Below are 48528 nucleotides of genomic sequence, written 5' to 3'. Positions count from 1 at the left end.
CGCGAAGAACAAGCTCGTCGACCAGTCCAAGAACTAAGGCTGTAAGGCGTCACGCAGTCGCACCACCCGAAGTCGCACCACCGAAAGCCGTCCGGGCGTAGCTTTACCCCGGACGGCTTTTGCTATGCTACGGTTTTACAAAAACACAAAGCTCATCCATGAACTATCCACATCCGATCATTGCGCGCGAAGGCTGGCCGTTTATCGCTGCCGCCGCCATCGTCGCCATTCTGATTCAGGCGATCGGCGGTTTCGGCATCGCCTGGCTCTTCTGGCTGATCGTGATTTTCATCGTGCAGTTTTTCCGCGACCCCGCGCGCCCGATCCCGACGCAGGCGAACGCCGTGCTGTGTCCCGCGGACGGCCGCATCGTCGCGGTCGAAACCACGCAGGACCCGTACGCGGGCCGCGAAGCGCTGAAGATCAGCGTGTTCATGAATGTGTTCAATGTCCATTCGCAGCGCTCGCCCGTCGATGGCGCGATCAGCAAGGTCGAGTATTACCCGGGCGCGTATCTGAACGCGGCCGTCGACAAGGCGTCCACTGAAAACGAGCGCAACGCCATCGTGATTCAGACGGCGGCGGGGCATACCGTCACATCCGTTCAGATCGCCGGCCTGATCGCGCGGCGCATTTTGTGCTACGTGCATGTGGGCGAGCCGCTCACGCGCGGCCAGCGCTACGGCTTCATCCGGTTCGGTTCGCGCGTCGACGTGTATCTGCCGGTGGGAAGCCGCCCGCGCGTGTCGATCGGTGAAAAGGTGTCGGCGTCGTCCACAATCCTTGCTGAATTCGCCGAATAACGACGACGCAGCAGCGAGTGGCACAACGGAGGACTAGATGGCGGCATTCAAACCGCGCCGTACCCGAGTCAATGGGGCGCCCCCGCGGGCGTTTCGTCGCAACAAGGCCGTGCAGGACGTCGGCGCCGTGGAAACGCGGCGCGCGAAGCGGCAGCAGTTCCTGAGAAAACGCGGCATTTATCTGCTGCCGAACGCGTTCACGACCGCGGCGCTCTTCTGCGGCTTCTTCGCCGTCGTTCAGGCGATGAACGTGCGCTTCGAGATCGCGGCGATCGCGATCTTCGTCGCGATGGTGCTCGACGGCATGGACGGCCGCGTCGCGCGCATGACGCACACGCAAAGCGCGTTCGGCGAACAGTTCGACAGCCTGTCCGACATGGTGTCGTTCGGTGTCGCCCCCGCGCTCGTGATGTACGAATGGGTGCTGAAGGACCTGGGCCGCTGGGGCTGGCTCGCGGCGTTCGTGTACTGCTCGGGCGCGGCCCTGCGGCTCGCGCGCTTCAATACGAACGTCGGCGTCGTCGACAAGCGCTATTTCCAGGGGCTGCCGAGCCCGGCGGCGGCGGCGCTGATCGCGGGGTTCGTCTGGCTCGCAACCGACAACCGCGTGCCGCTCAAGCTCGTGTGGCTGCCGTGGGTCGCCTTTGCGCTGACGATTTACGCAGGCGTCACGATGGTGTCGAACGCGCCGTTCTACAGCGGCAAGGCGCTGGACGTGCGCTATCGCGTGCCGTTCGCGGGCGTGCTGCTGATCGTGGTGGCGTTCGTGCTGGTGTCGTCGGACCCGCCGCTGATGCTGTTCGGCCTTTTCGTCCTGTACGGCTTCTCAGGCTATGCGTGGTGGGCGTACATGGCGATGCGCGGCAGACCGAACCCCGCGCGAACTTCGCAGCGGGAACACTGATGGCTCGTTGAAGCGCCAAGGCGGCGGCCGCAAGGACCGCCGCCTTTTTTCATGCCGGCGTGCGGCGCAGGCGGAGTGGACGCCCGATCCCCGGTCAGGAGGGCATCAATCGCTCCGATCGGAAAGCCCAATTGCACGCATCCTGAAATCTCGCTATAGTTTGCCGATGAACTGTTTTCCGTTCCCCCTCTCGTCTCTTCTAGCTGGTGCGCCTCTATGCGCGCTAACGCTGCTAGCGCGCCTACCGCGCTGACCCTTTTCGCCTCCCGTCTGCTCGTTCGTGGTTTTCGACGCCAGCGGTGGCGTGAACACCCGAATTGCGTTTGAGTTTTCCTCAGTTTCCAAAATCCAAAAACTCCCCACTGGAGGCCGACATGGCAGACAAGCTGATCATTTTCGACACGACGTTGCGTGATGGCGAACAATCCCCCGGCGCGTCGATGACGAAGGAAGAGAAAATCCGCATCGCGAAGCAACTCGAGCGGATGAAAGTCGACGTGATCGAGGCGGGTTTCGCCGCCAGCTCGAACGGCGACTTCGACGCGATCCAGACCATCGCCTCGCTCGTCAAGGACAGCACGGTCTGCTCGCTCGCCCGCGCGAACGACAAGGACATCCAGCGCGCCGCCGATGCATTGAAGCCCGCGAACCAGTTCCGCATCCACACGTTCATCGCGACGTCCGCGCTGCACATGGAAAAGAAGCTGCGCATGACGCCGGAGCAGGTGTACGAGCAGGCGCGGCTCGCCGTGCGTTTCGCACGCAAGTTCACCGACGACGTCGAGTTCTCGCCGGAAGACGGCAGCCGCTCGGACATCGATTTCCTCTGCCGCGTGCTCGAAGGCGTGATCGACGAAGGCGCGCGCACGATCAACATCACCGATACGGTCGGCTACGGCGTGCCGGAGATGTACGGCAATCTCGTGAAGATGCTGCGCGAGCGCATTCCGAATTCGGACAAGGCGATCTTCTCGGTGCACTGCCACGACGACCTCGGCCTCGCGGTGGCGAATTCGCTCGCCGGCGTGCAGATCGGCGGCGCGCGGCAGGTGGAGTGCACCATCAACGGCCTCGGCGAGCGCGCGGGCAATACGTCGCTCGAAGAGATCGTGATGGCGGTCAAGACGCGCAAGGATTATTTCGGTCTCGATGTCGGCATCGATACGACGCAGATCGTGCCGACCTCGAAGCTCGTCTCGCAGATCACCGGTTTCGTCGTGCAGCCGAACAAGGCGGTGGTGGGCGCGAACGCGTTCGCGCACGCGTCGGGCATTCACCAGGACGGCGTGCTGAAGGCGCGCGACACCTACGAAATCATGCGCGCGGAAGACGTGGGCTGGGCGACCAACAAGATCGTGCTCGGCAAGCTGTCCGGCCGCAACGCGTTCAAGCAGCGCCTGGGAGAGCTCGGCGTGACGATGGAATCGGAAGCCGACGTGAACACCGCGTTCGCGCGCTTCAAGGAACTCGCCGACCGCAAGGCCGAAATCTTCGACGAAGACATCATGGCGATCGTCTCCGAGGAATCGGCGGAAGCGCAGGCGAAGGAACATTTCCGCTTCGTGTCGATGGCGCAGCATTCGGAAACCGGCGAGCAGCCGCAGGCGCGCGTCGTGTTCGCGGTCGACGGCGCCGAAGTGACCGGCGAGTCGCGCGGCAACGGCCCCGTGGACGCGACGCTGCACGCGATCGAATCGAAGGTGGCCAGCGGCGCGGAACTCGTGCTGTATTCGGTCAACGCGATCACGACCGGCACACAGGCGCAGGGCGAAGTGACGGTGCGGCTCTCGAAGAGCGGCCGGATCGTGAACGGCGTCGGCACCGATCCGGATATCGTCGCGGCCTCCGCGAAGGCGTATATTGCGGCGCTGAACAAGCTGCACTCGAAAGTCGAAAAGCTGAATCCGCAGCTTTGATGAGCTTGTGGCGGACGACGCCCACCGCGTCGCCCGGCATGCATGAAAGGCCCTCGCCAGAAGCGGGGGCTTTTTTTCGCCTGTTCATTCCGCTGCAGAGCGTCCCGGAAACGGCAGGCGCGCGAACATCGACGGCCGCCCGCGCGCCGCGCGTTCGAGCTGCCGGCATTCGACGCTGATGCCGCGCGCGGGCGCATCCGCGACGAACCGGTCGATCAGTTCGCGCACGTCCGGGTCGATGAAATCGGCGCGCGTCGCATCGACGATCACCGTCGCGCGGTCAGGAATCTGCCGCAGATGGTGCTTGAGCGCGACCTTGCCCAGAAACGACACGTCCTTGCGAAACGACAGCAGGAAGTGGTCGTCGTGCTGCGCGATCGTGATCGGCCGCTGCAGGTTTGCGTGGATGGCGAGCGCGATGCTGCACGCGATGCCGAGCAGGATGCCGATCAGCAGGTCGGTGAGCAGCACGCCGGCGATCGTCACGATGAACGGCGCGAAGCGCTCGAAGCCCTGTCTCGCCACCGCGGCGAAAAGCGACGGCTTGGCGAGCTTGAGCCCCGTGAAGATCAGGATCGCGGCGAGGCAGGCGAGCGGAATCAGGTTGATCACGCTCGTGAGTGCGAAGACGCTCGCGAGCAGGAACACGCCGTGCATGAACGACGCCCAGCGGCTCTGCGCGCCCGCGTGAACGTTTGCGGAACTGCGCACGATGACGGAGGTGATCGGCAGCGCGCCGATCGCGCCGGCCATCATGTTGCCGATGCCCTGCGCCTTCAGCTCGCGGTCGGGATGCGCCGCGCGCTTTTTCGGATCGATCTGCTCGACGGCTTCGAGGCTCAGCAGCGTTTCGAGGCTCGCGACGATGGCAAGCGTCATCGCGAGCCGCCAGACGTCGGGGTTCACGAGCTGCGTGAAGTTGGGCCAGGCGAGGGCATCGGAGAGCGCGGCAAGCGACGCGACCGACGGCAGCGCCACGCGAAGCTCCGCGGGCGGCGCAAAGCCGGGCGCGGCGAAGTCGAGCAAAAGCGTCGCCGCGATGCCGAGCATGACGACCGCGAGCGGCGCGGGCACCGCGCGCACGAGCGCGAAGCGCCGCAGCGCGCGGGTTTCCCAGCCGGCGAGGATCGCGAGCGAGAGCAGGGCGATCATGCAGGCCGGGATCGACATCGTGCCGAGCGGCGTGTCGAGCGTGCCTGCGTGGCTCGCCGCGGCGTTCGCGCCTTCGTTGGCGAATCCGGCCGCAAGCGGAATCTGCTTGATGATGAGCAGAAGGCCGATCGCCGCGAGCATGCCCTTGATCACCGACGACGGCACGTACGCCGCGAAGCGCCCGGCCTTCAGCATGCCGAAGGCGAACTGGATCGCGCCGGACAGCAGCACCGCCAGCAGGAAGGCGGAGAAGCTGCCGAGCCGCGCGATGCCGTCGACGACGATCACGACGAGACCGGCCGCCGGGCCGCTCACGCTCAACTGCGAGCCGCTCAGGAGCGCGACGACCAGCCCGCCGATGATCCCGGAGAGCAGTCCCGCGAACGGCTCGACGCCGGAGGCGTTGGCGATGCCTAGGCAAAGCGGCATGGCGACCAGAAAGACAACGGTGCCGGCGAACAGGTCGCGTGGAAAGCTGGCGAAGTTTTTTCGTAGGTTCATGTTTTTCGGGCGAGTGGGGGCCTGCGACGTCTTCGCGACGTCGCATGCAGGGATGTCGAAACGGGGTGAGACCTGGCGGGGTGAGGCTTAGCGGGCGGCGGTTTCCAGCTCGGGTTCGGGCTCGGGCGTGGCGGAGGAATCGTCACTAGGCCCTTCGTCCGGATAGCCCGACGAGAGCACCTTGATGCGGCCGTCATGCAGCCCGAAGATCCAGCCGTGCACGCGCGGCGGCTCTGCGGCGTCGCGCACGACAGGCGTCCCGCGCAATGCGCGCACCTGCGCGAGCACGCTCAGTTCTGCGAGCTGGTTCACGCGTTCGTCGCCTTCGGGCAGGGCGTCCAGCTCGCCGCCGTGCTGGCGCGCGAGCGCGCACAGCGGCGCGATGCGCCGGTTCACGTGGGGCAGGTCGGGCGAGAGCGGCAGCAGCGACGCCCGCACGCCGCCGCAGCCGTAATGGCCGCAGACGATCACGTCGTCCACCTTGAGCACGCGCACCGCGTATTCCAGGACGCTCATCGTGTTGTCGTCGGACGGGGAGAAGAGATTCGCGATGTTGCGATGGACGAACAGGTCGCCGGGATTGGCATTGGTGATGGTTTCCGCGGGAACGCGGCTGTCCGAGCAGCCGAGCCACAGCACGGTCGGGCTCTGGCCCATGGCAAGACGGGGAAAGAAACGGGCATCGCTGTGGGCGACTTCGCGCGACCAGGCGATGTTTTCAACGAGCATGCGTTTGGGACGATTCATCGGTGTCACTCCAATACGAGACGAGAAGGCCAGCCATGCACCGCGCCGGGGCGGCCATCCCGGAATCCGCGCGCTCCGCTGCGGAGCGGCGAGAAACCTTACGAAATACTTTCTCAGAGAAAGTTCGCATTCGTCTACATATAAAAAATGCCGCCTTCGCGGCGGCATTTATTTTCCGGGCCCGTCAAATCAATGACTTAAGCGAACGCTTCAGAACATGTTGCGCCGATCCGGATCGTGCAGCGGGTCCGGCGTCTTCTGGGTCAGGCGCAGGATGCCCTGATCGTCGAAATAGAAGCTGTACATCATGTACCAGACGTTGGCCTCCATATAGCGATAGGTCCAGACCTCGCGCTTCATCAGCGGGAAGTAGGACGTCTCCACCGGACGGCCGAAGTTCACGAGAACGTCCTTCTTGGTCCACGTGCCGATCTGCGCCTTGTAGAACTCGTTATCTTCGAGCACCTGGCGCACCGTGACGATCTTGCCTGCGGCGTCGATATCGGCGGCGGTCGTGGTTTCGCCGAGTGGCTGGGTCGGCCACATCAGGCGCTTGCCGCCGCTCGGCAGATCGTAGACTTCGCGCGGCGGGCCGAGGCGGGCGATGAGCGTGGACGCGTCGGCGCCCGCCTGATAGTTCTGCCACGGCTGCGCGCACGCCGACAGCAGCAGCGCGAGCCCCGCGCCGACAAGCGCGCGGCGCACGCGAATGATTCGAAACGACATGCAAACCTCCGGAAGCTTTGTTTTCCAACCGCGGCGCGGAATTTCTTGGTGTTCCCCCATGCGATTTTGACATGCCCGCGAGGGAAAACATTCTCCCGAGCAGCCCGAAATTCGAGCCAGTTTGTCTCCTGTCACGGCCCGGCAGTCGAATGGGGAGGGATCGTGCAGGAGCGCCGGTTCGCTTGCGCTTCGCGCGCGGCGCGGCCTATGATCCGCGCTTTCATCGAAACGAATCGGATTCGGGGCACAGCGGAAATGTCGAGCGGAAAAAAAGAAAAAAAATTCACCGATGCGCGAGGGTTGCGCGGGTTCCGTCGGCTCGCCGTGTTCGCGTGCGTCGCGTGGTCGTTTGCGGCGTGCGCCGCCGATACGCCTGAAAAAGCGGTCAATGCCCCGATCCGCATCGCGATGATCGAAGGCATGTCCGGGCCGTTCGCCAATGCGGGCGCGGCCGTGGAGCGCAATCTGCGCTTTGGCGTCGAGCGCGTGAACGCCCGCGGCGGCGTGAAGCTCGCCGACGGCGCGCATCCGCTCGAACTCGTCGTGCTCGACGGCCGGGGCAGCAGCGAAGCGAGTCTCATGCAGCTGCGCGCGGCGATCGACCAGCGCATCGGCTTCGTGATGCAGGGCAACAGCTCGGCGGTGGCGGCGGCGCTGATCGCCGCGATCGACCGGCAGAACACGCGCGAGCCGGATGCGCGCGTCGTCTTCCTCAACTATTCCGCCGACGACCCCGCGCTCACCAACGCCGCGTGCAGCTTCTGGCATTTCCGCTTCGACGCGCACGCCGGCATGCGCATGGACGCACTCGCGGACGTGATCGAGCGCGACCGTGCGGTGAAAAAAGTCTATCTGCTGAACCAGGACTACAGCTTCGGCCACGACGTCAGCCGCGAGGCGCAGCGGGCGCTGAAGGAGCGGCGCCCCGACATTGCGATCGCCGGCGACGAATTCCATCCGATCGGCCGGGTGAAGGATTTCGCGCCGTATATCTCGAAAATCCGCGCGAGCGGCGCGGACGCCGTCGTGACGGGCAACTGGGGCAACGATCTGACCCTGCTCGTGAAAGCCGCGCGCGAACAGGGCCTCGCGACGAAGTTCTACACGTTCTACGGCAACAGCCTCGGCGCGCCGGCCGCGCTCGGCGAGGCGGGCGTGAAGCGCGTGGTGGCGGTCGCGGACTGGCATCCGAACGTGGGCGGCGCGGCGTCGGACGCGTACTACCAGGCGTTTCGCGCGCGCTTCCCGTCGGCCGCCGACGATTACCTCGTGCTGCGCATGCCGCTCATGATCGAGATGCTGGCCGGTGCGCTCACGCGCGCGGGCAGCGCCGATCCGGTGGCTGTCGCCCGCGCGCTCGAGGGCATGAAATTCGACAACGGCTTTCACGCGTCGACGATGCGCGCGCAGGACCATCAGCTGATCCAGCCGCTCTACGTGATGGAAATGGACCGCGCGGGCACGCCCGGCGTGAAGTTCGACAACGAAGGCTCGGGCTACGGCTTTCGTACGCTGCGTGCGGTGCCCGCCGACCGGACCGCGCTGCCGACGACCTGCGCGATGGAGCGTCCCGTGCGCTAGGCGCATGTTCGGGCGCTTCCACGGTGCGTCTACGGCAAACCGGCTGTGCTATAATTCGCGCTTCGTTTTGAGCCAGTCCTCTCGTCACAGCCTGGGTCAGATGCCCTGAAGCGCGTCAACAGGCCGGTCGGCAGGTCCATTCGAAGCGAAAGAAGTGATTGATCCGACTCAAGATTTAACCCACGGCACGGCCCTTCTTCCGTGACCGCCTGTCTGTATTAAAGGAAATGCAAATGTCCGTAGCTCAAGTCAAGAAATCCGACGTCGTCGCAGAATACGCACGCGCCGCCAACGACACCGGTTCGCCCGAAGTGCAGGTCGCGCTGCTCACGACCCGCATCAACGAACTGACCCTTCACTTCAAGGCCCACACGAAGGATCACCACAGCCGCCGCGGTTTGCTGCGCATGGTGAGCCGCCGTCGCAAGCTGCTCGACTACCTGAAGGGCAAGGATGCCGACCGTTATCGCTCGCTGATCGAAAAGCTGGGCCTGCGCAAGTAATTGGCAGTCGACGGCCAGCGTTCCAATGAAGTGCCTGTGTCAGTTCGCTGATGCAGGCATTTTGTTTTTGAACGGCGCGTGCCTTCAAGTGCTTCAAACGTTTTAACCGCGGCGCTTTATCGAGTCGTTTGATCGTATCGATTGAGCGTGGCGTTCGGCCATAGCGTCTTTTACCGGATCGTGAAAAAGCGATCCGACACCGGCCGGCCTCGCGGCAGAGCTTTGTGTCATTCCAGCGCGTCACGTGAAGCAACGCGTCGCGTTGCGCTGGAATGGCATAACACACCTCTTGCTGCGTGGTCCGGTCATCGCCCCGCTTAGCGCCCTCACGCCGGCATGTGCGCGGGTGGGCGGCGCGGCGTAACGAACAAGGAGTGACAATGTTCAATAAGATCGTCAAAGAATTTAAGTGGGGACAACACAACGTCCGCCTGGAAACTGGCGAGATCGCGCGCCAGGCGGGCGGCGCCGTGATCGTCGACGTCGAAGACACCGTCGTGCTCGCGACGGTCGTCGGCGCGAAGACGGCCAAGCCGGGCCAGGATTTCTTCCCGCTGACCGTCGATTACCTCGAAAAGACCTACGCCGCGGGCAAGATCCCCGGCGGCTTCTTCCGCCGCGAAGGCCGCCCGTCGGAAGGCGAAACGCTGATTTCGCGCCTGATCGACCGGCCGCTGCGCCCGCTGTTCCCGGAAGGCTTCTATAACGAAGTGCAGGTCGTGATTCACGTTCTGTCGCTCAATCCGGACGTCCCGGCCGACATCCCCGCGCTGATCGGCGCGTCGGCGGCGCTCGCCGTGTCGGGCCTGCCGTTTAACGGCCCGGTCGGTGCCGCGCGTGTCGCGTACATCAACAACGAATACGTGCTGAACCCGACGCGCACGCAAATGAAGGAATCGGCGCTCGATCTGATCGTCGCCGGCACCGAGCGCGCCGTGCTGATGGTGGAATCGGAAGCGCAGCAGCTGAGCGAGGAAGTGATGCTCGGCGGCGTCGTGTTTGGCCACGAGCAGATGCAGACGGCCATCGATGCGATCCACGAACTCGTGCGTGACGGCGGCAAGCCCGAATGGGACTGGCAGCCGGCGTCGAAGAACGAGGCGCTGATCGCCCGCGTGACGGAAATCGCACAAGGCGAACTGCTCGCCGCGTATCAGTTGCGTAACAAGCAGGCGCGCTCGACCAAGCTGAAGGAAGTGTACGCAGCGACGTCGGCGAAGCTCGCCGAGGAAGCCGCTGCAGCGGGCACGACGGCCGCGGACAACGCAACGGTCGGCAACGTGCTGTTCGACATCGAAGCGAAGATCGTCCGCTCGCAGATCCTGAACGGCGAGCCGCGCATCGACGGCCGCGACACCCGCACGGTGCGCCCGATCGAAATCCGCACGGGCGTGTTGCCGCGCACGCACGGCTCGGCGCTCTTCACGCGCGGCGAAACGCAGGCGCTCGTCGTCGCGACGCTCGGCACGAAGGGCGATGAGCAGAACATCGACGCGCTCGAAGGCGAATACCGCGAGCGCTTCATGCTCCACTACAACATGCCGCCGTTCGCGACCGGCGAAACGGGCCGCGTCGGTTCGCCGAAGCGCCGCGAAATCGGCCACGGCCGCCTCGCCAAGCGCGCGCTCGCCGCGTGCCTGCCGTCCGCCGACGAATTCGGCTACTCGATCCGCGTCGTCTCGGAAATCACGGAGTCGAACGGCTCGTCGTCGATGGCGTCGGTCTGCGGCGGCTGTCTCGCACTGATGGACGCGGGCGTTCCGATGAAGGCGCACGTCGCGGGCATCGCGATGGGCCTGATCCTCGAAGGCAACAAGTTCGCCGTTCTGACCGACATTCTCGGCGACGAAGATCACCTGGGCGACATGGACTTCAAGGTGGCCGGCACGGCGCAAGGCGTGACCGCGCTGCAGATGGACATCAAGATCCAGGGCATCACGAAGGAAATCATGCAGGTCGCGCTCGCGCAGGCGAAGGAAGGCCGCATGCACATCCTCGGCAAGATGACGAGCGCCGTTCCGGGCACGAACACGGTGCTGTCGGACTACGCGCCGCGCATGATCACGCTGAAGATCAATCCCGAAAAGATCCGCGACGTGATCGGCAAGGGCGGTTCGGTGATCCGCGCGCTCACGGAAGAAACGAACACGACGATCGACATCTCCGATGACGGCGTCGTGACGATCGCGAGCACGAGCAGCGAAGGCATGGCCGAAGCGAAGAAGCGCATCGAGAACATCACGGCCGAAGTGGAAGTGGGCCAGGTGTACGAAGGTCCGGTGCTCAAGCTGCTGGATTTCGGCGCGATCGTGAACATCCTGCCGGGCAAGGATGGTCTGCTGCACATCTCGGAAATTGCCAACGAACGCATCAAGGACATCAACGACTATCTGAAGGAAGGCCAGATCGTGAAGGTCAAGGTCATTCAGACGGACGAGAAGGGCCGCGTGCGTCTGTCGGCGAAGGCGCTCCTGAACGAGGGTGCGCCGCAGGCAGAGCCGACGCATCCGCAGCAGTAATGCGGTAATGTCAGGGCGGCCGGTTGCGTTTTCGCGCACCGGCCGCTTTTTTGCGTGGCTCGATGGCAGTGTGGACTAAGCTTTGCTTGCGTCCACAGTTCCATCCGGTTACGGAATCATCGACGAGTTCGACTCAAGGGGAAGCAGATGAAAGCGATCGAAATCACCGAATTTGGCGCGCCCGAAGTGTTGAAGCCGGGCGAGCGCCCGATGCCCACGCTGAAGCCGGGCGAAGTGCTGATCAAGGTCGCGGCCTCCGGCGTGAACCGGCCGGACGTGTTCCAGAGAAAGGGCGGCTACGCGCCGCCGCCGGGCGCGTCGGATCTGCCTGGGCTCGAAGTGGCGGGCGAGATCGTCGATGCGGCCGAGGGCGCATTCGACCCGAAGCACAACCCGTTCGGTCTGAAGAAGGGCGATCGCGTCTGCGCGCTGCTCGCGGGCGGCGGCTACGCAGAGTTCGCGGCCGCGCCGCTCGAGCAGTGCCTGCCGGTGCCGAAGGGCCTGTCGGACATCGAGGCGGCTTCGTTGCCGGAGACGTTCTTTACCGTATGGAGCAATGTCTTCGAACGCGCGCATCTGGGCGCCGGGGAAAACGGCGCGGAAGAAACGTTGCTGATCCAGGGCGGTTCGAGCGGCATCGGCGTGACGGCGATCCAGATTGCGAAGGCGCTCGGGCATCGCGTGTTCGTGACGGCCGGCACCGACGACAAGTGCCGCGCGTGCGAAAACCTGGGCGCCGAGCGCGCGATCAACTACAAGACTGAGGATTTCGTCGAGGTGGTGAAGTCGCTCACGAACGACCGCGGCGTCGACGTGATTCTCGACATGGTCGCCGGCGACTATCTGCCGCGCGAACTGAAGGCGCTCGCCGACGGCGGGCGCGTCTGCGTGATCGCGCTTCTCGGCGGCGCGAAGGCGGAGATCAATCTGAACGACGTGCTGCGGCGGCGCCTCGTGATCACGGGTTCGACGCTGCGGCCGCGTCCCGTAGCGTTCAAGGCTAGAATCGCGGCGCAGCTAAAAGAGCGCGTCTGGCCGGAGATCGAGGCAGGGCGCATCAAGCCGGTGATCCACCAGGTGTTTCCGGCCGAAGACGCTGCGGCCGCGCATGCATTGATGGAAGCGAGCACGCATATCGGCAAGATCGTGCTGGACTGGAAGCAGGGCGCCTAGTCCGCAGGCACTTGGCTGCGCGGCGAAAATTTCCGGCGGTTTGACCGGTTTCGCCGCGGCACAGTAAAATCGCGTGTTTTGCAGACGATTCACGTCGCGTTCATCTCGAGCGCGCGGTGAGAACCAAACAATGCGCGGACAACGCGGCAGCAAGGCTGTCGAGCGGCGAGACAAATGTCGAAACAACGAGCGAAACTGGTAGTCGGGAACTGGAAAATGCACGGCCGGCTCGCGGAGAACGCGACGCTGCTGACGGAAGTGGCGGCGGGAGCATCGGCTTTGCAGAACGGCGTGCGTGTCGGTGTTTGCGTGCCGTATCCGTATCTCGCGCAGGCCCAGGCGTTGCTCGGCGGATCGGTGGTCGACTGGGGCGTGCAGGACGTGTCGGCTTATGCGCAGGGCGCATACACCGGCGAGGTCGCGGCGGATATGGCGGCCGATTTCGGCGCGACGTACGCGATCGTGGGGCATTCGGAGCGTCGCGCGTATCATCGCGAAAGCGCCGATCTGGTCGCCCAGAAAACGCGTCGCGCGCTCGACGCCGGCATGACGCCCATCGTGTGCATCGGTGAGACGCTCGAAGAGCGCGATACCGGCGCGACGGAGCAGGTCGTCGGCACGCAGCTCGAAGCGGTGCTGCTGGTTCTGTCGGAAGACGAGGCGTCGAAGATCGTCGTCGCGTACGAGCCCGTCTGGGCGATCGGCACGGGCAAGAGCGCGAGCGCCGGGCAGGCCCAGCAGGTTCATGCGTTCGTGCGCGCGAAGCTCGCGGATAAGGGCGCCGCGGTCGCGAACGTGCAATTGCTGTATGGCGGCAGCGTCAAGCCGGAGAACGCGCAGGAATTGTTCGGTCAGCCGGATATCGACGGCGGGCTGATCGGCGGGGCGTCGCTGAAGTCGAAGGATTTTCTGGCGATCTGCCAGGCGGCGCAGAACGCGTCGAACTGAACCCGCGCGGCCGGTCAGACGCGGGAAGCACAAATCGCGACGCATCGGTGTTGCGCAAACATTAAAGATCCAGGTGAGTGGAAATGCTGTATTTGAAGACTTTGATTATCGTCGTCCAGTTGCTGTCGGCGTTGGGCGTCATCGGCCTCGTCCTGCTGCAGCATGGCAAGGGCGCCGACATGGGCGCGGCATTCGGTAGCGGCGCATCAGGCAGCCTGTTCGGCGCGACCGGTTCCGCGAACTTCCTCTCGCGCACGACCGCGGTCCTCGCCGCCGTGTTCTTCATTTCGACGCTTGCGTTGACGTACCTCGGCAGCTACAAGCCGCAGGCATCGGCGGGCGTGCTGGGCGGTGCTGCAACAGCGCCGGCATCGGCTGCCGTCGCGGGTTCCGCGCCGGCTTCGGCACCGGTCGTTTCGTCGGCGCCGGGCGCTGACGTGCCCAAATAAGTGCCGAAATAAATTTTTCGCAAAAATCGCTTTTTGTGCGTTGAACAAACTGTTGGGCCAAGTTATAATTCAAGTCTTGAAGCGATTCGCGGCAATTAGAAGTTGTTTTCCCGGATTGCAGGACAGTGCCGACGTGGTGAAATTGGTAGACACGCTATCTTGAGGGGGTAGTGGCGAAAGCTGTGCGAGTTCGAGTCTCGCCGTCGGCACCAAAGTTATCCAATGCCAGCCGCATGCATCGCTTCGGCTGGCATTGTCACTTCTGGAGTACGCTTACGATCTGATTGTGTTCGTGAGCGATCCGAAGCGAATTCCCGGCTGGGTGGTCTGTCCCGGCTGAAAGCGCCCGTATCGATTAACTGACCCAACCGACTTGAGGATAGCCTTGAACCTCGCACCCTATTACCCCGTCTTGTTGTTCCTTCTGGTGGGCACTGGTTTAGGTATAGCGTTGGTCAGCATCGGCAAGATCCTCGGTCCCAGCAGGCCCGACACCGAGAAGAACGCACCGTACGAGTGCGGCTTCGAAGCATTCGAAGACGCACGTATGAAGTTCGATGTGCGTTACTATCTCGTCGCCATTCTGTTCATTATTTTCGACCTTGAAACCGCTTTCCTGTTCCCGTGGGGCGTGGCCCTGCGCGATATCGGTTGGCCCGGTTTCATTGCCATGATGATTTTTCTGCTCGAATTTTTGCTCGGTTTCGCCTACATCTGGAGAAAGGGCGGTCTCGACTGGGAATGACAGTTAAATCACCGGATTCATGGGCGGCTTTGGCTGGCGGCCCATCTGGAGTGGAAAGCAAATGAGTATCGAAGGGGTCTTGAAGGAAGGGTTTGTCACCACCACGGCTGACAAGCTGATCAACTGGACGCGCACCGGCTCCCTGTGGCCGATGACGTTCGGTCTCGCGTGCTGCGCGGTGGAGATGATGCATGCGGGCGCCGCCCGCTACGACCTCGACCGTTTCGGCGTGGTGTTTCGTCCGAGTCCGCGCCAGTCGGACGTGATGATCGTCGCCGGCACGCTGTGCAACAAGATGGCGCCTGCGCTGCGTAAGGTCTACGATCAGATGGCCGAACCGCGCTGGGTGATCTCGATGGGCTCGTGCGCGAATGGCGGCGGCTACTATCACTATTCCTATTCCGTCGTGCGCGGCTGTGACCGGATCGTACCGGTCGATGTCTACGTGCCCGGCTGTCCCCCGACGGCGGAAGCGCTGGTCTACGGCGTGATTCAGTTGCAAGCGAAGATTCGCCGCACCAACACCATCGCCCGTCAATAAGGCCTGAGCCTCCCCAACTATGGCAAGCAAACTCGAGACCCTTAAAGCGAACCTCGAGGCGGCGTTTGGCGACCGCCTGCAGAGCATCACGGAGTCGCTCGGGCAACTGACGATCGTGGTCAAGGCAAGCAACTATGCGGAAGTTGCGCTTCAATTGCGCGACGATCGCAAGCTCGGCTTCGAACAACTCGTCGATTTGTGCGGCGTCGATTACTCGACCTACGGCGAAGGCGCCTACGACGGCCCCCGTTTCGCCGCCGTGCTGCATCTCCTCTCGATTTCGAACAACTGGCGTCTGCGCGTGCGCGTGTTCGCACCGGACGACGAAGTGCCGATCGTGCCGTCCGTCGTCGACGTATGGTCGTCGGCGAACTGGTACGAGCGTGAAGCGTTCGACCTGTACGGCATCGTGTTCGAGGGTCACCCGGACCTGCGCCGCATTCTCACCGACTATGGTTTCATCGGCCACCCGTTCCGCAAGGACTTCCCGGTTTCGGGCTATGTCGAAATGCGTTACGACCCGGAAGAAAAGCGCGTGGTCTATCAGCCGGTGACGATCGAGCCGCGCGAAATCACGCCGCGCGTGATCCGCGAAGATCGCTATGGCGGTCTGAAACACTAAGAGAATGCCATGGCAGAGATCAAGAACTACACGCTGAATTTTGGCCCGCAGCACCCGGCAGCGCACGGCGTGCTGCGCCTCGTGCTCGAACTCGACGGCGAAGTGATCCAGCGCGCCGATCCGCACATCGGCCTGCTGCATCGCGCCACCGAGAAGCTGGCCGAAACGAAGACCTTCATCCAGTCGGTGCCGTACATGGACCGTCTCGATTACGTGTCGATGATGGTGAACGAGCATGGCTACGTGCTGGCCATCGAGAAGCTGCTCGGCATCGACGTGCCGGTGCGCGCGAAATACATCCGCGTGCTCTTCGACGAAATCACGCGCGTGCTGAACCACCTGATGTGGATCGGCTCGCACGCGCTCGACGTCGGCGCGATGGCGGTGTTCCTGTATGCGTTCCGTGAACGCGAAGACCTGATGGACGTGTACGAGGCGGTCTCGGGCGCGCGCATGCACGCGGCGTACTATCGCCCGGGCGGTGTCTATCGCGACCTGCCTGACGCAATGCCGCAATACAAGGCGTCCAAGATCCGCAATGCGAAGGCGCTCTCGAGGATGAACGAGAAACGCCAGGGCTCGCTGCTCGATTTCATCGACGACTTCTTTATGCGCTTCCCGCACTGTGTCGACGAGTACGAAACACTGCTCACCGACAACCGGATCTGGAAGCAGCGTCTCGTGGGTATCGGCGTGGTGAGTCCGGAGCGCGCGATGCAGCTCGGCATGACGGGCGCGATGCTGCGCGGCTCGGGCATCGAGTGGGACCTGCGCAAGAAGCAGCCGTACGAAGTGTATGACCAGCTCGACTTCGATATTCCGGTCGGCGTGAACGGTGACTGCTACGACCGCTATCTGGTGCGCGTCGAGGAAATGCGGCAGTCGACGCGGATCGCGAAACAATGTATTGAGTGGCTTCGCAAGAATCCTGGCCCCGTGATGATCGACAATCACAAGATTGCGCCGCCGTCGCGGGTCGGCATGAAGACCAACATGGAAGAGCTGATTCACCACTTCAAGCTCTTCACCGAAGGCTTCCATGTGCCCGAGGGCGAGACTTACGCCGCCGTCGAGCATCCGAAGGGTGAATTCGGTATCTATCTGGTGTCGGACGGGGCGAACAAGCCGTATCGCCTGAAGATTCGCGCGCCCGGTTACGCGCACCTCGCCGCGCTCGACGAAATGGCGCGCGGCCACATGATCGCCGACGCAGTGACGATCATCGGCACGCAGGACATCGTGTTCGGCGAGATCGATCGCTGATCCAAATTCGGTCGCCTGCCAGGCGCGCGCCGCACGTAGCAGAACGCGCCGCCCTCTCAGGCGAACAAGCAACAGCAGGACGCCAGGTCTGCCGCAACAAGAAGGGCGCGGCAGGTTTTCGTTCGGTAGGAATTGAAAGAGTCGTGTCTGAAAATGATCTCAGCTGAAGGCCTGAAAGAAATCGATCGAGCGATCGCGAAATATCCCGCGGAGCAGAAGCAGTCCGCGGTGATGTCGGCGCTGGCTACCGCACAGGAAGAGCACGGGTGGCTCTCGCCCGAGCTCATGCAGTTCGTCGCGGACTATCTCGGCATGCCGGCGGTCGCCGTGCAGGAAGTCGCGACCTTCTACACGATGTACGAGACATCGCCGGTCGGCAGGCACAAGATTACGCTCTGCACGAACCTGCCGTGCCAGCTGGGTCCGGATGGCGGCTCGGACAGCGCCGCCGAGTATCTGAAGCAAAAGCTCGGCATCGATTTCGGCGAAACCACGCCCGATGGCAGGTTCACCTTGAAGGAAGGCGAGTGCTTCGGTTCGTGTGGGGATGCGCCCGTGCTGCTGGTGAACAACCACCGCATGTGCAGCTTCATGAGCCGCGAGAAGATCGACCAGTTGATCGAGGAACTTTCGAAATGACGTCTCTCCACGATCGTCACATCAAACCGCTGATTCTCGCCGGACTAAACGGCGAGAACTGGCATCTCGAAGACTACGTGGCGCGCGGCGGCTACAAGCAGCTGCGTCGCATCCTCGAAGAAAAGATTCCGCCGGAGCAGGTGATCGCCGACGTCAAGGCGTCGGGTCTGCGCGGCCGTGGCGGTGCGGGCTTCCCGACCGGCCTGAAGTGGAGCTTCATGCCGCGCCAGTTTCCCGGGCAGAAGTACCTCGTCTGTAATTCGGACGAAGGCGAGCCGGGCACATTCAAGGACCGCGACATCCTGCGCTGGAACCCGCACTCGCTGATCGAAGGCATGGCGATCGGCGCGTACGCGATGGGCATCACCGTCGGATACAACTACATTCACGGCGAGATCTGGGAGGTCTACAAGGTGTTCGAGGCGGCGCTCGAAGAAGCGCGCGCAGCCGGTTATCTCGGTGCGAATATCCTCGGCTCGGGTTTCTCGTTCGAACTTCATGCGCACCACGGTTACGGTGCGTATATTTGCGGCGAAGAAACGGCGCTGCTCGAATCGCTCGAAGGCAAGAAGGGCCAGCCGCGCTTCAAGCCGCCGTTCCCGGCGAGCTTCGGCGTGTACGGCAAGCCGACCACCATCAACAACACCGAGACCTTCGCGGCCGTTCCGTTCCTGCTGGCTATCGGCCCGCAGAATTATCTGGAAATGGGCAAGCCGAACAACGGCGGCACCAAGATTTTCTCGATATCCGGCGACGTCAATCGTCCGGGCAACTATGAGATTCCGCTCGGCACGCCGTTCTCGACGCTGATGGAGCTCGCCGGCGGCGTACGCGGCGAATCGGTCAAGGCGGTGATTCCGGGGGGATCGTCGGCGCCCGTCGTGCCGGGCGACATGATGCTCGCGACCGACCTGGACTATGACTCGATCGCGAAGGCGGGCTCGATGCTGGGTTCGGGCGCGGTGATCGTGATGAACGAAACGCGCTGCATGGTGCGTTCGCTGCTGCGCCTGTCGTACTTCTACTACGAGGAGTCGTGCGGGCAGTGCACGCCGTGCCGCGAGGGCACCGGCTGGCTCTATCGCGTCGTGCATCGCATCGAGCACGGGCTTGGCCGCAAGGAAGACCTGGATCTGCTCAACTCGGTGGCCGAAAACATCATGGGCCGCACGATCTGCGCGCTGGGCGACGCAGCGGCGATGCCGGTGCGCGGCATGCTCAAGCACTTCTGGAACGAATTCGAATATCACGTCGAGCACAAGCATTGTCTCGTCGGCGGACACGCGCACCACGCGGCGTCTGAAGCGCTTACCGCGTGATCAGGTTTGAGGACCATTCCCCATCATGGTTGAACTAGAAATTGACGGCAAGACGGTAGAGGTGCCTGAAGGCAGCATGGTGATCCAGGCTGCGCACAAGGTCGATACATACATTCCTCACTTCTGCTATCACAAGAAGCTGTCGATCGCGGCGAACTGCCGGATGTGCCTCGTCGAAGTCGAAAAGATGCCGAAGGCGGTCCCCGCCTGCGCGACGCCGGTGTCGGCGGGCATGATCGTTCGCACGACGTCCGACAAGGCCGTGAAGGCGCAGCAGTCCGTGATGGAGTTCCTGCTGATCAACCATCCGCTCGACTGCCCGATCTGCGATCAGGGCGGCGAATGCCAGCTGCAGGATCTGGCCGTCGGTTACGGCAAGTCGCAATCACGCTACAGCGAAGAGAAGCGCGTGGTGTTCCACAAGAACGTCGGCCCGCTCATCTCGATGGAAGAAATGACGCGCTGCATTCACTGCACGCGCTGCGTCCGCTTCGGCCAGGAAATCGCCGGCGTGATGGAACTCGGCATGCTGGGCCGCGGCGAGCATTCGGAAATCACGTCGTTCGTCGGCAAGACGGTCGACTCGGAACTGTCGGGCAACATGATCGACCTGTGCCCGGTCGGCGCGTTGACGAGCAAGCCGTTCCGCTACAGCGCTCGTACGTGGGAACTGTCGCGCCGCAAGTCCGTGAGCCCGCATGATTCCGTCGGCGCCAACCTCGTCGTGCAGGTGAAGAACAACCGCGTGATGCGCGTTCTGCCGATGGAAAACGAAGCCATCAACGAATGCTGGATCTCGGACAAGGATCGCTTTTCGTACGAAGCGCTCAACAGCGCCGAGCGCCTGACCACGCCGATGCTCAAGCAAGGCGGCAAGTGGATCGAGACCGACTGGCAGACCGCGCTCGAATATGTCGCGAAGGGTCTGTCTGGCATCAAGGCCGATCATGGCGCGAACGCCATCGCTGCGCTCGCTACGCCGCACAGCACGGTCGAAGAACTGTATCTGCTCAAGCAACTGGCTGAAGGCGTCGGTACGCCGAACGTCGATTTCCGTCTGCGTCAGAGCGATTTCTCCGCACCCGCGGGCGACGGCGCGCCGTGGCTCGGCGTGAAGATCGCGGACCTGACGACGGTTGACACGGCGTTCGTCGTCGGCTCGTTCCTGCGCCGCGATCATCCGCTGTTCGCAGCGCGTCTGCGCCAGGCCGCGAAGAACGGCGCGAAGCTCACGTTCCTGCACGCAAGCAACGACGATTCGCTGATCCCGGCCGCGCATCGCGTGGTCGCGGCGCCGTCGGCGTGGCTCGACCAGCTTGCGGGTATCGCCGCGGCGGTGGCCGAAGCGCGCGGTGTCGCGCTGCCGGAGGCGTTTGCCGGTCGCGAAGTGTCGGCGGCCGCGAAGGACGTGGCGGCTTCGCTGTCGGCGGGCGAGAAGCGCGTCGTGCTGCTCGGCAACAGCGTGGTTCAGCACCCCGATTTCGCACAGATTCAGGCGGCGGCCCAGTGGATCGCCGACAGCACGGGCGCGACGCTCGGCTTCCTCACGGAAGCGGCCAACACGGTCGGCGCGCATCTCGTCGATGCATTGCCGGGCGAAGGCGGGCTCAACGCTCGCGAAGTGTTCGAGCAGCCGCGCAAGGGCTACGTGCTCTTCAACGTGGAGCCGGAATTCGATACGGCCAACCCGGCGCAGGCGCTCGCCGCGCTGAAGCAAGCGGAAATGGTCGTCGCAATGTCGGCGTTCAAGCACGGTATGGACTACGCCGACGTGTTGCTGCCGATCGCGCCGTTCACGGAAACGTCGGGCACGTTCGTCAACGCCGAAGGCACGGCACAGTTGTTCAACGGCGTGGTGCGTCCGCTCGGCGAGACGCGTCCGGGCTGGAAGGTCCTGCGTGTGCTCGGCAGCCTGCTTCAGTTGCGTGGCTTCGAGTTCGATACGGCGGAAGAAGTGCGTAACGCAGCGCTCGGCACGGGTGACCTGAGCGCGCGTCTGTCGAACAAGACGGGTGTCGCGGCAAAGCGCAAGACGGCTGCCGCGCAAGAGGCTGGCAAGTTCGAACGCCTCGCCGATGTGCCGATCTATCACGCCGACGCGTTGTCGCGCCGCGCGGAGTCGCTGCATCTGACGGCCGCGGCTCGCGACGCAAACATCGCGGCGCTGCCGACGTCGCTTTTCGACAAGCTCGGCCTGAAGAACGGCGACGCCGTGCGCATCGGCCAAGGCAATCTCTCGGTGGTCTTGCCCGCGATTCGCGATGCGAACCTGGCGGAATCGGTGGTCCGCGTGTCGGCGGGTACGACGGCTGGCGCCGCGCTCGGCGGCCTGTTCGGTGAACTGGTAGTGGAGAAGGCGTAAATGGGCTTGTTCGATACGATCAACGCAGGCGGCACGCAGATTCTGGGCGTTGCATGGCCGACGGTGTGGGCGCTCATCCGGATCCTGGTGGTCGCGGTCGTGATCCTGCTGTGCGTGGCGTACCTGATTCTCTGGGAACGCAAGCTCATCGGCTGGATGCACGTGCGTATCGGGCCGAATCGCGTCGGCCCGATGGGCCTGCTGCAGCCTATCGCCGACGTGCTGAAGCTGCTGCTCAAGGAAGTGATCCAGCCGACTCAGGCCAGCAGGTGGATCTACCTTATCGCGCCGGTCATGACCGTGGTCCCCGCGTTCGCGGTCTGGGCGGTCATTCCGTTCCAGGCTGAAGCGGTGCTCGGCAACATCAACGCCGGGCTGCTGTATGTGATGGCGATTTCGTCGATCGGCGTGTACGGCGTGATTCTCGCCGGCTGGGCGTCCAACTCGAAGTACGCGTTCCTCGGCGCCATGCGCGCAGCGGCGCAGATGGTTTCGTATGAAATCTCGATGGGTTTTGCGCTCGTCGTCGTGCTGATGGTGGCGGGCACGCTCAACATGTCTGATATCGTGACGTCGCAACAGCGCGGCATCTTCGCGGGCTACGGCGTCAATTTCCTCTCGTGGAACTGGCTGCCGCTCCTGCCGATGTTCGTCGTGTACTTCGTCTCCGGCATCGCCGAGACGAACCGCCATCCGTTCGACGTCGTGGAAGGCGAGTCGGAAATCGTGGCCGGCCACATGATCGACTATTCGGGCATGGCGTTCGCGCTCTTCTTCCTCGCCGAGTACATCAACATGATCGTGATCTCGGCGATCGCGACGACGCTGTTCCTCGGCGGCTGGGATGCGCCGTTCGGCTTCCTGTCCTTCATCCCGGGCGTTTTCTGGTTCGTGCTGAAGATTTTCTTGCTGCTGTCGGTGTTCATCTGGGCACGTGCGACGTTCCCGCGCTACCGCTACGACCAGATCATGCGTCTCGGCTGGAAGGTGTTCCTGCCGGTGTCGGTGGTGTGGGTGATCGTGGTCGGCTTCTGGATCATGTCGCCACTGAACATCTGGAAATAAAGGGCGGATGAAATAACCATGACCGCAATTCAGAACTTCTTCAAGACCTTCTTTCTGACCGAGCTGCTGAAGGGGCTCGCGCTGACGGGACGCTACACGTTCCAGCGCAAGATCACCGTGCAGTTCCCGGAAGAGAAGACGCCGATCTCGCCGCGTTTTCGCGGCCTGCATGCGCTGCGCCGCTACGAGAACGGCGAAGAGCGCTGTATCGCGTGCAAGCTGTGCGAAGCGGTGTGTCCGGCGCTCGCGATCACGATCGAATCCGAAACGCGCGCCGACAACACGCGCCGCACCACGCGCTACGACATCGATCTGACCAAGTGCATCTTCTGCGGCTTCTGCGAGGAGAGCTGCCCGGTCGACTCGATCGTCGAGACGCAGATTCTCGAGTACCACGGCGAAAAGCGCGGCGACCTGTATTTCACGAAAGACATGCTGCTCGCGGTTGGCGACCGTTACGAGGCGGAAATCGCGGCATCGAAGGCAGCCGACGCACCGTATCGTTGATGCGCACGGAGCGAGGACCACGAAAACGATACCCCGCTCCGAGTTGTTCCCGTATTTGAATCGACCTGCTGTTGCGGCGTGCGCGCCGAGGTTGCACCTTGCGTTTTCCGAAGCGTTGCAACCGAGGCGTGCTTGTGTCCAAACACAATGCCTGATGATGGCCTAACGATGAACCGGTAATCATGGAATTCACGACCGTACTGTTCTACATCTTCGCGCTATCGCTGACCGTGTCGGCGCTGAAGGTGATCACCTCGCGCAACCCGGTGGCATCCGCGCTCTTTCTCGTGCTCGCGTTCTTCAACGCGGCCGCGATCTGGATGCTGCTCCAGGCCGAATTCCTCGCGATCCTGCTGGTTCTCGTCTACGTGGGCGCCGTGATGGTGCTGTTCCTGTTCGTCGTCATGATGCTCGACATCAATCTCGACGTGCTGCATCGCGACTTCAAGCGGTTCGTGCCGCTGGCGAGCATCGTCGGCGCGATCATCATCATCGAGACCGCGCTGATCCTGTGGCACGGCTATGGCGCGACCGTCGCGCCGGTGCATGACGTGACGGCAGGCGCGGGCGTCGGCGGCGGGGCAGTGATGTCGAACACGCAGCTGATCGGCAAGGTCATCTACACCGACTACATCTTCGCGTTCGAAATCGCGGGCCTGATCCTGCTCGTCGCGATCATCGCGGCGATCTCGCTCACGATCCGCGAGAAGAAGGACAACAAGCGCCAGGTCATCAGCGAGCAGGTGAAGGTGCGCCGCGAGGACCGCGTGCGCCTGGTCAAGATGAAGTCGGAAACGGAAGCGCCCGACGCGGCGACCAATCCGCCCGTGACCGGTAACGTCGGTGCGGGTACGGTTGACAACAAGGGCTGAGCGAGAAGGAGAAGAGAAATGTTGAGTCTTGCCCATTACCTCGTGCTCGGCGCGATTCTGTTCGCGATCAGCATCGTCGGGATTTTCCTGAACCGCCGCAACGTGATCATCATCCTGATGGCGATCGAATTGATGCTGCTTGCGGTGAACACCAATTTTGTCGCGTTTTCGCACTATCTCGGCGACGTGCATGGCCAGATCTTCGTGTTCTTCGTGCTGACTGTTGCAGCAGCCGAAGCGGCGATCGGTCTCGCCATTCTGGTGACCCTGTTCCGTAGCCTCGACACGATCAACGTCGAGGATCTCGATCAGCTCAAAGGTTAAATTCAGGCTAGGCTGTTATGTCCACGACACTCAATGAAAACCTGCTGCTCGCGATTCCGCTGGCACCGCTAGTCGGCTCGCTGATCGCGGGGCTGTTCGGCAAGGCGATAGGGCGCAAGGGCTCGCATCGCGTCACGATCCTCGGCGTCGCGATCTCGTTCGTGCTGTCCTCGATCGTCTTCCTCGACGTTCTGAAGGGCGCGAGCTTCAACGGCACCATCTACGAATGGATGACCGTCGGTTCGCTGAAGATGGAAGTCGGCTTCCTCGTCGACTCGCTCACTGCGATGATGATTGTCGTCGTGAACTTCGTCTCGCTGATGGTGCACATTTACACGATCGGCTACATGGCGGACGACGACGGCTACGAGCGCTTCTTCTCGTACATCTCGCTCTTCACGTTCTCGATGCTGATGCTCGTCATGAGCAACAACTTCCTGCAGCTCTTCTTCGGCTGGGAAGCGGTGGGTCTCGTGTCGTACCTGCTGATCGGCTTCTACTACACCCGTGAGAGCGCGATCTACGCCAACATGAAGGCGTTCATCGTGAACCGCGTCGGCGACTTCGGATTCCTGCTCGGCATCGGCCTGCTGCTCGCCTATTCGGGATCGCTCAACTACGGCGAAGTGTTCGCGCAAGGCTCGCAGCTCGCGAGCATGACGTTCCCGGGCACGAGCTGGGGCCTCCTGACTGTCGCGTGCATCTGCCTCTTCATCGGCGCGATGGGCAAGTCGGCGCAATTCCCGCTGCATGTCTGGCTGCCGGACTCGATGGAAGGCCCGACGCCGATCTCCGCACTGATCCACGCGGCGACGATGGTGACGGCCGGCATCTTCATGGTCACGCGCATGTCGCCGCTCTTCGAGCATTCGGACGCGGCACTGTCCTTCGTGACGGTGATCGGTGCGATCACGACGCTCTTCATGGGCTTCCTCGGCGTCGTCCAGAACGACATCAAGCGTGTGGTGGCGTATTCGACGCTCTCGCAGCTCGGCTACATGACGGTCGCGCTCGGCGTGTCGGCGTACCCGGTCGCCGTGTTCCACCTCGCAACGCACGCGTTCTTCAAGGCGCTGCTGTTCCTCGGCGCGGGCTCGGTCATCATCGGCATGCACCACGACCAGGACATGCGCAACATGGGCGGCCTGCGCAAGTACATGCCGATCACCTGGATCACGTCGCTGATCGGCTCGCTCGCGTTGATCGGCACGCCGTTCTTCTCGGGCTTCTATTCGAAGGACTCGATCATCGACGCGGTGAAGTATTCGCATCTGCCGGGTTCGGGCTTCGCCTATTTCGCGGTGGTGGGGAGCGTGTTCGTCACGGCGCTGTACGCGTTCCGCATGTACTTCATGGTGTTCCACGGCGAAGAGCGTTTCCGCGGACCGAAGCATCCCGAGTCGCCGATGGGCATCGAAGCGGCGCACGGCCACGGTCACGACGATCACGGTCATGGCCACGACGATCACGGCCACGCGCACGAGCCGCATGAAACGCCCTGGGTCGTCACGCTGCCGCTCGTGATGCTCGCGATTCCTTCGGTGATCATTGGTGCGATCGCGATTGGCCCGATGCTCTTCGGCGACTTCTTCGCGCACGGCGTGGTGTTCGAGAAGGTGATCTTCATCGGCGAAAACCATCCGGCGCTGCACGAAATGGCCGAGGAGTTCCACGGCTGGCTTGCGATGGGGCTGCACGCGTTCTCGGGTCTGCCGGTGTGGCTGGCGCTGGCGGGTGTGCTGGTCGCGTGGTTCCTGTACAACAAGCGCACAGACCTTCCGCCGGTGATCCGTCAGCGCTTCTCGGGCATCTACACGCTGCTCGACAACAAGTACTACTGCGACAAGATCAACGAAGTCGTCTTCGCAAAGGGAGCGGTCGCGATCGGCCGCGGACTCTGGAAGGAGGGCGACGAGGCCGTCATCGACGGTATCGTCAACGGCAGTGCGCGGTTCGTCGGCTGGTTCGCCGGTGTGATCCGCTTCCTTCAATCCGGTTACATCTATCACTACGCGTTCGCCATGATTATCGGCATGTTGGGGCTCTTGACCCTGTTTGTAACGCTCGGCGGCAAATAAGGCGAGGGACCCTATGCACTCTTTTCCGATTCTCAGTGTCGCGATCTGGTTGCCGATCGTTTTCGGCCTCCTGGTCCTGGCTGTCGGCTCCGATAAAAATCCGGCCCCCGCGCGCTGGACCGCGCTGATCGGTGCGATCCTCGGGCTGCTCGTCACGATTCCGCTGATCACCGGCTTCGATTCGTCGACGGCCGCGCTTCAGTTCGTCGAGCAGGCGAACTGGATCGAGCGCTTCAACATCACCTACCACCTCGGTGTGGACGGCATCTCGATGTGGTTTGTCGTGCTGACCGCGCTGATTACGGTGATTGTCGTGATCGCCGGCTGGGAGGTGATCACCTCGCGCGTTTCGCAGTACATGGCAGCGTTCCTGATCCTCTCGGGCATCATGGTCGGCGTGTTCTCCACTGCCGACGGCATGCTGTTCTACGTGTTCTTCGAAGCGACGCTGATTCCGATGTACATCATCATCGGTGTGTGGGGCGGACCGAACCGCGTGTACGCGGCGTTCAAGTTCTTCCTGTACACGTTGATGGGCTCGCTCCTGATGCTGGTTGCGCTGCTGTACCTGTACACGCAGACGCACACGTTCGACCTCGCGACGTGGCAGGCGGCGAAGATCGGCTTTACGCCGCAGGTGCTGCTGTTCATCGCGTTCTTCCTGGCGTTCGCCGTGAAGGTGCCGATGTGGCCGGTCCACACCTGGCTGCCCGATGCCCACGTGGAAGCGCCGACGGGCGGCTCGATCGTGCTGGCGGCGATCATGCTGAAGCTCGGCGCCTACGGCTTCCTGCGCTTCTCGCTGCCGATCGCGCCGGACGCGAGCCACTTCCTGGCGCCTGTGGTGATCACGCTGTCGCTGATCGCGGTGATCTACATCGGTCTCGTCGCGCTCGTGCAGACGGACATGAAGAAGCTCGTCGCGTATTCGTCGATTGCGCACATGGGCTTTGTCACGCTCGGCTTCTTCATCTTCAGCCAGCTCGGCGTGGAAGGCGCGATTATCCAGATGATTTCGCACGGCTTCGTGTCGGGGGCGATGTTCCTTTCCATCGGCGTGCTGTACGACCGCGTCCACTCGCGCCAGATCTCGGATTACGGCGGCGTCGTCAACACGATGCCGAAGTTCGCCGCGTTCTCGATGCTCTTCGCGATGGCGAACTGCGGCCTGCCGGGCACGTCCGGTTTCGTCGGCGAGTTCATGGTGATTCTCGCCGCCGTGAAGTACAACTTCTGGATCGGTTTCCTCGCCACGTTCACGCTGGTCCTCGGGGCGGCCTATACGCTCTGGATGTACAAGCGCGTGCACTTCGGCGCGGTGGCGAACGACCACGTCGCGAAGCTCTCGGACATCAACAAGCGTGAAATCTTCATGCTGACCGTGCTCGCCGTCTTCACGCTGTACATGGGCCTGCATCCGAAGCCTTTCACCGATGTCATGCACGAATCCGTGGCTAACCTCCTCTCCCACGTCGCGCAGTCGAAGCTGCCGCTCACCCAGTAACGTCGTGCGGAGGAATTAAAAGATCATGCAAAACGCCCCTATGAGTGCCTTGTTGCCCGACGCGATCCTGATGCTGGCGATTGTCGTGGCGTGGTTGAACGACACGATCTACGGCCCGTCGAGCCGTCGCGTCACGTATCTGATCTCGCTCGTGTCGACGCTCGTCGTCGGCGTGTGGTTCGCCGTGAACGCCCTCGATCCGCAAACCCATTACTTCTTCGCGCGCATGTACATCGTCGATCCGTTCGCGAGCGCGATGAAGGCAGTGGTGAGTCTCGGCTTTGCGGTGTCGGTGATCTACTCGCGCAGGTATCTGGAAGACCGCGACCTCTTTCGCGGCGACTTCTTCCTGCTCGGCCTCTTTTCGCTGCTCGGCCAGTGCGTGATGATCTCGGGCAACAATTTCCTGACGCTGTATCTCGGTCTGGAACTGATGTCGCTGTCGCTGTACGCGGTGATCGCGCTGCGCAAGGATGCGCCGCAGGCGAATGAATCGGCGATGAAGTACTACGTGCTCGGCGCGCTGGCATCCGGCTTCCTGCTCTACGGCATCTCGATGCTGTACGGCGCGACCGGCTCGCTTGAACTGAACGAAGTGCTGAAGGCCGTCGCTTCCGGCCGAATCAACGACGCGGTGCTGCTCTTCGGCGTGATCTTCGTCGTGGCCGGCGTCGCGTTCAAGATGGGCGCGGTGCCGTTCCACATGTGGGTGCCCGACGTCTATCAGGGCGCGCCGACCGCCATGACGCTGCTCACCGGCGGCGGACCGAAGGTCGCCGCGTTCGCGTGGGGCCTGCGCCTCCTGGTGATGGGCCTGCTGCCGCTCGCCGTCGACTGGCAGGAGATGCTGGTGATTCTCGCGGCGCTGTCGCTGATCGTCGGCAACGTGACCGGTATCGTGCAGAAGAACATCAAGCGGATGCTGGCGTACTCGGCCATTTCGAACATGGGCTTCGTGCTGCTCGGGCTGCTCGCCGGCGTGGTCGACGGCAAGGTGACGGGCGCCGCCGGTGCGTACAGCTCGGCAATGTTCTACAGCATCATCTATCTCGTCACGACGCTCGGCACGTTCGGCGTGGTGATGCTGCTCGCGCGCCGCGATTTCGAAGCCGAAATGATCGACGACTTCAAGGGCCTGAACCAGCGCAGCCCGGTGTTCGCGTTTGTCATGATGATCATGATGTTCTCGCTCGCCGGCATCCCGCCGACGGTCGGTTTCTACGCGAAGCTCGCCGTGCTCGAAGCGACGATGAACGCCGGCCTGACGTGGCTCGCCGTGCTCGCCGTGATTACATCGCTGGTCGGCGCGTTCTACTACCTGCGCATCGTGAAGCTGATGTACTTCGACGCGCCGCAGGACGCATCGCCGATCGTCGCGGGCGGCCTGAACCGCGGCCTGCTCGCGTTCAACGGTCTTGCCGTGCTCGTGCTCGGCCTCGTGCCGGGCCCGCTGATGACGGCGTGCCTCACCGCCATTACGCACACGTTGCCGCTGTAATGTCGGTTGCGGGCTGGTTTATTGTGCTGTTGGCGCTCGTGGGCGCCAACCTTCCGTTCGTGAACCAGCGGCTCTTCGCTGTCATTCCGCTTAACCTCGCGAGCAAACCGCACGGTGAAGCGAAGAAGAACGCATGGATCCGCATCGCGGAGCTGATCGTCCTTTATCTCGTCGTGGGCACGCTCGGCTTCATGCTGGAGGCGCGCGCTGGAAATCGCTTCGATCAGGGCTGGCAGTTCTACGCGGTCACCTTCAGCCTGTTCGTGGTGTTCGCGTTTCCCGGTTTCACATATCAGTACCTCGTCAAACGCCGCTGACAGCGTCTCATGCTGTCGCGGCCCACTTCGCACAAGGCGCCACGATGGCTGAACATTCCTCACTCCCGACAAGCGACGACGGCCTCATCGAAAAGACGGTCGAAAGCGTCACCGTTCACGAGGGCAAGTTTCTGACACTCAAGTGCGATACGGTCGAATTGCCCGACGGCAAGCACGCCACGCGCGAATACGTCGAGCATCCCGGCGCGGTGATGATCCTCCCGCTCTTCGACGACGGCCGCGTGCTTCTCGAACGCCAGTACCGCTATCCGATCGGCAAGGTGCTGGTCGAATTTCCGGCGGGCAAGCTCGATCCGAACGAGGACGAACTGACGTGCGCCAAGCGCGAGTTGCAGGAAGAGACCGGCTACACGGCCCGCGAATGGTTCTTCCTGACGCGCATTCACCCGGTCATTTCGTACTCGACCGAGTTCATCGACCTGTATCTGGCTCGCGGGCTCACCGCAGGGGAGCGCAAGCTCGACGACGGCGAGTTTCTCGAAACGTTCGTCGCGGACGAAGCGCAACTGGTTGACTGGGTGAAGAGCGGCCGCATCAGCGATGTGAAGACGATCATCGGCGTGTTCTGGCTCGAGAAGCTGCTGTCCGGCGCATGGCAACCCGGCGCGCCGACCGGCGGCTGATCCGGCGCGGGTTGAGCGAGATATGAAGAGGGCGGCCGCAACGGCCGCTTTTTTACGGCAGGAACCCGCTCAGCAGAGGTCCGGGCGAAGGGCTAAAATCAATCACTCGCCCGGTTATTCAGCAAACCATCAGCGTAAGAGCATTTTCGAACGATCGTTCACAAAACGCAGTTTTGCGATAAACTCCACTGAAGCTCCGATCAGCATGAAGGTCCTCGATTTAAAGTGCTCCCACGAACATCGTTTTGAAGGCTGGTTCGCTTCAACCGACGAGTTCGAATCGCAGTTGTCGCGCGGGCTGGTCGCATGTCCCGTCTGCTCGACGACCGAGGTGAGCCGCATGCCTTCGGCGCCGCGCCTGAATTTGTCGTCGGCTCGCAACGACAGCGCTCCTTCGCAGCAGCCTCAAGCGAAGCAGGGCGCGACCGATGCGACCGCGGTCCAGGCCCGGGCGCTGCGGTTTTTGCGCGAGGTGCTGGAGAACACTGAGAACGTGGGCGATCGCTTTGCCGAAGAGGCGCGGCGCATTCACTACAACGAAGCGCCCGCGCGCAATATTCGCGGTGTCACGACGCCGGAAGACGCGCACGCCTTGATCGAGGAAGGTATCGACGTGATGCCGCTGTCCGTACCGGCCGCACTGAAGGAACCGCTGCAGTAAGTCATGGCGCGGTGTCTGTTCATGGCCGATGCGGGCCATGAATGCTCTGCATGGGACAGGAGTAAGCGCCAAAGCGCCAGCTCCTGTCGATACAGGAGACACCGCGCATGGATCTGAGCTATTCCCCCGCCGACGACGCTTTTCGCGCCGACATTCGCACCTGGCTCGAGGCCAATCTTCCGCGGTCGCTGCGCGAGAAGGTGCTGAACCACAAACGACTGAACCGCGACGACTTCGCGAGCTGGCACCGCCTGCTCGGCACGCGCGGCTGGTCGGTCGTCGCGTGGCCGAAGGAACATGGCGGCCCCGGCTGGGATGCCACGCAGCAGCACATCTGGGACGAGGAATGCGCGCGCATCGGAGCGCCGGGCGTGTTGCCGTTCGGTGTATCGATGGTGGCGCCAGTGCTGATGAAATACGGCAGCGACGCGCAGAAAGCCCGCTATCTCCCGCGCATTCTGGACGGCACCGACTGGTGGTGCCAGGGCTACTCGGAGCCCGGTTCCGGCTCGGATCTCGCCTCGCTGAGAACGCGCGCCGAGCGTCACGGCGATCACTACATCGTCAACGGCCAGAAAACCTGGACGACCCTCGGGCAACATGCCGACATGATGTTCTGCCTCGTGCGCACCGACCCGGGCGCGAAAAAGCAGGAGGGCATCTCCTTCCTTCTCATCGACATGAAGACGCCCGGCATCACCGTGCGCCCGATCATCACACTCGACGAGGACCACGAGGTCAACGAAGTCTTCTTCGAGGACGTGTCGGTGCCCGCGGAGAACCTCGTCGGCGAGGAGAACCGCGGCTGGACTTATGCGAAATATCTGCTCGGCCACGAGCGGACCGGCATCGCGCGCATGGGGCAGTCGAAGCGGGAACTCGCGTTCCTGAAGCGGCTCGCGCTCGGCCAGCAGAAGAGCGGCCGCCCGCTGCTGCACGACCCGGTGTTCGCCGCGAAGGTCGCCGCGCTCGAAATCGAACTGATGGCGCTGGAAGTGACCGTGCAGCGCGTCGTCGCGAGCGAGACGAAAGGGCGCGGCCCCGGGCCCGAGGCGTCGATGCTGAAGATCAAGGGCACCGAGGTCCAGCAGGCGCTGACCGAACTGATGTTCGACGCCATCGGCCCCGAGGCCGCGGCCTTCGATCCCGCGTTCCTCGAAGGCGAGCGCGACCACAGCATTGCAGGAGACGACGATGCCGCGCCGCTCGCCGCGTACTACTTCAATTTCCGCAAGACCTCGATCTATGGCGGCTCGAACGAGATTCAAAAGAACATCATTGCGCAGATGATTCTGGGACTGTGAGGAGCGGCGCATGGACTTCAATTTCACCGACGAGCAACAGCAGTTCCGCGACGCGCTGCGCCGCTACCTCGACAACGAATACGGCTTCGATGCGCGGCAGAAAATCGTGGCCTCGCAGGCGGGTGTCGATGCGAAGCACTGGCAGGCATTCACCGAACTCGGCCTGACCGCGCTGCCGGTGCCCGAAACGCATGGCGGTTTCGACGGCGGCCCGGTTGACATGCTGATCGTCATGCAGGAGCTGGGGCGCGCGCTCGTCATCGAACCGTACTGGGCCACGGCCGCGGGAACCGAGGTGTTGCGGCTCGCGGCCTCGCACGGCGATAACGCGGCCGGTGCGCTGCTCGAGCGCGTGGCGCAGGGCGCGATCAGGCTGGCGGTGGCATTTCACGAGCCGCATGCGCGCTACGACCTCTTCGATCTGCGGTCCACCGCGCGGCTCGAAGGCGGCGCATTCGTGCTTCAAGGCCGCAAGTCGATCGTGCAGCACGGCGCGCAGGCCGACTACTGGATCGTGCCGGCGCGGCTCGACGGAGAGATCGCCCTTTTCTTGATCGCACGCGATGCCGCGAATGCCAGGGTCACGGATTACCGGACGATCGACGGACGGCGCGCCGCCACGCTCGACTTTTTCGGCACGCCCGCCACGCGTCTCGGTGGCGCGCACGCCGCTGCGCAATTTGGTGCGGCAACGTTCGAGCAGATCGCCGATTACGCGACGATGCTCCTGTGCGCGGAAGCGCTCGGCGCGCTCGACGCGCTCAACGAGGCGACCGTCGAATATACGAAGACGCGTCAGCAGTTCGGCACGCCGATCGCGCGCTTTCAGGCGCTGCAGCATCGGATGGTCGAGATGCTGATCCACGCCGAGCAGGCGCGCTCGATCACGTATCTCGCGGCAGCACGCTATGCGAGCGCCGATGCCGACACGCGGCGCCAGGCGGTCTCGGCGGCGAAGGCGCGCGTCGGGCAGGCGGCGCGCTTCGTCGGCCAGCAGGCGGTGCAGTTGCACGGCGGCATGGGCATGACGAACGAAGTCGCGGCGGCGCACTGGTTCAAGCGGCTCTCGATCATCGAAACGACGCTCGGGGATGTCGATCATCATCTCGCGCGTTTTGCATCGCTGCCTGCATTTGCGAGCACTGAAGCCTGACACATTGACAAGGAGGAGCAGGGCATGACGTTCAGTTATGAGGATTTCGAAGTCGGATCGGCCGTGCAGCTCGGCGCGCACACCTTTTCGCGCGAGGAGATCGTCGGATTCGCGCAGCGCTACGATCCGCAGCCGTTTCATTTGTCCGAGCAGGCGGGCGAGGCGTCACATTTCGGCGGGCTGATCGCGAGCGGCTGGAACACCTGCTCCGCGATGATGGGCATTCTCGTGCGCGACATGCTGAGCGATTCGACATCGATGGGTTCGCCCGGACTCGACAATATCCGCTGGCTGAAGCCGGTGCGGGTCGACGACACGGTGCGCCTCACGGTGCGCGTGCTCGACAAGCGCGTCTCCGCAAGCAAGCCGGATCGCGGCATCGTTTCGACGCGTTGGGAAGCGCATAACCAGAAGGGCGAACTCGTGCTGACCGTGGACTCGGCGGCGCTTTTCGGCCTGCGCAATCCGGCGGCGCTGCGGTGAGCGCAGACCGCCTGCGCAGTGCCGCAGACGTTCATGCGGCGGCCGGCGTCGCGACGTATCGAAGCGACTGGGTGGAGATCGACCAGGCGCGCGTGAACCGCTTCGCCGATGCCACCGGCGACCATCAGTGGATTCATGTCGACCCTGAACGTGCGCGGCGCGAGGCGCCGTTCGGCGCAGCCATCGCGCACGGGTTCCTCACGCTTGCACTCGTGCCGATGTGGCTGGCGCAATGCGTGCCGCTCGAGACGCGCATGAGCGTCAACTACGGGCTGAACCGTGTGCGGTTCATGGCGCCGGTGCGCGTCGGCTCGAGCCTGCGCGCGACCTTCGCCGCCGACACGGTGATCGATGTCGATGACGGCGCCGTGCAGGTGGTATGGCTCGTGACGGTCGAGGTCCGGGAAAGCGAGAAGCCCGCGTGTGTCGCCGAGTTCGTCACGCGACACTATTTCTGACGCCCGCGACATGGACGGTTCGCGCGGGCGGCCCGCGCGGGCACGCGAGGCCGCCGCCATCACGGCGTAATCCGGAACACGCTTAACGGCCGTGTGCGGAATCCGCGGGCGGCGCGACGTACTTCGACAGTTCCAGCTTGGCGATCGCATTGCGATGCACTTCGTCAGGGCCGTCCGCGAGACGCAGCGTGCGCGCCGACGCGTACGCGTACGCGAGCGGGAAGTCGTCGCAGATGCCGGCGGCGCCGTGCGCCTGGATCGCCCAGTCGATCACCTGGCACGCGATGTTCGGCGCGACCACCTTGATCATCGCGATCTCGCCGCGTGCGCCCTTGTTGCCGACCGTATCCATCATGTAGGCCGCCTTGAGCGTGAGAAGGCGCGCCTGCTCGATCATGATCCGCGCCTCGGCGATGCGTTCCTGCGTCACGCCATGCTGCGCGATCGGCTTGCCGAACGCGACACGCTGCGACGTGCGCTTGGTCATCAGTTCGAGCGCGCGCTCCGCGAGCCCGATCAGCCGCATGCAATGGTGGATGCGGCCCGGGCCCAGGCGCCCCTGCGCGATCTCGAAGCCGCGTCCCTCGCCCAGCAGGATGTTCGATGCCGGCACGCGCACGTTCTCGAGCATGACGTCCATGTGGCCGTGCGGTGCGTCGTCGTAGCCGAATACGTTCAGGGGCCGGTGCACCGTGATACCGCTCGCGTCGGCGGGAACGAGCACCATGGACTGCTGCTGATGCCTGGGCGCCCCCGGGTCCGTCTTGCCCATCACGATGTAGATGCTGCAGCGCAGATCGCCCGCGCCCGACGACCACCACTTGTGGCCGTTGATCACGTAGCTGTCGCCGTCGCGCACGATGCTGCACTGAATGTTCGTCGCATCCGACGACGCCACCTCCGGCTCCGTCATCAGGAACGCCGAGCGGATTTCGCCGCGCAGAAGCGGCTCGAGCCATTGCAGCTTCTGCTCGTCGCTGCCGTAGCGCTCGATGGTCTCCATGTTGCCGGTATCCGGCGCATTGCAGTTGAACACTTCGGGCGCCCAGGGCACGCGACCCATGATTTCGCATAGAGGCGCGTATTCGAGGTTCGTCAGACCCGCGCCGCGCTGCGACTCGGGCAGAAAGAGGTTCCAGAGGCCGGCCTCGCGCGCCTTGTCCTTCAGCGACTCGATCAGTTCGGTGGGAACCCACGCGTTGCCGCTCGCGCGATTGGCCGCGATTTCTTCGAGGTACACGCGCTCGTTCGGATAGATGTGGGCGTCGAAGAAAGCGATCAGTCTTTCGCGCAACGCCTGCACTTTCGGTGTGTAGTCGAAATTCATTCGTTTCCTCGTTGCATGGTTGGCCCGGCGGACTCGGGTGTCAGGCGTCGGACATCAGGTGCGCACTTTCTGCGCATAGCGCCACGCGAGTTCGGCCATCGGCTTCGCGCGGCGGCCCGCGTCCACCGCCTGCGCGCTCGATGCCGTTCCCTCCGATACGCGCTTCATGATCCCCTGCAGAATCGCGGCGATGCGAAACATGTTGTAGGCGAGATAGAAGTTCCAGTCGCCTTCGATCGTGAGGCCCGTGCGCTCGCAATAGCGCGCGACGTACGCCGCTTCGTCGGGAATGCCGAGCGCCGCCCAGTCGAGCCCCGCGATGCCGCGAAACTGCGTCGGGTCGACGTGCCACGCCATGCAGTGATAGGCGAAGTCGGCGAGCGGGTCGCCGAGCGTCGACAGTTCCCAGTCGAGCACGGCAAGCACGCGCGGCTCGCTCGCGTGGAAGATCAGGTTGTCGAGGCGGTAGTCGCCATGCACGACCGACACGCGTTCGCTCGCCTGCGATGCGCCGCGCGGGATGTGCTTCGGCAGCCATTCGATGAGGCGGTTCATCGGTTCGATCGTCGCGGTTTCGGACGCCACGTACTGCTTGCTCCACCGCCCGATCTGCCGATCGAGGTAGTTGCCCGGCTTGCCGTAGTCGCCGAGGCCGATTGCGCCGGCATCCACCGAATGCAGCGCCGCGATCACGCGATTCATCTCGTCGTAGATGGCGCCGCGCTCGGCGGGCGTCATGCCGGGCAGCGACTGGTCCCACAGCACGCGGCCCTCGATGAACTCCATCACGTAGAACGCGCGCCCGATCACGCTTTCGTCCTCGCACAGCGCGAACATCCTTGCGACGGGCACGTCGGTCGTGCGCAGCGCATCCATCACGCGATACTCGCGCTCGATTGCGTGCGCCGACGGCAGCAGTTTCGCCGACGGTCCCGGCTTTGAGCGCATCACGTAACTGCGCCCGGGCGTGATCAGCTTGTAGGTGGGATTCGACTGGCCGCCCGCGAACTGCTCGACGGTGAGCGGCCCCGCGAAGCCCTCGACATGCGTTGCGAGCCACGAAGCGAGCGCATCGGTGTCAAAGCTCTGGTGTTCGTTGACGGGCCGCGTGCCTTCGAATGCGGAATAGTCCTGCTGGTCGTTTTCTGCTGCCATCATCGCCTCCATTTGACGGTTCGTGCGCGGCCGCGCCGTGCTCGACGCTGTCTGTGTCTGTGCGCGCACGAAACGCGAGCCTGTCACTTCATGTCATGCGCCTTGTAGCGCAGGAACTGCGCGTAGAGCAGTTCCATCGTGGTGTTTCGCACGCCCGTGTGAAGCGGCGAGGGCGGCGAATGGTTGACGGCGTGGATCACCCAGTCGCCTGGTTTGTCGCCGACGTCGAGCGCATTGATGCAGCCGGTTGCCTGTGACAGATGGCCGAAGAACGCGCGCCCGCCCGCCGTGATCGCGTGCGAGAGCAGCGCGCGGTTCACGCCGCCGTGCAGCACGAGCAGCACCGTGTCCCACGTCGCGTCGGCGCGCAGCCGGGCGACGCCCGGCAATACGCGATCGAGCAACTGCCCGATCGTCTCGCCGCCCAGGAAGCGCACGTCCTCCGGCACGACGCCGTCGAATACGGAGAGAAACGCGCGTTCGATATCCCCGGTGGATAGGTCGCGCAGATGGCCGCCGCGGATCTCTTGCCACTCCGGCCAGATTTCGACCTCGGGCGACTGGCCGGTTTCCTCCAGCACGCGCCGTGCCGTCTCGATCGTGCGCGGCATGCCGCTCGCGATCACGCGGTCGAAGTGCACGCCCTGCGCGGCAAACTCGCGGCCGGCGGCGCTCGCTTCCTCGCGGCCGCGCTCGTTCAGCGGGACGCTTTCGGGATCGATCGCGCGGCCGCTGTCGTCGAAATAGGTGACGTCGCCATGGCGCATCAGGAAGATGCGGCGGCGCTTGGGCAGTTCGTAGTGGCTCATTTACTTGTAGTTCGGCTGGCGTTTTTCGAGGAACGCGCTGATGCCTTCCAGCGCGTCGCCGTGATGCAGCGCATCGACGAAGCTGTCGCGTTCGGCATCGAGATGCGCGGCGAGCGGCTGGACGTCGGCGGACGTGATCAGCGACTTGATCCGCGCGAGCGCTTTCGGCGACATGCTGCCGAGATCGTCGGCCCACGCGATGGCCGAATCGAGCGCGGTGCCGCGGCGCGTCAGCCGGTTCACGACGCCGACGTCGTGCAGGCGCACCGCGCCGATCGGCTTCGCTTCGAGCAGGATCTCGCTTGCGAGCGCGCGCGGCAGCGCGCGCGTGAGGAACCACGAGCCGCCGCCGTCTGGCGTGAGGCCGACGCGCGCGTACGACATCACGAACCGCGCGTCGTCGGCGGCGACGATCAGGTCGCACGCGAGTGCGAGCGAAAAGCCCGCGCCGGCCGCCGCGCCTTCGACGGCGGCGATCACCGGCTTCGTCGACGAGCGGAACGCCGCGATCCATTCGCCCAGCAGGTCGATGCTGTCCGCCTGCACGGACGGGTCCTTCGCGCGGTTTTCGAGCAGGCGGTTCAGGTTGCCGCCCGCGCAGAAGAAGTTGTCCGCGCCGGTGAGCACGATCGCGCGCACCGAGCTGTCGCGCTCGGCGGTGTTGAGCGCTTCGATGCCGGCGGCGTACATGTCGGGATGCAGCGCGTTTTTCGCGCCCGGGTTCGAGAGTTTCAGGACGAGCGTGGTGTCGCTGCCGGCGGGGCGGTCGGTCAAGAGTTCGGCGCTCATTGCTTAATTCTCGCGGTGAGTGAGGGAAAGGCCGAGCTGCGCGCGCCGCGCGAGCCAGGGTGAAGGCCGGTAGCGCGGGTCGCCGAGCACGTCGTGGATATTGCGCAGGATCGTGAGGATCGTCTTCGCGCCGAGCGTATCGCCGAGCGCGAGCGGTCCGTGCGGATAGCCGAGGCCGAGCGTCACGGCGAGATCGATGTCCTCGGGCGTCGCGATCTGCTTTTGCGCGATGTCGCAGCCGATGTTCACGATGGTCGCCACCACGCGCTGTGCGACGAAGCCCGTCGAGTCGCGGATCACGGTGACGGGCACGCCGTCGGCGGCAAAGAGCGCATGGGCGGCGTCGCGCGAGGCGCGCGTGGTCGCGGGCGTCGTCATGATCGTGCGGCGCGCGACCGTGTCGAGCGCAAAGAGCGTGTCGATCGCGACGACGCGCGCCGGGTCGAGATTTTCCGCGACGGCCGCCGTGGTCGCGTCGTGGCCGAGCGGCGTCACGACGATGAGCGAATCGGGCGCCGGCGTGTTGCCGGTGTCGATGGTCACGGCGGCGTCGGACTTCGCGATCACCTTCAGCACCTGCTCGCGCGCCGCATGCGACGTGCGGCTGATCCACACGCGGCGCGGCAGCGTCGAAGGCGCGGGTGCTTCGCCGGGCACCTGCTGCTTGCCGTCCACGTACTTGTAGAAGCCCTCGCCGGCCTTGCGCCCGATCAGCCCGCCCGCGAGCCGCGTGCCGGTGATCGGCGACGGCGTGAAGCGCGGCTCCTCGTAGAACTGGTGATAGATCGACTCCATCACCGGATGCGACACGTCGAGCGCGGTGAGGTCGAGCAGCTCGAACGGCCCGAGCCGGAAGCCCGCCTGCTCGCGCAGAATGCGGTCGATGTCCGCGAAGCTCGCGACGCCCTCGCTCGCGATGCGCAGGCCCTCGGTGTTCATCCCGCGGCCCGCGTGATTCACGATGAAGCCCGGCATGTCCTTCGCGCGCACCGGCGTGTGGCCCATGCGGCGCGCGAGGTCCATCAGAGCGTCGCCGGCGGCCGGGTCGCCGCGCAGGCCGTCGATCACCTCGACCACCTTCATCAGCGGCACCGGGTTGAAGAAGTGAAAGCCCGCGACGCGCTCCGGGCGCGCGCAGCCCGCGGCGATTGCGGTGATGGACAGCGACGACGTGTTCGACGCGAGCACGCATTCGCCGCCGACCACCGCCTCCAGTTCGCGAAAGAGTTCGCGCTTGACATCGAGCTTTTCGACGATCGCCTCGATCACCACGTCGCAGTCCGACAGCTCGCTCACATCGCCTGCCGCGTGGACGCGGGCGAGGGCCGCGTGCGCGTCGGCTTCCTGGAGCTTGCCTTTCGCGGCGAGTTTGTTCAGGGTATCGGAGAGATAGTCGCGGGCCGCGCCGACTGCTTGCGGGTTCGTGTCGAAGAGACGCACGGTGAGGCCGCCCGTCGCCGCGATCTGCGCGATGCCGCGTCCCATCGCGCCGCTGCCGACGATCCCGATTGTCTCGATCTTCAAATCGCGAAGGCTCATGATGTTGATCGACTCCTGATTCTGTTAGATTCGCACGAACGTGCTGTTTTTAGAATGATGTCACGTCTTCATGACGAAGACCGATGAATGATTCCAACTGAGGAGATGTCCGATGCTCAAGCTGTACGGTTTTCCGCTGTCCAACTATTTCAACAAGGTCAAGTTCGTCCTGCTCGAGCACGGCATTGCGTTCGAGGAAGTGCGCACGAATTTCAGCCAGGACGCGGCGACTCTCGCGCGCTCGCCGCTCGGCAAGGTGCCGTACATCGAGACCGAAGCGGGCCCGCTCGCCGAGTCGCAGGCGATCGTCGAATATCTTGCTGGCGCCTATCCGGACAAGGCGATCTTTTCTCCCGATTCGTACCGGGCCGCGAAGGAGCGCGAACTGGCGATCTTCATCGATCTGCACCTCGAACTCGTTGCCCGTGATCTGTACAAGCAGGCCTTTTTCGGCGGCACGGTGACCGACTACACGAAGTCGCGCGCCGAAAAGATGCTGAACCGCAACATCGCGGGATTCGCACGCATCGCGAAGTTCGATCCGTATGTCGGCGGCACGGCCTTCAGTATCGCCGATGTCTGCGCGTTCGTGAGCCTGCCGCTCGTCGGGCTCGCGACGAAGGTGGTGTATGGGCGGGATTTCCTGCTCGAAGCCGGCATCGACTGGAAGGCGCATGGCAGGATGGTCGGCGAGCGGTCCGCCGCGCAGAAGGTCACGGCCGACCGGCTCGCCTACATGGAGCAGCAGAAGGCGCAGGCGCAACAGCGCGGGTGATCGTCGGGCCAGGTGTCCGGCCGGGCTCGCGGGTGACGCAATCGCGTGTCGCATCACCCGCGCCTTCGGTCAGAGCTTCGCGAGACGGTCGAGCGCGAGTTGCAGCGTCTCTTCCTTCTTCGCGAAGCAAAAGCGCACGACGCCCGATTCGTGGCTCTCGTGATAGAACGCCGAGACCGGAATGGCCGCCACGCCGATCTCGCTCGTGAGCCACTGCGCGAATTCGGCCTCGGGCAGATCGCTGATGGCGGAATAGTCGACGGTCTGGAAGTACGTGCCGTCGCAGGGAAGCATCTTGAAGCGGCTGTTCGCGAGGCCGGCGCGGAAGAAGTCGCGCTTCTTCTGGTAGAACGCGGGCAGGTTCATGTACGGCGCCGGGTCCTGCAGATAGTGCGCGAGGCCGATCTGCATCGGCGTGTTCACCGTGAACACGTTGAACTGGTGGACCTTGCGGAACTCGGCGGTCAGCGCCGTGGGCGCGGCTAAATAGCCGACCTTCCAGCCGGTCACGTGAAACGTCTTGCCGAAGCTCGACACCACGAAGCTGCGCTTCGCGAGCTCCGGATAGCGCGACACGCTTTCGTGCGGCGCGCCGTCGTAGACCATGTGCTCGTAGACTTCGTCGGAGAGAATCAGCACGTTCGTGCCGCGCACGATCTCCTCCAGCTTGCGCATGTCCGCTTCGCGCCAGACACGGCCCGTCGGATTGTGCGGCGTGTTGATCATGATGAGGCGCGTCTTCGGCGTGATCGCCGCGGCGATCTTGTCGAAGGGCAGCGCGTAGTCGGGCGCCTCCAGCGACACGAATACCGGCGTGCCGCCCGCCAGTTCGATGGACGGCACGTAGCTGTCGTACATCGGCTCGATCACGATGACCTCGTCGCCGGGATGCACGCAGCAGAGGATCGCGGTCAGGAGCGCCTGTGTCGCGCCGGCCGTGACCGTGATCTCGCGATCGGCGTCGTATTCGCGCCCGTAGAGCGTGTCGATTTTTGCCGCGATCGCCTGGCGCAGGGGCGCGGCGCCCGCCATCGGCGGATACTGGTTGTGGCCGTCGCGCATGGCTTGCGCGACCGCGTCGACGATGCGCGGATCGCAATCGAAATCGGGGAAACCCTGACCCAGGTTGACCGCGTTCTTTTGCACGGCGAGCGCGCTCATCACGGTGAAGATGGTCGTGCCGACGTTCGGCAGGCGCGAGGGGAAGCCCAGTTCGGCGGGCGTTTGCGGGAGTTCGTGCGTGGCGTTCATGATGAGGGCGTGGATGAGTCCGTTGCGGTGTCCGGTGCGCGTTCCATTTTAAACGGCACTCGATTGCGCGAGCGCGCGGGCTTCGAAAACCTCGACGAACGGCGCGGGCTGCGCGATCCGGAAGCCGAAGTCGCGTGCGGTGCGGCGCGCGAGCTTGAGCACCGCGCGGTCCTTCGAGACGAGCCAGTCGGCCTTCGACGCGTGCGCGAGTTCGAGGAATTTCTGGTCGTCGCGGTCGCGGCATTTGGGCAGCGGCCGCTCGTCGGCGTCTTCTGGCGGCTCGGGCGCGACCAGTTGCGACAGTCGCGCGAGTGTCGCGAGGGCCGCGGCCTTGTCGACGGCCATGCGCACGAACTGCGGGTAGTCGAGCACGCGTGTGAGCTCGTTCAGGCAGCGCGCGTCGATCAGCGCCTTGAGCGTGCGCGCTTCGAGCGCGGCGCGGATCGGCCGCGTGGCGGGGTCGTCGAACACGAGGATGTCGATCCACACGTTCGAATCCAGCACCACGTGAAGCGCCGGCAGCGCAGGGGAATTTTCCATTCGATACAATCGGGGCTTTATGTCCTTTGTCGCCGGCGGCGTGCCGGCGAGCCTCCATGATAATCGTTCTTTCGCCCGCCAAATCGCTCGACTACGAGACCCCGCCGCACGTCAAGAAGCACACGCTCCCCGAATTCATCGACGACGCAGCCGAACTGATCGACGGCCTGAGAAGGCTTTCGCCGCAGCAGATCGGCAGCATGATGCGCATCTCCGACCCGCTCGCGCAACTGAACTTCCAGCGCTACGCCGACTGGTCGACGCGCTTTGACACCGACAACGCGAAGCAGGCGATGCTCGCATTCAACGGCGACGTGTACGAGGGTTTCGCGGCGAAGACGCTCTCGGCGGGCGACCTCGACTACGCGCAGAATCACGTGCGCGTGCTGTCGGGCCTTTACGGCCTGTTGAGGCCGCTCGACCTGCTGCAGCCGTACCGGCTGGAGATGGGCACGAAATTCGCGAATGCGCGCGGGCGCGACCTCTACTCGTTCTGGGGCGAACGCATCACGGCGGCGCTCAACGCTCAGTTGAAGAAGCAGCGCGGCGCGCGCGTGCTGGTCAATTGCGCGTCGGAGGAATACTTCAAGTCGGTGAAGCCGAAGCTGCTCGAGGCTCCCGTGATCTCACCGGTGTTCGAGGACTGGAAGGGCGGCCGCTACAAGATCATCAGCTTTCACGCGAAGCGCGCACGCGGGCTGATGGCGCGCTACGTGGTGGAGAATCGCATCGACGAGCCGCTCGCGCTGCAGGGCTTCGACAGCGAAGGGTACAGGTTCGACAAGAAGGCATCGAACGACACGACATATGTGTTTCGCCGGCGCGTCGCCGAGTGAAGCGAACGAGGGAAACATCATGAGCATCTCCATCACGAGCAATTTCGACGCCGGCGCGATCGAAGTCCTTTCCGCGGACAATCCCGCCGACATCCGCCTGCGCGTGCGGGCCGACAGCCACGCCGAGTTCGCGCAGTGGTTCTACTACCGCGTGTCGGGCGCACGCGGCGAACGCCTCGTGATGACCTTCGAGAACGCCGCCGATTGCGCGTTCGCCGAAGGCTGGCGCGGGTACCGCGCGGCGGCGAGCTACGACCGCGTCAACTGGTTCCGCGTGCCGACGACTTACGACGGCCGCGTGATGACCATCGACCACACGCCCGAGTTCGACCGCATCTACTACGCGTATTTCGAGCCGTACAGCGAGGAGCGCCACTCGGAGTTTCTCGGCGCGCTCCAGCAGATGCCGCACGCCGCGCTCACCGACATCGGCCGGACGGTGCAGGGCCGGCCGATGTCGCTGCTCACGCTGGGCCTGCCAGGCGAGGACGACGAGACGGGCGCCGCCGCGCCCAGGAAGAACATCTGGATCATCGCGCGCCAGCATCCGGGCGAGACGATGGCGGAATGGTTCGTCGAAGGGCTGGCGAAGCGGCTCGCGGGCTGGGGCGACTGGGCGGGCGATCCGGTCGCGCGCAAGCTCTTCGATCACGCCGTGTTCCATATCGTGCCGAACATGAATCCCGATGGCAGCGTGCTCGGCAACCTGCGCACCAACGCGGCGGGCGCCAACCTGAATCGCGAGTGGATGGAGCCGGACGCCGTGCGCAGCCCCGAGGTGTTCGCGGTGCGCAACGCGATTCATGCAACCGGCTGCGATCTCTTCTTCGATATCCACGGCGACGAAGCGATTCCGTATGTGTTCGTCGCGGGCTCGGAGATGCTGCCGGGCTTTACCGAAACGCAGGCGAAGGAGCAGGCGGCGTTCATCGAATCCTTCAAGCTGGCGAGCCCGGATTTCCAGGACGTGCACGGCTACGAGTCGAGCAAATACCAGACGGATGCGCTCAAGCTCGCGTCGAAATACGTCGGCAACGAATTCGGCTGCCTGTCGCTCACGCTCGAGATGCCGTTCAAGGACAACGACAACCTGCCCGACGAGCGCGTCGGCTGGAGCGGCGAGCGCAGCGCGGCGCTCGGCGCGGCGATGCTGCAGGCGATCCTGTGGCACGTGCAGGCGTTCTGACCTGCGACCTGTCCTTGCCCGCGTGGATAAGCGAAGGGCGTGATCACGGCTCGGTAATCACGCCCTTCGTTTTTTTTGCCGCAGCCGCCGGTGGCGGCAGGGTCACTGTGTCTTGGCCGTCGACGTCTTCGCGCTGCTGGACTTCGTCTTCGATTTGCTGGTTGTTGTCTTGGACGACTTCGACGCCGACGACTTGCCCTTCGCCGCGTGTTTGCCCTTCGTGCTTCGCGTCGTGCTGCGCGGCTCCGCGCGGGCTTTCGACGGCGGCACGGGGTCGTTCCAGCCGAACGCGAGCATCTGGCTGCCGACGTAGCCGCAGCGGAACTTGAGCGTCGCGGGATCGCGGTCGCCGTCCTTGTTCATGCCGAGGCCTTCCACCGTCACGACGTTGTCGACCTTGATGCGCTGCTTGCGATCATCGAAGGAATCGTTCCACGGGATGAGCGAGGAATGCGACGAATCGAACGAGGTGGCGGGAAACTCCACATGATCGAATGCCGTCGACGTGCTCGCGACGAAGCTGCCATGCGCCGCGCAGTCGGCGATGAGCGGGTTGGCCTTGAAATCGGTGACGAAGTGGTGGACGAGTTCGTTGCGTTCGTCGAGCGTGTCGGCAAAAGCGGTGACGGTGCATGCCAGCGATGCGCATACCGCCAACCGGCCGACGAGCCGAAGCAGTCGGCGCGGTGCGTAATTACTTTCCATCAAGTTCGACGCTAAGAGGACACAGGCACGTAAGATGCCGGGCGAGGGGAAGGAGTTCCATCTTATCGCAATTTCCGCGGCGAGCCGTCGCTCGCGGCCGGACGCCGATGCGTGAAGGCGGATGGAATCAGACGCGCGGCCCGCGATCGAGACGGTAGCGCCTTACGTCGTAGGTCGTGATCCAGGCGGGTTTGTAGACCGAGATGAGGATGGTGAGCAGCCCCGTGAAGAGCGCCTCGCCTGCTGCAAGCAGGAGCGAGCCGAGCATGAATGCGGGCGGAATCGGGATCGGCTTGCCCACGAGCGCCATCTCCATCAGCACGGTCGCGCCGCACGCAGCTGCCACGGCGACAGCCGATACGATGAAGCCGTGGCCGATGATGAACGTGAAGAGATTGCGCGGCAGCCACGCGTTGCTTGCGCGCTGCAGCAGCGCCGAGACGCCGACCGGCAACGCGCCGAACAGCAGATAAGTAATCGATACGCCGAGCCACGGCGCATCGAGCACGACTGCCGCCAGCCCGGTCGTGGCCGCCATTCCGATCAGCGCGAGCTGCCAGTCGAAGAGCGTGACCATCAGCGTCGCGCCGAGCAGATGGATGACCGGCCCGTCGTCGAACCAGGCGTTGCACGCCCACAAAACGGTTACCGCGACGATGATGCCGAGCCACACGTGCTGGAGCGTGGCGTCCTGGAGGCGGCGAAAGGGTCCGTGCATGAACGCGAGCGCGAGCAGGCCCGCGGTGACGATCCAGCCACCGACTGCAAGCCAAAGCGGAAGCGGTGTGTAGAAGAACCCCATGAACTGCATATTACTCGCTGCACGTAAAACGTGTGCGTCCACGCAGCAGCTCGCCTGCCTGCGGTACATCGCGCGCGCCTATTGCCCGAAGCCTCTGGCAGGCTCGGCGGCGAGCGGCAACGCGAGCGCGTCGTGTTCCGCCTGCGCAGGGTACTTCCCATTCGACGCCCGCAGCGGCACAGGCCCGGGCTCGCCCAGCGCGGGGCGAGCCGACGCATCGCTTTCACGCCGCAGCACTTCGAGGCAATTGTTCTGCCAGCCGTTGTAAATCGCGACTGCGGCGGCACGATTCACCGCCCCAAGTTGCTGAAAGATGCTCGCCAGATGGATTTTGACCGTGCCCTCGCTGATGCCGAGGGTTTTGGCGATCACCTTGTTGGTGTTGCCCATGTGCACGCAGCGCATGATCTGCTGCTGACGCGGGGAGAGCGTGGCGAAGCGCCGCGTGCTCGGCAGCGGCTTCGCCGCGTCGGGATAGCGGCGCGGCGCGAATTCGCGCACGAGCTCGGAATCGAGCGCCTCCGCCGGCACGTAATGGCCGCCGAGCAGGACCATCTCGAGCGCACGCACGAGCAACTGCGGGTCGAGCGTTCTCGGCACCACGCCGAGCGCGCCCGCCTCCAGGAGCCGGCGCACGCGCGCGGGGGCCGCATCGTCGACGACGGCCGCCGCCGGCAACCCCGGATACGGCTTGAGCAGCTCGCCCAGGTCGGCGGCGCGCATCGTGTCCTGCCAGTCGATCACGATCAGGTCCGGGTCCAGCCGGTCAACGGCATGGCGCGCCTGCCGCCAGTCCTTGGCCTCGTTGAAATGCGCGTGGCGGTCGATGTGGCGCAGGAGCGTCTTGAGCCCCTCGCGCCGTTCTGCATCGGAGTTGATTATTGTGAATTTCATGGCTGCCTCTATGTGCGTTCTTGGGTCCGCGCGGCTCCGCTCTCAAACGGGAGGCCGGGCTGGCGACGGGCGTGCGTCGTGGATTCGATAGTGACAAAATCCGCCCGTTTTGGCGCCCTGACCGGAAGACGTAGGCATAAATGCAAAAAGCCCCGCTCGATGGTGGGGCTCGGTACGGCAGGCGGGCGCTGCGCGCCGCGAGTGACGTTTAGTGGAAGTGCGGCTGCGCCGGCTCGGCGTCCTCCGGCATTTCGGCATGGACGATCTCGCCGAGCGGGTCCGCGTAGAGCGGCACGCCGCAGTCATCGCAGTATTCCGGCTCGAAGCGTCCGGCATGGCGGCGCACGTCGGTCACGCCCGTTTTCTTGAGCAGCGCGACGATTTCCTCGACCGGCCCGTCGGCGCCTTCGAGGTCGACCGCTTCCTCTTCCATGCCGATTTCGCCGTTTTCGCGCCCGTAAAGCGGCCAGACGACCCCGTAGATCACGTCATTGCTGCCGCGGCGCGTAAAGCCGACGCGGTACTCGTCGATGCGCCGTTCGCCGAAGCCGGCGATCACCGCGCGCAGTTCCTGCGGCGCGGCGCCGAGGGTGTCGAACAGGTAGCGCACCGCCGTGCGCACGGTGTGGGGGCGGACCTGCTCGTCGGCGTCGCGGCAGGCGGAGTAGTAGGCGTCCGGCAGAAGGCATTCGAATTCGCAGCCCGGCAGGATCGCGGCGAAGCTCGCGCCGCCTTGCGCCGCCCATTGCTCGAGGCACTGGCCGCGTTCGATGCGGTTGCCGTTTTCATCTTCCTGCCAGCGAAAGAGCGGCGCCCCGGCCGGCACGACCGCGACGGCGAGCAGAAAACGCGGGTCGGCGAGAATGGGCGACGTTTCGGGCAAATCCGAGAGATTCAGCCGCGTTGCCGCGCCGACGAGCGCAGTTTGCATCAGCTGCTGCGCGAGGCGCGCGGTGTCGACGTGATGGCGGGGCAACTGGTCGATGCTGTACAGATAGGGTGCGACCGCCACTCGCGCGCCTGCCGCGAGCACGTGCGCCTGCATCTGGGTGCGCAGCGCGTCAATCACGTCGCCCTTCAGCGTTCCCGACGGAATCGCATAGCGCGTCCACGCGAGGACAGGCGCCGCGATAAGCAGCGCCTCGTGCGGCACGCCATCGATGTCGGCCGTGAACGACTCGCTGTGCGTCTCGGCCATGTCGGCGAGGGCGCCGTAAGCGTCGGGGTGATTTTGCTGGAGGTGATCGAGTGCGGCGTCCAGGGTGGTCTGATTGCCGTTGCGCACGATCTTGGCGAGGAGCGCGTCGAGTCGCGCTTCCCAGAAGCGGTCTTCGATGCGGCTGCCTGACGCGAACAGCGCTAGGGAGAGGCCGACGAGCTTGTCGGCGTCCGGGGGAAGGCGTTTGGCGATTCGCGAGCGCATAGGGATACGAGTGGTTGGGTGCAGAGAACCTTATATTCTAGACGCTCTGCGTCCGCTTTTATCGTTCGATGGCAAGTGCGCTTCGGCATGGGCGCTTGGGCATGTGGGCGAGCGCGTTGCCGAGGTAGCCTGGTCGTTTGGTTGGTTATTTACGGTTGCGCGGAAGGCTAATAAGGCTGCTGTCATATTTCTTCAAAAATCGCTTGCGGATGAGAG

Annotated in this window: 47 protein-coding genes and 1 tRNA gene; 34 read left to right on the top strand and 14 right to left on the bottom strand. The window is 64.1% G+C overall.

Going from position 1 to position 48528, the window contains the following annotated elements; all coding sequences use genetic code 11:
* Positions 1-158: 158 nt before the first annotated feature.
* From BG61_RS29605 to BG61_RS29595, 3 genes are all read left to right on the top strand, one after another.
* On the top strand, positions 159-803 hold the full coding sequence (locus BG61_RS29605; protein ID WP_035924586.1) for a phosphatidylserine decarboxylase: 645 nt from the start codon (positions 159-161) through the stop codon (positions 801-803).
* Positions 804-840: 37 nt separating this feature from the next.
* On the top strand, positions 841-1707 hold the full coding sequence (gene pssA / locus BG61_RS29600; protein ID WP_035924587.1) for a CDP-diacylglycerol--serine O-phosphatidyltransferase: 867 nt from the start codon (positions 841-843) through the stop codon (positions 1705-1707).
* A 374-nt stretch (positions 1708-2081) separates the two neighbouring features.
* Positions 2082-3623, top strand: a complete 1542-nt coding sequence (locus tag BG61_RS29595; RefSeq protein ID WP_035924590.1) for a 2-isopropylmalate synthase — start codon at positions 2082-2084, stop codon at positions 3621-3623.
* Positions 3624-3707: 84 nt separating this feature from the next.
* On the opposite strand, the gene BG61_RS29590 is transcribed toward BG61_RS29595, so the two are convergent.
* From BG61_RS29590 to BG61_RS29580, 3 genes are all read right to left on the bottom strand, one after another.
* Positions 3708-5276, bottom strand: a complete 1569-nt coding sequence (locus BG61_RS29590; protein WP_051672861.1) for a SulP family inorganic anion transporter — start codon at positions 5274-5276, stop codon at positions 3708-3710.
* Positions 5277-5363: 87 nt separating this feature from the next.
* Positions 5364-6023 carry a carbonic anhydrase gene (locus tag BG61_RS29585; protein WP_051672860.1) on the bottom strand — a complete coding sequence of 220 codons (660 nt, stop codon included), beginning with the start codon at positions 6021-6023 and terminating at the stop codon, positions 5364-5366.
* Between the two features lie 210 nt (positions 6024-6233).
* Entirely contained in the window at positions 6234-6749 is a 516-nt protein-coding gene (locus BG61_RS29580) for a hypothetical protein (protein ID WP_035924593.1), read from the bottom strand.
* Between the two features lie 300 nt (positions 6750-7049).
* Here BG61_RS29580 and BG61_RS29575 point away from each other — a divergent pair, with 300 nt between their 5' ends.
* From BG61_RS29575 to BG61_RS29440, 28 genes are all read left to right on the top strand, one after another.
* On the top strand, positions 7050-8330 hold the full coding sequence (locus BG61_RS29575) for a branched-chain amino acid ABC transporter substrate-binding protein (RefSeq protein ID WP_035924680.1): 1281 nt from the start codon (positions 7050-7052) through the stop codon (positions 8328-8330).
* Positions 8331-8563: 233 nt separating this feature from the next.
* On the top strand, positions 8564-8833 hold the full coding sequence (rpsO, locus tag BG61_RS29570) for a 30S ribosomal protein S15 (RefSeq protein ID WP_035924595.1): 270 nt from the start codon (positions 8564-8566) through the stop codon (positions 8831-8833).
* 374 nt (positions 8834-9207) lie between these two features.
* Positions 9208-11352, top strand: a complete 2145-nt coding sequence (gene pnp / locus BG61_RS29565; RefSeq protein WP_174479750.1) for a polyribonucleotide nucleotidyltransferase — start codon at positions 9208-9210, stop codon at positions 11350-11352.
* A gap of 147 nt (positions 11353-11499) precedes the next feature.
* Complete coding sequence (locus BG61_RS29560; RefSeq protein WP_035924602.1) at positions 11500-12525, top strand: NAD(P)H-quinone oxidoreductase; 1026 nt, start codon at positions 11500-11502, stop codon at positions 12523-12525.
* 174 nt (positions 12526-12699) lie between these two features.
* Positions 12700-13473: a triose-phosphate isomerase gene (tpiA, locus tag BG61_RS29555; RefSeq protein WP_035924605.1), complete on the top strand. Its 774-nt coding sequence runs from the start codon at positions 12700-12702 to the stop codon at positions 13471-13473.
* Positions 13474-13556: 83 nt separating this feature from the next.
* Positions 13557-13922, top strand: a complete 366-nt coding sequence (secG, locus tag BG61_RS29550) for a preprotein translocase subunit SecG (RefSeq protein ID WP_035924683.1) — start codon at positions 13557-13559, stop codon at positions 13920-13922.
* 127 nt (positions 13923-14049) lie between these two features.
* Positions 14050-14134: transfer RNA gene (locus tag BG61_RS29545), tRNA-Leu, on the top strand.
* 173 nt (positions 14135-14307) lie between these two features.
* Positions 14308-14667, top strand: coding sequence for an NADH-quinone oxidoreductase subunit A (locus BG61_RS29540; protein ID WP_035924686.1), 360 nt, complete (start codon positions 14308-14310; stop codon positions 14665-14667).
* Between the two features lie 61 nt (positions 14668-14728).
* The gene (locus BG61_RS29535; RefSeq protein WP_006052903.1) at positions 14729-15208 is read left to right on the top strand and encodes a NuoB/complex I 20 kDa subunit family protein; all 480 of its coding nucleotides are present in this window, start codon (positions 14729-14731) and stop codon (positions 15206-15208) included.
* 19 nt (positions 15209-15227) lie between these two features.
* Positions 15228-15830, top strand: coding sequence for an NADH-quinone oxidoreductase subunit C (locus BG61_RS29530; RefSeq protein ID WP_035924609.1), 603 nt, complete (start codon positions 15228-15230; stop codon positions 15828-15830).
* A gap of 9 nt (positions 15831-15839) precedes the next feature.
* A complete protein-coding gene (locus tag BG61_RS29525; protein ID WP_035924612.1) occupies positions 15840-17093 on the top strand; it encodes an NADH-quinone oxidoreductase subunit D in 1254 nt (417 codons plus the stop codon).
* A 153-nt stretch (positions 17094-17246) separates the two neighbouring features.
* Positions 17247-17732, top strand: coding sequence for an NADH-quinone oxidoreductase subunit NuoE (nuoE, locus tag BG61_RS29520; protein WP_035924615.1), 486 nt, complete (start codon positions 17247-17249; stop codon positions 17730-17732).
* Positions 17729-19051, top strand: a complete 1323-nt coding sequence (nuoF, locus tag BG61_RS29515) for an NADH-quinone oxidoreductase subunit NuoF (protein WP_035924616.1) — start codon at positions 17729-17731, stop codon at positions 19049-19051. The genes nuoE and nuoF overlap by 4 nt, the downstream gene beginning before the upstream one ends.
* A 25-nt stretch (positions 19052-19076) precedes the next feature.
* Positions 19077-21413 carry an NADH-quinone oxidoreductase subunit NuoG gene (gene nuoG / locus BG61_RS29510; RefSeq protein WP_035924618.1) on the top strand — a complete coding sequence of 779 codons (2337 nt, stop codon included), beginning with the start codon at positions 19077-19079 and terminating at the stop codon, positions 21411-21413.
* On the top strand, positions 21414-22478 hold the full coding sequence (gene nuoH / locus BG61_RS29505) for an NADH-quinone oxidoreductase subunit NuoH (protein WP_035924620.1): 1065 nt from the start codon (positions 21414-21416) through the stop codon (positions 22476-22478).
* Positions 22479-22496: 18 nt separating this feature from the next.
* Positions 22497-22985, top strand: coding sequence for an NADH-quinone oxidoreductase subunit NuoI (nuoI, locus tag BG61_RS29500; protein WP_035924623.1), 489 nt, complete (start codon positions 22497-22499; stop codon positions 22983-22985).
* A 182-nt stretch (positions 22986-23167) separates the two neighbouring features.
* Positions 23168-23857 (top strand): NADH-quinone oxidoreductase subunit J, encoded by a 690-nt coding sequence (locus BG61_RS29495; protein WP_035924624.1) that lies wholly within the window; start codon positions 23168-23170, stop codon positions 23855-23857.
* Between the two features lie 18 nt (positions 23858-23875).
* Positions 23876-24181, top strand: a complete 306-nt coding sequence (nuoK, locus tag BG61_RS29490; protein ID WP_007588140.1) for an NADH-quinone oxidoreductase subunit NuoK — start codon at positions 23876-23878, stop codon at positions 24179-24181.
* Positions 24182-24198: 17 nt separating this feature from the next.
* Positions 24199-26259 (top strand): NADH-quinone oxidoreductase subunit L, encoded by a 2061-nt coding sequence (gene nuoL, locus BG61_RS29485; RefSeq protein WP_035924629.1) that lies wholly within the window; start codon positions 24199-24201, stop codon positions 26257-26259.
* Positions 26260-26272: 13 nt separating this feature from the next.
* Positions 26273-27763: an NADH-quinone oxidoreductase subunit M gene (locus tag BG61_RS29480; protein ID WP_035924630.1), complete on the top strand. Its 1491-nt coding sequence runs from the start codon at positions 26273-26275 to the stop codon at positions 27761-27763.
* A gap of 25 nt (positions 27764-27788) precedes the next feature.
* Positions 27789-29261: an NADH-quinone oxidoreductase subunit NuoN gene (gene nuoN / locus BG61_RS29475; RefSeq protein ID WP_035924633.1), complete on the top strand. Its 1473-nt coding sequence runs from the start codon at positions 27789-27791 to the stop codon at positions 29259-29261.
* Positions 29261-29578: a DUF2818 family protein gene (locus tag BG61_RS29470; protein ID WP_035924634.1), complete on the top strand. Its 318-nt coding sequence runs from the start codon at positions 29261-29263 to the stop codon at positions 29576-29578. Before nuoN ends, BG61_RS29470 begins: the two co-directional genes overlap by 1 nt.
* A gap of 44 nt (positions 29579-29622) precedes the next feature.
* Positions 29623-30222, top strand: coding sequence for an NUDIX domain-containing protein (locus tag BG61_RS29465; RefSeq protein WP_035924636.1), 600 nt, complete (start codon positions 29623-29625; stop codon positions 30220-30222).
* A gap of 205 nt (positions 30223-30427) precedes the next feature.
* Positions 30428-30883, top strand: coding sequence for a DUF1178 family protein (locus BG61_RS29460; RefSeq protein WP_035924638.1), 456 nt, complete (start codon positions 30428-30430; stop codon positions 30881-30883).
* Positions 30884-30990: 107 nt separating this feature from the next.
* The gene (locus BG61_RS29455) at positions 30991-32187 is read left to right on the top strand and encodes an acyl-CoA dehydrogenase family protein (RefSeq protein ID WP_035924640.1); all 1197 of its coding nucleotides are present in this window, start codon (positions 30991-30993) and stop codon (positions 32185-32187) included.
* A gap of 10 nt (positions 32188-32197) precedes the next feature.
* Positions 32198-33340, top strand: coding sequence for an acyl-CoA dehydrogenase family protein (locus BG61_RS29450; protein ID WP_035924642.1), 1143 nt, complete (start codon positions 32198-32200; stop codon positions 33338-33340).
* 24 nt (positions 33341-33364) lie between these two features.
* Complete coding sequence (locus BG61_RS29445) at positions 33365-33823, top strand: MaoC family dehydratase (RefSeq protein ID WP_035924644.1); 459 nt, start codon at positions 33365-33367, stop codon at positions 33821-33823.
* Positions 33824-33834: 11 nt separating this feature from the next.
* Positions 33835-34281: a MaoC family dehydratase gene (locus BG61_RS29440; protein ID WP_232255945.1), complete on the top strand. Its 447-nt coding sequence runs from the start codon at positions 33835-33837 to the stop codon at positions 34279-34281.
* Positions 34282-34363: 82 nt separating this feature from the next.
* Here BG61_RS29440 and BG61_RS29435 read toward each other — a convergent pair whose 3' ends face one another.
* The 5 genes from BG61_RS29435 to BG61_RS29415 form a co-directional block, all read right to left on the bottom strand.
* Positions 34364-35608 carry an acyl-CoA dehydrogenase family protein gene (locus BG61_RS29435; protein WP_035924648.1) on the bottom strand — a complete coding sequence of 415 codons (1245 nt, stop codon included), beginning with the start codon at positions 35606-35608 and terminating at the stop codon, positions 34364-34366.
* 54 nt (positions 35609-35662) lie between these two features.
* Entirely contained in the window at positions 35663-36766 is a 1104-nt protein-coding gene (locus tag BG61_RS29430) for a phosphotransferase (RefSeq protein ID WP_370817948.1), read from the bottom strand.
* Between the two features lie 80 nt (positions 36767-36846).
* Positions 36847-37572, bottom strand: coding sequence for a histidine phosphatase family protein (locus BG61_RS29425; RefSeq protein WP_035924651.1), 726 nt, complete (start codon positions 37570-37572; stop codon positions 36847-36849).
* A complete protein-coding gene (locus BG61_RS29420; RefSeq protein ID WP_035924652.1) occupies positions 37573-38361 on the bottom strand; it encodes an oxepin-CoA hydrolase, alternative type in 789 nt (262 codons plus the stop codon). It lies immediately after the preceding gene.
* A gap of 3 nt (positions 38362-38364) precedes the next feature.
* A complete protein-coding gene (locus BG61_RS29415; protein WP_035924655.1) occupies positions 38365-39900 on the bottom strand; it encodes a 3-hydroxyacyl-CoA dehydrogenase in 1536 nt (511 codons plus the stop codon).
* 112 nt (positions 39901-40012) lie between these two features.
* On the opposite strand from BG61_RS29415, the gene BG61_RS29410 reads away from it, so the two are divergent.
* Positions 40013-40675, top strand: a complete 663-nt coding sequence (locus BG61_RS29410; RefSeq protein WP_035924658.1) for a glutathione S-transferase family protein — start codon at positions 40013-40015, stop codon at positions 40673-40675.
* Positions 40676-40744: 69 nt separating this feature from the next.
* On the opposite strand, the gene BG61_RS29405 is transcribed toward BG61_RS29410, so the two are convergent.
* Together BG61_RS29405 and BG61_RS29400 are read right to left on the bottom strand one after the other, a co-directional pair.
* The gene (locus tag BG61_RS29405; protein ID WP_035924660.1) at positions 40745-41926 is read right to left on the bottom strand and encodes a pyridoxal phosphate-dependent aminotransferase; all 1182 of its coding nucleotides are present in this window, start codon (positions 41924-41926) and stop codon (positions 40745-40747) included.
* 48 nt (positions 41927-41974) lie between these two features.
* Positions 41975-42466, bottom strand: a complete 492-nt coding sequence (locus tag BG61_RS29400) for a putative toxin-antitoxin system toxin component, PIN family (RefSeq protein ID WP_035924663.1) — start codon at positions 42464-42466, stop codon at positions 41975-41977.
* A gap of 56 nt (positions 42467-42522) precedes the next feature.
* Here BG61_RS29400 and yaaA point away from each other — a divergent pair, with 56 nt between their 5' ends.
* Both yaaA and BG61_RS29390 read left to right on the top strand, forming a co-directional pair.
* A complete protein-coding gene (gene yaaA, locus BG61_RS29395; RefSeq protein WP_035924664.1) occupies positions 42523-43302 on the top strand; it encodes a peroxide stress protein YaaA in 780 nt (259 codons plus the stop codon).
* A gap of 19 nt (positions 43303-43321) precedes the next feature.
* A complete protein-coding gene (locus BG61_RS29390; protein ID WP_035924690.1) occupies positions 43322-44488 on the top strand; it encodes a M14 family metallopeptidase in 1167 nt (388 codons plus the stop codon).
* Between the two features lie 102 nt (positions 44489-44590).
* Here the strand turns inward: BG61_RS29390 and BG61_RS29385 are convergent, their stop codons facing one another.
* From BG61_RS29385 to BG61_RS29370, 4 genes are all read right to left on the bottom strand, one after another.
* Positions 44591-45193, bottom strand: coding sequence for a BspC domain-containing protein (locus tag BG61_RS29385; RefSeq protein ID WP_035924667.1), 603 nt, complete (start codon positions 45191-45193; stop codon positions 44591-44593).
* Positions 45194-45320: 127 nt separating this feature from the next.
* Entirely contained in the window at positions 45321-45995 is a 675-nt protein-coding gene (locus BG61_RS29380; RefSeq protein ID WP_035924692.1) for an energy-coupling factor ABC transporter permease, read from the bottom strand.
* Between the two features lie 78 nt (positions 45996-46073).
* Positions 46074-46889, bottom strand: a complete 816-nt coding sequence (locus BG61_RS29375; RefSeq protein WP_035924669.1) for a response regulator transcription factor — start codon at positions 46887-46889, stop codon at positions 46074-46076.
* A gap of 208 nt (positions 46890-47097) precedes the next feature.
* On the bottom strand, positions 47098-48312 hold the full coding sequence (locus BG61_RS29370; RefSeq protein WP_035924672.1) for a DUF2863 family protein: 1215 nt from the start codon (positions 48310-48312) through the stop codon (positions 47098-47100).
* Positions 48313-48528 lie beyond the last annotated feature (216 nt).

Origin of the sequence: Caballeronia glathei (assembly GCF_000698595.1) — a bacterium.
GTDB lineage: Bacteria > Pseudomonadota > Gammaproteobacteria > Burkholderiales > Burkholderiaceae > Caballeronia > Caballeronia glathei.
This window is presented reverse-complemented; position numbering and strand designations above follow the sequence as displayed.

Excerpts from the sequence above, each read along its gene's own strand:
- BG61_RS29605 (WP_035924586.1), top strand. The coding sequence starts at position 159 with ATGAACTATCCACATCCGATCATTGCGCGCGAAGGCTGGCCGTTTATC.
- pssA (WP_035924587.1), top strand. The coding sequence starts at position 841 with ATGGCGGCATTCAAACCGCGCCGTACCCGAGTCAATGGGGCGCCCCCG.
- BG61_RS29595 (WP_035924590.1), top strand. The coding sequence starts at position 2,082 with ATGGCAGACAAGCTGATCATTTTCGACACGACGTTGCGTGATGGCGAA.
- BG61_RS29590 (WP_051672861.1), bottom strand. The coding sequence starts at position 5,276 with ATGAACCTACGAAAAAACTTCGCCAGCTTTCCACGCGACCTGTTCGCC.
- BG61_RS29585 (WP_051672860.1), bottom strand. The coding sequence starts at position 6,023 with ATGAATCGTCCCAAACGCATGCTCGTTGAAAACATCGCCTGGTCGCGC.
- BG61_RS29580 (WP_035924593.1), bottom strand. The coding sequence starts at position 6,749 with ATGTCGTTTCGAATCATTCGCGTGCGCCGCGCGCTTGTCGGCGCGGGG.
- rpsO (WP_035924595.1), top strand. The coding sequence starts at position 8,564 with ATGTCCGTAGCTCAAGTCAAGAAATCCGACGTCGTCGCAGAATACGCA.
- BG61_RS29560 (WP_035924602.1), top strand. The coding sequence starts at position 11,500 with ATGAAAGCGATCGAAATCACCGAATTTGGCGCGCCCGAAGTGTTGAAG.
- tpiA (WP_035924605.1), top strand. The coding sequence starts at position 12,700 with ATGTCGAAACAACGAGCGAAACTGGTAGTCGGGAACTGGAAAATGCAC.
- secG (WP_035924683.1), top strand. The coding sequence starts at position 13,557 with ATGCTGTATTTGAAGACTTTGATTATCGTCGTCCAGTTGCTGTCGGCG.
- BG61_RS29535 (WP_006052903.1), top strand. The coding sequence starts at position 14,729 with ATGAGTATCGAAGGGGTCTTGAAGGAAGGGTTTGTCACCACCACGGCT.
- BG61_RS29530 (WP_035924609.1), top strand. The coding sequence starts at position 15,228 with ATGGCAAGCAAACTCGAGACCCTTAAAGCGAACCTCGAGGCGGCGTTT.
- BG61_RS29525 (WP_035924612.1), top strand. The coding sequence starts at position 15,840 with ATGGCAGAGATCAAGAACTACACGCTGAATTTTGGCCCGCAGCACCCG.
- nuoE (WP_035924615.1), top strand. The coding sequence starts at position 17,247 with ATGATCTCAGCTGAAGGCCTGAAAGAAATCGATCGAGCGATCGCGAAA.
- nuoF (WP_035924616.1), top strand. The coding sequence starts at position 17,729 with ATGACGTCTCTCCACGATCGTCACATCAAACCGCTGATTCTCGCCGGA.
- nuoG (WP_035924618.1), top strand. The coding sequence starts at position 19,077 with ATGGTTGAACTAGAAATTGACGGCAAGACGGTAGAGGTGCCTGAAGGC.
- nuoH (WP_035924620.1), top strand. The coding sequence starts at position 21,414 with ATGGGCTTGTTCGATACGATCAACGCAGGCGGCACGCAGATTCTGGGC.
- nuoI (WP_035924623.1), top strand. The coding sequence starts at position 22,497 with ATGACCGCAATTCAGAACTTCTTCAAGACCTTCTTTCTGACCGAGCTG.
- BG61_RS29495 (WP_035924624.1), top strand. The coding sequence starts at position 23,168 with ATGGAATTCACGACCGTACTGTTCTACATCTTCGCGCTATCGCTGACC.
- nuoK (WP_007588140.1), top strand. The coding sequence starts at position 23,876 with ATGTTGAGTCTTGCCCATTACCTCGTGCTCGGCGCGATTCTGTTCGCG.
- nuoL (WP_035924629.1), top strand. The coding sequence starts at position 24,199 with ATGTCCACGACACTCAATGAAAACCTGCTGCTCGCGATTCCGCTGGCA.
- BG61_RS29480 (WP_035924630.1), top strand. The coding sequence starts at position 26,273 with ATGCACTCTTTTCCGATTCTCAGTGTCGCGATCTGGTTGCCGATCGTT.
- nuoN (WP_035924633.1), top strand. The coding sequence starts at position 27,789 with ATGCAAAACGCCCCTATGAGTGCCTTGTTGCCCGACGCGATCCTGATG.
- BG61_RS29470 (WP_035924634.1), top strand. The coding sequence starts at position 29,261 with ATGTCGGTTGCGGGCTGGTTTATTGTGCTGTTGGCGCTCGTGGGCGCC.
- BG61_RS29465 (WP_035924636.1), top strand. The coding sequence starts at position 29,623 with ATGGCTGAACATTCCTCACTCCCGACAAGCGACGACGGCCTCATCGAA.
- BG61_RS29460 (WP_035924638.1), top strand. The coding sequence starts at position 30,428 with ATGAAGGTCCTCGATTTAAAGTGCTCCCACGAACATCGTTTTGAAGGC.
- BG61_RS29455 (WP_035924640.1), top strand. The coding sequence starts at position 30,991 with ATGGATCTGAGCTATTCCCCCGCCGACGACGCTTTTCGCGCCGACATT.
- BG61_RS29450 (WP_035924642.1), top strand. The coding sequence starts at position 32,198 with ATGGACTTCAATTTCACCGACGAGCAACAGCAGTTCCGCGACGCGCTG.
- BG61_RS29445 (WP_035924644.1), top strand. The coding sequence starts at position 33,365 with ATGACGTTCAGTTATGAGGATTTCGAAGTCGGATCGGCCGTGCAGCTC.
- BG61_RS29435 (WP_035924648.1), bottom strand. The coding sequence starts at position 35,608 with ATGAATTTCGACTACACACCGAAAGTGCAGGCGTTGCGCGAAAGACTG.
- BG61_RS29430 (WP_370817948.1), bottom strand. The coding sequence starts at position 36,766 with ATGATGGCAGCAGAAAACGACCAGCAGGACTATTCCGCATTCGAAGGC.
- BG61_RS29425 (WP_035924651.1), bottom strand. The coding sequence starts at position 37,572 with ATGAGCCACTACGAACTGCCCAAGCGCCGCCGCATCTTCCTGATGCGC.
- BG61_RS29420 (WP_035924652.1), bottom strand. The coding sequence starts at position 38,361 with ATGAGCGCCGAACTCTTGACCGACCGCCCCGCCGGCAGCGACACCACG.
- BG61_RS29415 (WP_035924655.1), bottom strand. The coding sequence starts at position 39,900 with ATGAGCCTTCGCGATTTGAAGATCGAGACAATCGGGATCGTCGGCAGC.
- BG61_RS29410 (WP_035924658.1), top strand. The coding sequence starts at position 40,013 with ATGCTCAAGCTGTACGGTTTTCCGCTGTCCAACTATTTCAACAAGGTC.
- BG61_RS29405 (WP_035924660.1), bottom strand. The coding sequence starts at position 41,926 with ATGAACGCCACGCACGAACTCCCGCAAACGCCCGCCGAACTGGGCTTC.
- BG61_RS29400 (WP_035924663.1), bottom strand. The coding sequence starts at position 42,466 with ATGGAAAATTCCCCTGCGCTGCCGGCGCTTCACGTGGTGCTGGATTCG.
- yaaA (WP_035924664.1), top strand. The coding sequence starts at position 42,523 with ATGATAATCGTTCTTTCGCCCGCCAAATCGCTCGACTACGAGACCCCG.
- BG61_RS29390 (WP_035924690.1), top strand. The coding sequence starts at position 43,322 with ATGAGCATCTCCATCACGAGCAATTTCGACGCCGGCGCGATCGAAGTC.
- BG61_RS29385 (WP_035924667.1), bottom strand. The coding sequence starts at position 45,193 with ATGGAAAGTAATTACGCACCGCGCCGACTGCTTCGGCTCGTCGGCCGG.
- BG61_RS29380 (WP_035924692.1), bottom strand. The coding sequence starts at position 45,995 with ATGGGGTTCTTCTACACACCGCTTCCGCTTTGGCTTGCAGTCGGTGGC.
- BG61_RS29375 (WP_035924669.1), bottom strand. The coding sequence starts at position 46,889 with ATGAAATTCACAATAATCAACTCCGATGCAGAACGGCGCGAGGGGCTC.
- BG61_RS29370 (WP_035924672.1), bottom strand. The coding sequence starts at position 48,312 with ATGCGCTCGCGAATCGCCAAACGCCTTCCCCCGGACGCCGACAAGCTC.